Raw genomic sequence first — 45,392 nt, 5'->3', positions numbered from 1 at the left:
TGGGTGGGCTGAATCCGTATGGGTATGTGCATTGCCCGACGGGGTGGGTTGATCCGTTTGGGTTGGAGTGTTGTCCAGGAAAAATAACTGGAGATTCTAAGACTCTAAGAGAAAAAATTAATTTAGCTCGATCAGGAGATGTTTCTGCTCAAGCAGAATTGGCTTATGCTAAATATATGCGTGACAAAGGACATAACATTCATTTTAATACGCCTCCAAATCGTTCTATATCAATGGCTGATTTCACAGTAGATGGGGTTCAAATTGATACTAAGCTATTAAGTGGAATAGGTGGTAATGCAGCTAAAAATATTACGAAAGGTGTAAGACAAGTTGGTGATAATGGAGTGGTTCAAGTAATTAGAAACTCAGATTCACCTATAAGCTTAGAACAATTTCAAGGGTTTATTAATGGATATAAGTCTCCAAACCCTTCAGTTAAAGTTGAGCTAATCGATCAATCGGTCCTGAAGCCTTACTGGGATTTTTAAATATGGTTATAAAAAGTAATATATTAGTAGAATACAAGAATAAAAGTTTGATAACTCTTAAAATGAATGAGTTCTTAAATCTTTTTGATATTGATTTCAGTGTGTCAGATTATGATTATTTTGATATAAATGAATATAAGTTTCTTTCAGAAGAATATAAAAACATTATAAATGATGACCATAGATTAATTGATATTCTTTCTAGGGTTAATTTTACATACGAGATAGATATAGGAACATCGTATACGTCTATAGAAAGTAAATATTTGCCCGTTATAACAGACTATATAGCTCAAAAGTTATCTTACGAATTACACTGCAATGTTTTAACTTCATTTAAATCGTGCAAAGGTGATGATGATTGCTATGTTAGCTTTTTTTATTGTGGGAAAGAGTTAATAGATTTATCTTCGTTTGATTTGTCGATTTGGGATAATGTGAAATGGTCAAAACACAATGTTAAACTAAGTTAGCCAAAAATTCAACTAACTTAGTTTAGGGACGTTTAAATACAGAATTCAACTGTAATTATACCCTGCCATCAGCTCGCACATTGAGTTTTTTATCTCACTCAATTGCGCTTGCTACTGTTGATTTTGCTATTTAATCGCTCGCGTGTTTTCACTGTCGGGTATCAATACCAAAAAGCCGTTTAAGATCTTGACGGTAAAGGTGAAGCCAGTCTCAAATTGTCGGCGCCGTTCGAGCATCGGGCGCTGGGCGGTTACCATAATATCAGTGGGCGGCTTGCCCCACTTAACGGCTTTATGTGTGGGCTTCACCAACCAATAAGGGCAATAACCGTCTGACAAAACGCCAATATAGAGATACTTTGATTAAACGAGGCACTGTAGGTAAATACCAAATATCCGGGTAATATCAAGGACAGGATTATGTTGTTGGTTTCAAAAATGGAAGGGTAGGACAATTCTATCCAGGTAAATTATGATTAGCATAAATACATTTATTAAAATAAATAATGATTTTATTGATGTTTTTGATTTTGATAAAAAAATCAAAAATAATGATTATATAGATGGTGCAATTGAGTTAACTATCAATGGAAAAAAACTAATTGATAAATCAATGTATGATTATATTGATGATCTTTGGAGTTATTTGTCTGAAGGTCTATTCTTAGTAAGCCAAGGAAGTGAATTTAAATGTTATTTTCCAGATCAGCCAATTGAGGTTAACTTCGTACCACAAAAAGGAAATCGTATTTTAGTTAGCATTAATTGTCACGAAGAAATAAAAACATCTGTTGATAAGTCAGAGTTTTTACATGTAATGACGGAACATGCAAAAAAATTCTTTGAAAAATTAGAAGACTTAAATTCGGCATCAATGGGAACACGTAAATCAGCCTTACAATTTCTTGATAAAATCAACGTATAATAGGGTAGCTAAAAAGCTACTCTATTGTACTCTCAAGGGCGATTCAGTTAATTCTCAACTGTTTTATGTTTTCGCTGTCGGGTATCAATGCTAAACACTCGTATAAGGTTTTTACCGTAAAGGTGAAACCTGCCTTAAACCCTGTATCCTTGAACCACAGTTCTTTGAGGTACACCGCGAGCAGTGGTGCACTTTTGTTACCGCCCCTCCGTGTAACAGAGCGTGGCGCTATTTATAGTCGGGAGACCAACTCGCCGATATATGCCGATGGCACTCTTGCGGAGTCTCAGCAAATCCAATGGCTGTATCAACCCGGAGAGATAACGCCCACCGCGCGTTATCAACAGGGAAAACTGCACTATGTGGTCACCGACCACCAAGGAACTCCGCGAGAGATATTCAGTGAAGGCGGGCAAGCCAGTTGGGCAGGACGGCTGAATACGTGGGGCCAAATGCAGTTTTGGCGTTACCGCGACGGTAAAGCGGAGAATGACCCTAATTATACCGAATGTCCTTTTCGCTTTGCGGGGCAATATGAAGATGAAGAAAGTGGCTTGTATTATAATCGCTTTCGCTATTATGATAGGGAAACAGGACAGTATCTTTCCCCAGACCCAATAGGGCTATTGGGCGGGCTGAATCCATATGGGTATGTGCATTGTCCGACGGGTTGGGTTGATCCGTTTGGGTTGGAGTGTTGTCCGCCAACTCTGAATCGAACTCAAGCCTTAAACAAAGCTAAGGATTTGGCTGGAATACCTCGCTCACAACAACCAGTTCGACAATGGACAGTTGGAAATGACCCTAAGAGAAGAGGGCAAACAAATTATCAATATTCAGAAGATTTTGGTTCACATGGGCGTTATTACGAATATAGAGATGCTAATGGTTATAAAAAAGTTGTGTTAGAACATACACATGATCCAAGAGCACCATATCCACATGCACATGCAGGACAAACTAAGACAGGTGCTGACCCAAGAACATATGACTTTAAGCAAGATAGATATTTGAAAATAGATGACCCTAAAACTAAGGATCACCACATTTATTATGAATAATAAGCTTCAAGAAAAACTACTATTACTTAGGGCAAAAAAGTATATTAATAGAATCCGAGGAATTAAGAATATAGCCGTAAACCTAGATGATTATACTCAATTTCAATGGCATAGAGATATTTATAATAAAATATTAAGGAGAAGTGAGTTACCTGAATATAAGATTGCTCTTCCAGCTAGCCAACAGGACATTTATTTATACTTGCAACCAAAAATAAATATAGATAAAAGTAGTTGTTATTATATGTTTTTTGAAGGAAAAGTAATTATATCCTTTTATTTTGCTGATTTTTATGATTTTTATGATTTTTTTCTTAGTCATATGTTATTAAATAATACATTTGATATGAATATTCTATCACTTAATCCAGATCGAGTAATTGATATCAGTGAAGATGAATATGACTTAAATATATATGATATATTTAGATCTTAATATGAAAAGCCAGAAGGTCTTCCAACATTCTGGCGTCTTCGTTGTTAAGAGTTCTTTAGTCGCTGACGTACTCCGCATCAGCTCGCGCATCGTGTGTTTGATGGCACTGAGTTGCGCTTGCTGCGGTTGGTTTTGTTGTTTAATCGCTTGGATGCCTTCACTGTCCGGTATCAACACCAAACACCTGTTTTAAGATTTTCACCGTAAAGGTGAAAACTGTTTCAAAACCGACGCCTTTTAACCACGGTCTCTAAGGTGTATCGCGGGCGGTGATACAGTTTTGTTATCGCTCCTCCACATAATTAAAAAATTGTCCATACACGTGGTCTTCGTCCCAGAAAATGGCGCTATTTATGGGGAGTGGACAGTACTCTTGCGGTGTAAAATAGTCACTGATGCTAACTCAAATAGAGTAGTAACTGCTTTTCCAATTTAGAACAAATAATATAAGGGAGATAATATGAGATTAGTATATTTCGTTTATCAAGATACAAATGCTTATGAACGACAAAGTGATGGTGTTGAGTTCTGCAAAATTCCTGAGTTTCATAATGATAAAATTTATTTTTATTGTGATGAATATTCCATGTTTTGGGATTCTATTGATAAAGTTGGAAATCCTAATGATTGTTGTAATTTCTCATTAAAGAGTAGTATTGTCCCAGCTACATTACTAGAAATATCTAACAACGACCTGATATCTTATATTGATACAGTAAAAGAATACATTATAGAAAATAACAAATTAAGTAAATTAACATATATTCATATAAAATAATTACATCATAAGTGTCTATGATCAAAATTATGTTTTTACCTACTTTTGATGTGACATTTACACCGAAAGTAGGCAATTAATTATCTCTTATTCGATAAGCAACGCCTGCAATTGTAGCTTAATATCGCTTAACTGCGCTTGCTGCTGTTGGTTCTGTTGCTTCATAGTTCGAATGTCTTCACTGTCCGGTATCAATACCAAACACTCATTTAAAATATTCACCGTAAAAGTGAAATCCGTATCAAACCTTGTATCCTGAACCACTGCCCTTTGAGGTGTATCGCCGGCGATGGTACAGTTTTGTTACCGTCCCGCCATGTAATAGAGACATATAATAGAGAATGGCTGTATTTATGGAATACACAAAATCATCTAACTGCGTGTCTTGTAGATAGGGGTTTTCCTGATGAAATTAGAAAATTACTGGGGATAGAATGAATATATATGACGGTATAGTATCAAACTCGTTACTTAAGAAGTTTCCATCGGGTTATCCTGCAAATGTACTATTGACTAATTTTGTGGCGAATTTTGTTGATTTAGAAGGCGTTCTTGCCTGTGCTGGTTTATTTTGCCCAACATTTATTGAAATAGATAATGTACTAATGAATATCTTTTAGATATAGACTGGAGACCTTCGTTCAAAATTGATGGTCAATTTAAGTTGGCGCTAATTAAAGGTTTTAACTTGTAAAATTCTGTTTATTTAGGTTCAACAATTAATTTATTCGAATTAAAGAAGAAACTCAACTAGCAATGCGCAAATTATAGGATCTCTTGATTAATATGGAACAATTACTAACCAAAACCGAAATGCCAGAATGGTTTTCTTACCCACGTGAATTTCTCAGAATAGTTGAGCAAAATTTACTTAATTTTGATCCTTGGATTATTTTGGAAGGAGAGCGGCTCAGGGTTCGTTTTGGTGGTTTAAAAAAAGATACCCAACAAATAGAAATATTATTCCTTTTGCCCATCGGGAAGATAATGATGATGTAGCGTGTTGGGATAAAAATAGCCGTCATCAGGTTATTATTATTCACGATTTTGCAAGTGAAGGTTATGAATATGTCGGTAAGTTTGATTCATTTTGGGATTGGCTCAGAACGGCCTTAGAAGCAACTATCGAATACAATGAGTAAATATTAATGTATCAACAAAGCCGGAAGACTGAAGTGGCAAGTTACCGTTGATGGGAGAACCTAGAACATATTTCAAAGCAACTGGTGGGCATATTATAGTCTTCGATCCAGATGGGTGCCGCATAGCGGATATAAGTAAAGAAAGAATAAAAATAGTTGAATGAAACCGTTCACCCAAAGGACAATATTTTATCCCAACTGGTAGTGATACAAAGTTTGCGAGTAAAGAAATACCCGATGTAATTAAAAAATTATAATAGCCCTTGCTATAAATTAGCAAAGGCTATTTTTTTGTTTATAAGATAAACGCTAAACAACTACTGCTTTGCTGGTACAAGCAAGCTCAATACAAATAAACTACTGGCGGCTAATACTACTGATGGGCCTGCAGGGGTGTCATAGAATGCAGAGAAAGTTAATCCCCCAGTGATAGCAAACATACCTACAGCGACGGCAATCACTGCCATCTGTTCTGGTGAACGTGAAAAACGGCGCGCTGTTGCTGCGGGAATAATCAATAGTGACGTAATGATAAGTGCACCAACAAATTTCATTGCCAAACCAATTGTTAATGCGGTGATCATCATTAATTTTAAACGTTCGCGTTGAATATTCACACCATCGACAAAAGCCATATCTTGATTAATAGTCATTGAAAGAAGTGGACGCCATGAACGGATAATCACTAATAAAACAATAACGACACCAATAAAAATGCTGATCACATCTTGGTAATTAACTGAGAGTAAATCACCAAAGAGATACGCCATTAAATCAACACGAACATTGGCCATTAAACTGACGACAACAAGCCCTAAAGAAAGGGCGCTATGAGCCATGATACCTAACAAGGTATCAACAGAAAGTTGAGGCTTTAGTTCTAACCAAACCAATAAAATAGCTAACAGCAAAGTTACGGCAATAACGGCATAAAAAGGCTCTATATTAAACAGCAGGCCAAAAGCGACCCCCAATAAAGAGGCGTGGGCGAGGGTATCGCCAAAATAGGACATTCTGCGCCAAACAACAAAGGAGCCTAATGGACCTGCGGCCATCGCTAAGAGCATACCGGCGATCCAGCCCGGTAACAGCAACTCAATCATGATGACACTCCTTATTATGTTGGTGATGATGACGATAAATACCTAGTTGTTCAGCACCACGACTACCAAACATAGCTATAAATTCAGGGTGAGAAGAAACCACATCTGGTGTACCTGAGCAGCAGATATGACCATTTAAACAGAGCACTTCATCTGTTTTAGCCATAACCAGATGTAAGTCATGTGACACCATTAAAATTGCGCAGCCTAATTCATTGCGAAGCTGATTAATTAAATCATAGAGGGCTAATTGACCATTTACATCAACCCCTTGAGTGGGTTCATCTAGCACTAACAGTTGTGGTTGATTAAGTAAAGCTCGGGCGAGTAAAACACGTTGCGATTCACCCCCTGATAATTTTTGCATAGGGGCGTTTATTAATTTTGCTGCATTGACTCGTTCTAAAGCAGGTAAAATATCTTTATCTTTAACACCCGGTTTTAAGGTCATAAACCGCTTGACTGTCAATGGCATAGTTGGATCGAGATAGAGTTTTTGAGGTACATAGCCAATACGTAAACTATGTTGACGTTCAATCTTTCCAGAAGAGGGAGCCAACAACCCTAAAACCAAACGAATAATCGTTGACTTACCCGCACCATTAGGGCCAAGTAAGGTAAGAATACGGCCTGCTTTTAGATTAAAAGAGATATCTTTTAGAATAACGCTTTCACCAAAAGAGACACCAACCGATTTTAAACGAATTAAGTCAGACATAAAATTAGCACTTGCAGAATCATTGAAACGTTATAATATAACATTTCCAATGACGTTTCACGAGAATTTTGCCTATGTTACATAAAAACAACAAATTTGCGCATGGTTTTTTAATTAAATCATGTTTAGTGACTGCTATGATAGCCTCATTTAGTTCATCTGTTCAGGCAGATGTTGTTGCTTCAATTAGGCCGATAGGGTTTATTGCGGCAGCAATTGCTGATGGTGTAACGCCAACAGAAGTTTTATTACCTGATGGGGCATCGCCACATGATTATGCATTAAAACCTTCGGATTTACGCAAAATCACCTCAGCAGATTTAATGGTATGGGTTGGGCCGGATATGGAAGTCTTTTTAGATAGACCATTAAATAGACTTAGTGACAAAAATAAGCTGGCTTTAGCGGAAACTGACAAAATAAAGTCGCTTTTATTGAAAGATGATAATGACAATGTGCATAAACATGAGGAAAATCACGAACATCATTCTCATGGTGATTATAATATGCACATCTGGTTATCACCAGAGATTGCGTTGTCGTCTGCAAAACAGATCCACGATAGGTTAGTGACGCTCTATCCAGATAAAAAAGAACTTCTGGACGTAAACCTAAGTAAATTCAGCGAACAACTCAAGCAAACAGATAAAAATCTTGTTAATATTCTGTCGCCTGTTAAAAACAAGGGTTATTTTGTCTTTCATGATGCTTATGGCTACTTCGAAAAACATTATAATTTAAAGCCATTAGGTCATTTTACGATCAACCCTGAAATACAACCAGGTGCACAGAAATTACATCAAATACGAACACAGTTGGTTGAGCAAAAAGCCACATGTATTTTTGCTGAGCCACAATTTAGGCCGACAGTAATTGAGACAGTGGCGAAAGGCACTGGAGTTAAAATGGGGGTATTAGATCCCCTAGGAAGTGGGATTGCATTAACTCAAGATAGTTATGTGAAATTCCTTACCCAATTAGCTAACCAATATGCGAGCTGCCTGAATGAAACACAATAAGGAATTAAGAACGTGCAGCAGAAGACGAGATCCATTGCACAGGTATATTTAAATTTACCCTTACCACATAAAATTATGCTTGGTTCGTTAACTGCAGCAACACTGGCTGTCGCAATATGGCGGCCAGTTGTGCTTCACACCGAACAAAGCAGAGAAGTTCCTATCAGTATTCAGACTCCCCTAACAACCCAAGGGGAAAACACCGACGATATTATTACCGACAGTAGTGATCAGCTAACAGATGAAGGACTTGTAGGTGCTGATGATGGTGTCGATACTAGCACCGCAGTGGCACAGGTTCCTCATACTTATATTGTCTCCAGTGGAGATTCATTAAGTTCGATATTAACGCAATTTGGTATCGACTCAGCTGATATTGCAACGCTCTCCAATCAAAATAAAGATCTCAGAAACCTTAAAATAGGCCAACCAATAAGTTGGAAACTTGATGATGATGGTTTATTGCAAGAGTTAAGTTGGGGCGTTTCTCGCCGAGAAACTCGTGTTTATACGCGTACGGAAACAGGTTTTACTGAAGCAAAAGAGTTCCAAAAAGGCGAATGGAAAAATAGTGTGACCACAGGGGTTATCCGTGGTAGTTTCTCTGCAAGTGCAACAAATGCTGGCTTAACTAACGCAGAAGCTCGCGCAGTGACTAAAGCTTTGCAATGGCAATTAGACTTTAGAAAATTACAAAGTGGTGATAAATTCTCAGCCCTTTTTTCTCGTGAAGTCTTAGATGGTCGTACCGAACAGAGCGAACTTATTGGTGTGCGGTTACGAAGTGGTGGTAAAGATTACTATGCTTTTCTTGCTGAAGATGGCCGCTACTATGATAGCCAAGCAGGTGGTTTAGAACGTGGTTTTATGCGTTTTCCAACGGTAAAACAGTTTAGAGTCTCTTCTCAATTTAATCCTCGCCGTATCAATCCTGTCACAGGCCGTGTTGCACCGCATAAAGGGGTTGATTTTGCTATGCCTGTTGGTACGCCTGTTTTAGCTACAGGAGATGGTGAAGTCATTGTCTCTAAATACAGTGGTGCAGCAGGTAATTTTATTGCTATCCGTCATGGTAGCCAATATACCACTCGTTATATGCACTTACGCCAACTGTTAGTCAAACCGGGACAACGTGTAAAACGAGGTGATCGCATTGCACTATCCGGAAATACAGGGCGCTCCACAGGGCCACACTTACATTATGAATTATGGATCAACCAACAAGCAGTTAATCCATTAACAGCTAAATTACCTCGTGCAGATGGCCTAACAGGCAAAGAGAAGCGTGAATACTTAGCTAAAGTAAAAGAGATCATGCCTCAATTAACGTTAGATAATTGACATTAAACAAGAAGTTAAAGACATAAAAGCGGATGATTGATATCATCCGTTTTTGTTTTAATGATTTTTACGCCTATTTAGAGGTGTCAGTTCAGCGAGTTATCTGATGAATAAAGAAAAAGATACAGATAGTAAAGCGGGTTATGTACCGACTTTTCACCGCGCCTATTTGCATCCTCGTCATTGGGGAACCTGGTTTGGTGCAGGCGTATTGTGTGCATTAGCGTATATGCCGGTAAAATGGCGTGATCCGCTCCTTGCTTCTATAGGTCGTTTTGTTGGGCGTAAAGCGAAAAGTGCCAGACGTCGTGCAGATATCAATTTAAGATATTGTTTTCCTCACTGGGATAAAGCACAACGAGAAGATGTGCTTGATAAAATGTTTGAAACAGCGCCACAGTCTTTCGTGATGCTTGCAGATCTTTGTTTAAGAGGGGCTAAACACACATTACAGCGTACCTCTTGGGAAGGGATAGAGATTATAGAGCGCTTAAAAGCACAAGGGCGTAATGTTATTTTTATGGTACCGCATGGATGGGCTGTTGATGTACCTGCCATGTTATTGGCTGCTAAAGGGCAAAAAATGGCAGCAATGTTTCACCACCAAAAAGATCCGGTGACTGATTATTTATGGAATAAAGCACGTTACCATTTCGGCGGACGTTTACACTCGCGCGAAGCGGGGATAAAACCTTTTATTTCAACGGTGCGCCAAGGGTTTTGGGGGTATTATTTACCTGACCAAGATCATGGTGCCGAGCATAGTCAATTTGTGGATTTTTTTGGTACTTATAAAGCCACATTACCGGCGATTGGCCGATTAATGAAAGTATGCAGAGCGGCCATTGTGCCACTGTTTCCTGTTTACTGTCATAAAACGCATCAACTAAAGATTATTATCCGTGAGCCGATGGATGATATAGAAGGGCAAGATGATCGTTATATTGCGCGTCGGATGAATGAAGAGCTAGAAGCGTTAGTCTCACCGACACCAGAGCAATATACTTGGATCTTAAAACTATTAAAAACGCGTAAAGAGGGGGAAATAGAACCTTATGCGCGTGAGAATATCCTAGACTAGTCTATTGCTGGTGAACGAATAGGAAGATAAAAAAACGGGCACTATTTAAAGTGCCCGTTTGCCATTTTGCTATAAAAGAATAAGAACGATTATTCTACGGTAAGGATACGACAAGTATTGGTACTTCCGATCGTACCCATCTGGTCACCTTGCGTGACTAAGACTAAATCACCTGAAACTAAAAAGCCTTTTTCACATAAACGCATAATAGCTTCATTAGCGGCAGCAATACCGTCAGTATGAGTACTGCAATAAACAGGCGTAACACCTCGATAAAGTGCAGTTTGGTTTAATGTTTTCTCATGGCGTGACATAGAGAAAATAGGTAAACCGGTGCTAATTCGTGACATCATACGGGCAGTACGACCGGACTCAGTCATAGCGATAATCGCATTAACGCCTTTCATATGGTTAGCTGCATACATGGTTGACATGGCTATCGCTTCTTCAGCATTATCAAATACCATATCTAAACGGTGTTTTGATACATTGGCCGCAGGCATTTTTTCCGCGCCTAAACAGACTTGTGCCATTGCTGCTACAGTTTCAGCGGGATATTGTCCTGCTGCTGTTTCAGCCGATAACATAACGGCATCTGTACCATCTAATACCGCATTGGCGACGTCCATGACTTCTGCACGAGTTGGCATTGGGTTAGTTATCATCGATTCCATCATTTGAGTGGCTGTGATAACAACACGATTTAGCTGACGAGCACGACGGATGAGTTTTTTCTGTACCCCGACTAATTCAGGATCACCAATTTCTACGCCTAAATCACCACGGGCAACCATGACAACATCAGAAGCGAGAATGATCTCATCGATAATTTCATCATTGGCAACGGCTTCGGCACGTTCAACTTTCGCGACAATTTGGCACTCGCAGCCTGCATCACGTGCTAAGCGACGTGCATAATTAAGATCTTCGCCTGTTCTTGGGAAGGAGACAGCAAGATAATCAACACCAATTTTGGCTGCAGTAATAATATCTTGTTTATCTTTTTCAGTTAATGCTTCAGCAGAAAGACCACCACCGAGTTTATTGATCCCTTTATTATTAGATAATGGGCCACCGACAGTCACTTCAGTGAAAACTTTCAGGCCTTCGACTTTAAGGACTTTTAATTGAACACGTCCATCATCAAGTAGCAAGATATCGCCAGGAACAACATCGGCAGGTAACCCTTTATAGTCAATACCGACTTTAGTTTGGTCGCCTTCGCCTTTTTCTAAATTGGCATCAAGGAGAAATTTGTCTCCCACATTAAGAAATACTTTGCCTTCTTTAAATGTCGAAACACGGATTTTCGGACCCTGCAAATCGCCTAAAATAGCAACATGGCGACCAAGTCTAGCTGCTATTTCACGGGTGCGATTAGCACGAGCAAGATGATCTTCTGCAGAGCCATGAGAGAAATTTAATCGAACAACATTTGCACCAGCAGTAATGATTTTTTCTAGGTTATTATCACGATCTGTTGCTGGGCCTAAGGTGGTAACAATTTTTGTTCTTCTGAGCCGTCTGGACATGCATTACTCCGTTGACCTTGAACGAAAGGTATTGGCTATTGGATAAAACGGAGGTAAGTAACATTCTATCCAATATGTTAAGTGAAACGCTTCAAGCTAATTGTAACATACTTAGGTGTTTTCATCATATGTGAGAGTTAGCTCGCAGTTATGCTACCATTTTTCAAAAAGTTATCTAGTCAAGGGCACACTGCTAAATGTGACTATACTAACAAATTCATTTAAAACGGTTACTTATCAAAGCGCGAATCGCGTAATGCTTCTTTGACACGCTTCAAGTTATCTCTAAATTTTGGCCCTCGGCGTAAAATAAACCCTGTAGCCAGAACATCAATAACGGTAAGTTGTGCAAGGCGAGAAATCATCGGCATGTAGATATCGGTATCTTCCGGTACATCAAGTAAGATGGGTAACGTTGCTTCGGCGGCTAATAAAGAGCCAGAAGTGGTAATCGCTATTACTGATGCATCATTTTCACGTGCAATTTTAGCAATTTCGACTAAATTTTTAGTACGACCTGTGTGAGACACAATCACCACAACATCACCGTCGATACTATTTATACAGCTCATTCGTTGCATGATAACATCATCAAAATAGGTCACGGGAATGTTGAAACGTGAGAATTTATTCATGGCATCATGTGCGACGGCGGCAGAAGCACCTAGACCAAAAAACGAGATTTTTCTTGCTTGAGTAAGAATATCGACAGCTCGATTAATAACCGCAATATCGAGATTATTTTTGACAGTCTCTAAACCCGCCATCGCAGATTCAAATATTTTATTGGTATAAGCAGAGACAGAATCGGAGTCATCAATGTTACGATTGACATAAGGTGTACCATTGGCAATGCTTTGTGCTAATTGTAACTTAAAATCTGGAAATCCTTTTGTTGCCATGCGTCGACAAAAACGATTTACAGTGGGCTCACTAACATCAGCTGTTTTCGCCATAAGAGCGATACTTGAATGGATCACGGTTTGTGGTGTTGTTAAAACAACCTCAGCCACTTTTTTTTCTGATTTACTCAAGATGTCCAGACTAGACTGAACCCTTTCCAATATATTCATTAAATATACAGATCCTTGGCTTTGCCAATTTCAATAAAAGGAGAAATCTATAACGGTTTTATGAAAATATACTACGCATATAACAGCACTTACATCGCTGACAGCCCCTTAAAAGGGCTTTTTTCATCAAAGTATGACCTGTGTCTAACTTTCAAAGCTGAAAACAATTAACAAAACTGTTGTAAATTTACATAGAAATAGAAAAAGCTAGACATAAAAAACTGTTGGTTAATAAGATGTAAGGGGCGTTAAAGACTAAAACACGCAAGCGTATTTACTGCGTACACCCAAAAGAGTACATTAATACGAAATTATGTAACAAAATTACAAAATCTCATCATGAGGAGACGTACTATGGCAGCGATATCGACTGCTCAGGCCTGTGATCTGGTTATCTTCGGTACTAAAGGGGATCTTGCCCGTCGTAAGTTAATTCCATCACTTTATCAACTGGAAAAGGCAGGATATATTCACCCTGATACACGTATCATCGGTGTTGGTCGTGCTGATTGGGATGTAGCTGCTTATACAAATGTTGCCCATGAAGCATTACAAACTTTTTTAAAAGAAGATATTAACCCTGAAATTTGGCAACGTTTAAGTGCTCGTCTCGATTTTTGTAATCTTGATGTCAATGAAACTGACCACTTTATTGAGTTAGCAAAACACCTAAAACAAGACAAATTACCGGCGATTTACTATTTTGCAATGCCACCAAGTACTTTCAGTGCGATGTGTAAAGGTTTGGGACATGCTAAATTAAATAAAGAGCCAAACCGTGTGGTTATGGAAAAACCACTAGGAACAGATTTAGCGTCTTCAGTTTCTATTAATGATAGTGTGGCGAAATACTTTAAAGAGAGTCAAATTTATCGTATTGACCACTACTTGGGTAAAGAAACCGTTTTAAACTTATTGGCTTTACGTTTTGCTAACTCCTTATTTGTTAATAATTGGGATAACAAAACGATAGATCATGTCCAAATCACGGTGGCAGAAGAAGTTGGTATTGAAGGACGTTGGGGGTATTTCGATCAAGCGGGTCAAATGCGTGATATGGTGCAAAATCACCTATTACAAATTTTGACGATGATCGCCATGTCACCACCTGCTGATTTAACGGCTGATAGTATCCGCCAAGAAAAAGTGAAAGTACTGCGCTCATTACGTCGTATTGATATGACTAATGTCCGTGAAAAAACGGTTCGTGGGCAATATACGGCTGGTTTTGTACAAGGTAAAAAAGTACCGGGCTATCTAGACGAAGAGGGTGCAAATAAAGCCAGTAATACAGAGACCTTTGTTGCAATTCGTGCTGATATTGATAACTGGCGTTGGGCGGGTGTACCCTTCTATTTAAGAACCGGTAAGCGTATGCCAAGTAAATGCTCGGAAGTGGTGGTCTATTTTAAAAAGCCAGCTCTGAATATTTTCAGTGAAACCTATCAAGAGTTACCACAAAATAAACTCACTATTCGTTTACAGCCTGATGAAGGTATTGATATTGAAGTGCTAAATAAAGCACCAGGTCTTGATCATAAACACCGCTTACAAACCACTAAATTAGACTTAAGTTTCTCCGAAACTTTTAACCAAACTCATTTAGCTGATGCTTATGAGCGGTTATTGCTTGAGGCAATGCGGGGTATTCAAGCGCTATTTGTCCGCCGTGATGAAGTAGAAGAAGCATGGAAATGGGTCGATTCAATTATCAATGCATGGGAATGTGATAATGAATTACCTAAGCCATATCAAGCAGGAACATGGGGACCGGTTGCATCTGTTGCAATGATCACCCGTGATGGTCGCTCTTGGAATGAAATTGAGTAGGGAATTTCATCGTCAGATATAGTCCCTAACTAATTTGACATCCTCCACGCCCTATAAATAACACCGTAAAATGAGAGCTCTAGTTTTGCGGTGTTTTTTTGATTAAGCATGATTACTGCGATATAAATGAATAAATTAATAACAAGTTCAGCTAAGAATTGATTAACTATGCAGTGTATTGCAATCTTCAACTTAAAACCTAAATAAAACCAATCAATTACCTAAAAATTTTTTGCAGAAGATCCTTGCTTTAAATAATTCGGCATGATAGAAATATCATGTAACATTTATCCATATTATATGAGGGTTCGGAGTATATCGTGCGGATGGTCTGCGCGATGAAAGAATAAATAATCATGACTAGCGCCAAAAGCGTAAAAGTTAAACGTTCTACTTATAAGTTATTCCTTTCTGCTATTTTATCCAGCGAACACTACTGGTGTGGCGCATTATAGAAATTTCTCATCCTACTTCCTGATATATCAGGAAATAACGTTGCCTTAACGTTCGGTTTTATACCGCCAGAAAGACTATCTGCATATTCTCTATCTTCTGCGCAAGAAACGTTTAGGCGTGCTTTAAACGTGTATGAGAGATGAAAAATGATTTATTGGATATTTTTAGTTTTAGCTATTATCTGTGAAGTGATCGGCACTTTATCAATGAAGTATGCCAGTGTCAGCGGTGGTTACACTGGTATGATCGTTATGTGGTTAATGATTGCCACTTCCTATATCTTTTTAGCCATAGCCGTAAAAAAAGTGGCATTAGGTGTAGCTTATGCACTGTGGGAAGGTATTGGAATTGTCATTATTACAACATTTAGCGTGCTTTGGTTTGGTGAATCACTGTCAGCATTAAAATTAGGTGGTTTAGCAATGTTAATTGCGGGGATCACTCTGATTAAGTCAGGCACTAAAAAATCGGCGGTTGCTAAAAAAACAACCGATTCGGTAAAAAATATTGCCGGAAAAGCCAAACAGGTTGCTACTGTGGTAAAGGGAGTTAATAAGCCAATTTCTTCTAATGTTAAAGAGGCTTAATATGTTAGCTCAATTTGAATGGTGGCATGGCGCTTTTCTTCTTCTTGCTGTTGTGCTTGAAATCGTGGCCAATATATTCTTGAAAATGTCTAACGGTTTTAGTCGTTGGGGGTTGGGAATATTGTCATTGCTTTGTGTATTAGGCGCATTTAGTTCATTGGCAATGGCCGTAAAGGGGATAGAGCTTTCTGTTGCTTACGCACTATGGGGAGCTTTTGGTATTATTGCCACTATCGCCGCTGGGTGGATCTTATTTAATCAACGCCTAAATTATAAAGGATGGAGTGGAATTATATTATTATTAGTCGGTATGATAATGATTAAATTCGCTTAACTCTATTTTACATAGCAAAGTAAAGCATATTAAATAAAAAAGCTAAGTTTCTTGTAAACTTAGCTTTTTTGTTTCTATAAATATCTATTAAAAACGATGTGTTTAAAATAACAAAAGTTTATAGTAAAAATAACCTTACTATTTCAACACTAAAAAGAGTGAAATTTGAAGATGCTATAGAATCTATCACTAACAATGGTGAGTATATTGCATTTATTATGCTAAACGCAGTTGCTATTAATTTATCATTGATGTTACTTTTCATGATAATTAAAAAATAAAGGAGTTGAAATGAAACGGATATTAGTCGCGGGAGCAACAGGATATTTGGGTGGTTTTTTAGTTCAAGAATTAAAAAAACAAGGATATTGGGTACGTGTTTTAGTTAGAAATCATCAACAAGTGACAAAGTTTGCGGATGTTGATGACATATTCATCGGCGAGATCACAAAACCAGAGCAACTTTCTTTGATTGCTCAAAATATTGATTGCGTGATATCAACGGTAGGGATCACTCGGCAAAAAGAAGGGTTAACCTATATGGATGTGGATTATCAGGCAAATGCCAATTTATTAGAGGAAGCGATTAAATCGAAGGTTAATAAATTTATTTATATCTCGGCTATTGATGGCGAAAAACACCGAAATCTAAAGATTTTTCAAGCAAAGGAGCGCTTTGTTGATAAATTAAAACAAGCCAATTTAGCATACTGTATTGTAAGACCTAATGGCTATTTTAGCGATATGGGGGATTTTTTGCAGATGGCGGCATCAGGTAAAGTTTATTTATTTGGTGATGGCGAACAAAAAATAAATCCTATCTCTGGAAAAGATTTAGCGCAATTTATTGTCGAGAAAATGACAACCAATATAAATGAATTCACTGTAGGTGGACCGGATATTCTATCTTTGAATCAAATATGTGAACTCGCAGGAAGCGTATTAGATAAAAAAATTAAAATAATCCATTTACCCGATACGTTAAGAAAAATAACTATTTTTACGTTACGTCATTTTACGAGCCAAAAATTTTATGGGCCATTAGAGTTTTTTTTAACTTTTATGGCAAACAGTCATATTGGTATATGTTATGGGCATGATCATTTATCAAATTATTATATTGAATTAGCTGATCCGACATATAAGAGAAAATAGTACCCGCATGTGCGGGTGCTAATAAAAAATTAGAGAGCAGCGATGATTTTAATTTCTACTTTATATTCAGGATGCATGAGTTGAGCCTGAACGGTACAACGTACTGGCGCGCTCCCTTTAGCAACCCATGCATCCCATGCTTGATTCATACCTGCAAAATCGGCTTTATCTGCTAAAAATAGTGTTGCATCAAGGATCTTACTTTTATCCGATCCCACTCTTTGTAATAACACATCAATAGCAGCTAATGTATCTGCAGTTTGTTCGATTATATCCCCTGATAAGTTTTCAGGAACTGCAGTGTAATAGACAGTATCATTATAAATAACCGCTTCAGACCAACGGTCCTCTGGATCGATACGTTTTATAGTCACGATAAATTCTCCTTTGTATTAACAACGTGGGTGGTACTTTTAGCTATCCACTGGCATAATTTACGTCTTATTTTATAAAAAGAGTATGCCTGTGTCAGACGATTTTGCAGAAAACGGGATTTTAACCCGACGCGTTCCTGGATTTCATCCCCGTGAAGCTCAACGACAAATGGCGATATCAGTAACAGAGGTTATTGATAAACAAGGTGTGCTTATTGCAGAAGCGGGTACTGGGACAGGGAAAACCTATGCCTATCTTGTGCCTGCATTACGTTCCGGGAAAAAAACTATCATTTCTACCGGATCTAAGGCATTACAAGATCAACTGTATAGTCGTGATCTCCCCACCATAATAGAAGCGCTAGACTACGATGGTACAACGGCTTTATTAAAAGGTCGCTCTAATTATTTGTGTTTAGAACGTTTAGATCAGCAAATGCTCAGTGGCGGTGATTTAGAAGCAGAAGTACTTGCTGATGTTATGCATGTACGACAATGGTCAACGCAAACAGAAGATGGTGATATTAGTCGCTGTCATAGTGTGGCGGAAGATAGCAAAGTATGGCCACTGGTGACTAGCACTAATGATAATTGTCTGGGCAGTGATTGTCCTCGCTACAAAGAGTGTTATGTATTAAGTGCCCGTAAAAATGCGTTAGCCGCTGATGTGGTGATTGTTAATCATCACCTTTTTATGGCAGATACGGTAGTAAAAGATACTGGCTTTGGTGAGCTGATCCCCGATGCGGAGATAATGATCTTCGATGAGGCGCATCAAATTCCTGATATAGCGAGCCACTACTTCGGTCAACAGCTCACTAGTCGTCAATTATTCGATCTAGCGCGCGATATGATTGTGGCGTATCGCACTGAGGTGCGTGATCAAGTGCAACTGCAAAAAAGTGCTGACCGTTTAACTCAAATGGTACAAGATTTTCGTCTTAGCTTAGGTGATACGGGTTTTCGGGGTAACTTAAGGGAACTATTACAAAATAAGGAAACCAAACGCTATTTAACCTTATTAGATGATGCGTTAGAGCTAAGTTATGATGTAATGAAGCTCTCTTTAGGGCGTAGCCAATTACTGGATAGTGCGTTTGAACGGGCAACACTTTATCGTAATCGTTTAAAACGCCTAATTGATACGACGATTGCCGGATACAGTTATTGGTTTGAAAGCTATGGTCGTCATTTTTTACTGGCGATCACGCCACTTTCGGTTGCTGATAAATTTCATGAGCTGATTAAGTCCCATAAAAGTAGTTGGATATTTACTTCTGCAACACTCTCTGTAGATGAAAAAATGTCTTATTACACAGATAGATTAGGACTGGAAAATGCCACAACATTAATTTTAAATAGCCCATTTGATTATCAACATCAAACGTTGCTCTGTGTACCTCGTTATTTACCTCCGTTAAATCAACCATACACCGCGAAGCGTTTAGCCGCTATGCTGGCTCCTGTGATCTTAAAAAATCAGGGGCGTTGTTTTTTTCTTTGTACCTCTCACGCTATGATGCGTGGATTAGCCGAAGAGTTTAAAGCCAGCTTACCACTTCCCGTGTTAATGCAAGGCGAAATGGGGAAATCGCAATTATTGAAAAAATTTGTTTCCTCAGGCAATGCGTTACTTGTCGCGACCCAAAGTTTTTGGGAAGGGGTGGATGTCAGGGGAGATACACTTTCTTGTGTGATCATTGATAAATTACCCTTTACCGCACCTGACGATCCATTATTAAGAGCACGTATTGAAGATTGTCAATTACGTGGTGGTGATGCATTTCGGGATGTACAAATCCCTGATGCGGTGATCACTCTAAAGCAAGGCGTCGGGCGTTTGATCCGCGATATACATGACTATGGTGCCATTATTGTTTGTGATGATAGATTAGTTTCAAGGCCTTATGGGGAAGTGTTTTTAAGTAGTTTGCCCCCATCACCACGAACCCGTTCATTAGAAAAAACCAGTTATTTTTTAAGCCAACGGGCACAACGAAATGAAATAGTGTCGGAGTCATAATAGTGATTACATATGATGTGTATTTATTCTGTTGAATACTATTATGATATTATTCTTTCTCTTTTTACTTATTGAATCTGCCGGAGTTATGGCGTGTCACTGCGAATTTTAGCAATTGATACCGCAACTGAGTCTTGTACTGTTGCGGTTTGGAATGAAGGTGTCGTTGCTTCACGTTTTGAAATTTCACCGCGTGAACATACACAAAAAATTTTACCAATGGTGAAAAGTGCTTTAGAAGAAGCCAATTTATCACTGCAATCCTTAGATGCCCTCGCTTTTGGTCGTGGTCCGGGCAGTTTTACCGGTGTTCGCATTGGTGTCGGTGTTGCGCAAGGTATCGCACTAGGGGCTAATTTGCCACTGATTGGTATTTCTTCTCTTGCCACCATGGCAGAAGGCGTCTTTAGAACAACAGGCATTAAGCAAGTTTTAGTCGCCATTGATGCCCGTATGGGGGAAATCTACTGTGCCCAATATCAGCGTAATGACGCTGGCATTTGGTCTGGTGAAGAAACAGAAGCGGTAATGAAACCAGAACAATTTGCCGAAACGCTACAAGCTATCACAGGTCGCTGGGCAATTGCGGGTACGGGGTGGCAAGCTTATCCTGATTTAGCTTTATCATTGCCTTTTACCGTGGTTGAAACGCAAATTACTTTGCCTGCGGCACAAGATATGTTGCCACTTGCCGTTACAGCATGGCATGAAGGGAAAGCAACTAAAGTAGAAGAAGCCGAGCCTGTTTATTTACGTAATGAAGTCACTTGGAAAAAATTACCAGGACGGGAATAGATTGTTAGCGATTTTCTGTTAGAAGTGACAGAGTGACGCTATACTTATCTTAGCGTGTAACGTACTTAATGACGTACAAAGAGGTGGTTTATGAACAGACAATTAAACTACCGTTTGGTAAGTAAAGCGCTATTTTTATCTGGCGCTCTATTACTAACGGGCTGCGTCTCTATACCTGAATCTATTAAAGGGACAACAGCAACTCCTGTTACTGACTTAAATGTAGTTCTAGCGGCACCGGAGCTTTATGTCGGTCAAGAAGGTCGTTTTGGTGGGCGAGTGATTGAGGTTAAGAATCTACCTTCATCAACCCAGTTAGAAATTGCTGTGATGCCACTTTCTCACTATGATGCGGCTCCTGAGTTACAGCAACCTTCTGTTGGTCGTCTTTATGCGAATGTTACCCATTTTTTAGATCCAACAGATTATAAAAATCAGTATGTCACGGTAGTGGGTACGATCAAAGGTGTAAAAACAGGCAAAGTGGGTGAAGCCGTTTATCCATTTTTACGTATCGATGTTACAGGAATGAAACGCTGGACATTAACGCAACAAGTTATTATGCCTGCGCCTGTTATGACATGGGGATACTATGGTAATGCCCCTTACTGGTATAATTATGGCTATGGCGGCTATGGGGCATATCCATATGGCACTGGCCAAGTTGTCCCCGTTTTGGAGTAATAAACTAGAATAATTGTTAATGACGATATAATATTTTACCTTTATGAGTTTGAAACGGTGTATAATCAATGCCTGTAATATATTAGATGGCAATTATCTAATATAATTATTAAAGATGAAGACAACAAAAGAGAGGGCGGTTTTGACCGCCTTCTTTTTTGTTAAACATAAAAAGAAAAAATTTAGTGATACACTTCGCATCTTCACAACAGAAAATTGTTTGTGCTGGTAGGATGAGTTAATACTTTGTTAAAAAGAAACATAATATTAACCAAGAAGTGCGATTAATCAGGAGTACTACTTTGGAAAAAGTCTGGCTTAAACGTTATCCGGCAGATGTTCCGGCTGAAATTGACCCGGACCGTTTTGCATCTCTTGCAGAGATGCTTGAAAACGCTGTCGCAAATTACGCAGATCAACCCGCCTTTATCAATATGGGCGAGGTCATGACTTACCGCAAACTAGAAGAGCGTAGCCGTGCTTTTGCCGCTTATTTGCAAAATGGCTTAGGATTGAAAAAAGGTGATCGTGTCGCCTTAATGATGCCTAACTTACTGCAATATCCTATAGCGCTTTTCGGCATTCTTCGTGCCGGTATGGTAGTGGTCAATGTAAACCCACTCTACACACCAAGAGAGCTTGAACATCAGCTTAATGATAGTGGCGCCACAGCTATTGTCATTGTTTCTAATTTTGCCCATACGCTGGAAAAAATCGTCTTTAACACCAGCATTAAACACGTTATTTTAACACGTATGGGAGATCAGCTATCTCGTCCTAAAGCGACACTGGTTGATTTTGTGGTTAAATATATCAAGCGATTAGTCCCAAAATATAATTTGCCTGACGCGATATCATTTCGTCGAGCGATGCATTTAGGCTACCGAATGCAATATATTAAGCCAGAAATTACTGGAGATGATTTAGCCTTCTTACAATATACTGGTGGTACCACAGGAATTGCGAAAGGCGCGATGTTAACTCATCGTAATATGTTGGCTAATCTAGAACAAGCTAAAGCCGCTTATGTTCCTGCACTTAATGTAGGGAAAGAGCTGGTGGTAACCGCTTTACCCTTGTATCACGTCTTTGCTTTAACCGTGAACTGCTTGTTATTTATTGAAGTTGGCGGGAAAAACCTACTGATAACGAACCCACGAGATGTTAAAGGCACTATTAAAGAGTTATCGCGTTATCCTGTCACGGCGATTACCGGGGTAAATACACTATTTAATGCTTGGCTACATAATCCTGAGTTTCGTCAACTTGATTTTTCTAAGCTCAACCTTTCTGTTGGTGGCGGAATGCCCGTACAAAGTAGTGTTGCGAAAGAGTGGGAAGAATTAACCGGTAAGCATCTATTAGAAGGTTATGGTTTAACTGAGTGTTCGCCTTTAGTAACAGGTAACCCTTATAACCTGAAAAAATACAGTGGTAGTATTGGGCTTCCTGTACCTTCAACGGAAGTAAAATTTATGGATGATGAAGGTAATGAAGTGTCTCGCACAGAAGGCGGTGAAATGTGGGTTCGTGGCCCTCAGGTCATGAAAGGCTACTGGAATCGTCCTGATGCGACAGCAGAAGTACTACATGATGGATGGGTTGCCACAGGTGATATTGCCACAATGGATGATGAAGGCTTTATCCGCATCATTGACCGTAAAAAAGATATGATCTTGGTTTCAGGATTTAATGTCTATCCTAATGAAGTTGAAGAAGTGGTTACTGCGCACCCGAAAGTTTTAGAATCAGCAGCTATTGGTGTACCGAGTAAAAGCTCGGGTGAGACTGTGAAAATCTTTGTTGTCAAAAAAGATCCCTCATTGACAGAAGATGAACTTAAAACTCATTGTCGCCGTTACTTAACGGGTTATAAAGTACCTAAGATTATTGAGTTTCGAGAAGAGCTGCCTAAGTCAAATGTTGGTAAAATTTTACGCAGAGAATTAAGAAATGAAGAAAAACAGTTGAAAACATCAACTGGATCTTGATACAACAAAGTATAACCTTTGATAAATTCGCCGGTTTATACCGGCGTTTTTGTCTTTACGAAAAAGTCATTAGACATAAAAACACAAGAGAAACCTGTTTTGAATTATCAATTTATCACGACAAACACAGCACTAGAAGATGTCTGTAAAGCAGCGTCTGAGGTATCACAAATTGCATTAGATACAGAGTTTGTCCGTATACGCACCTATTACCCACATTTGGGGCTTATCCAAATGTACGATGGGAAACAGATCTCTCTTATTGATCCCCTGACCATTACTGAGTGGACTCCTTTTGTTGAATTATTAACTAATCCCGCAGTCCTTAAATATTTGCATGCTGGAAGTGAAGATCTTGAAGTGTTTTCTCATCAATTTGGTTGTGTTCCGACACCCATGATAGACACCCAAGTCGTGGCCGCTTTTCTGGGCTATCCCATTTCTTGTGGTTTTGCCACCTTAGTCGAGAAATATGAACATATTGCTCTCGATAAAAGTGAATCACGGACAGATTGGCTGGCGCGCCCATTAACCGAAAAACAGTGCCAATATGCGAGTGGTGATGTGTTTTATTTGTTACCTCTAGCTAAGAAATTAATCGCACAGGCACAAGAAGCCGGTTATATGGACGCGATTGTTGATGAGTGTGAAATGATAGCCGAGCGTCGCCAAGAGACCGTATCACCAGAGCTTGCCTATCGCGATATTGGTAATGCATGGCAATTACGAGGTCAACAATTAGCATGCTTAAAAATGTTGGCTGAATGGCGTTTAAATCAAGCTAGAGCCCGTGATATGGCATTAAATTTTGTTGTAAGGGAAGAGCATTTATGGTCAGTAGCACGCTATTTACCGACCTCTCTTGCTGAATTAGATGCGCTTTCTCTATCGGGGCAAGAAATTCGTTGTCATGGCCGTCGCTTGTTGGATTTTGTTGCTAAAGCCAAACAGATCAAAGATGAAGATTGTCCTGAGCCTATTGGCAATTTAATTGAACAACCTAACTATAAAAAAGCCTTTAAAGCAATAAAAACGGTGATCCAAGAGGTAAGTGAAGGGCAGCGCTATAACCCTGAGTTATTAGCCTCAAGAAGACAAATAAACCAATTGCTTAATATTCACTGGAAAATTAAAACAGGGGAGCCTGAATTGCTTTCACGCTGGCGTAAAGCATTATTAGCAGAAAAAATTACTGCAATTTTGGCGCAATATCCTTAATATCACGTTATATTAATTCAGGCTAAAGAGTAATTATTTAGCCTGAAATTTTCTCAAACCCAATATGAGTTTCTATCATCCTTCTATCATCCAATAAATAGCAACTCCAACTTATTATTAATGAATGTTTAAAATAGCAACAATATATAGCGCTATTTGCACATTTGTATTCAGCCAGTTTATATATAATTAAAAACACAGAGCCAAGCAAATATGTGATAGTTTATAGCTGGCTCTGTGGATCATTAGCTTATATCAGCGAATTAAATATGATCACTTAGGTGATTCTTCATTTTCAGGTAATGTCACATTTAATTCTAGTACGGAGATATCATCGCCTTTCTGCTCAAACTGAACAGATAGCATATCGGGATCTATCTGCACATACTTACAGATAACACCTAATAAATCTCTTTTCATATCAGGTAAATAAGCTGGCTCAGTATCGCCACGTCGACGCTCTGCTACGATAATTTGTAGGCGCTCCTTGGCAATATTTGCTGTCGACTTTTTACGCGACAGAAAAAAATCTAATAAAGCCATCTTTTACCCCCCAAAAAGGCGTTTTAGGAAGCCTTTTTTCTCTTCTTCAATAAAACGGAATGGATGTTCTTCACCTAATAAACGATTTACTGTATCTAAATAAGCTTTACCTGCATCAGATTCACTATCAAGAATAACAGGCTCACCTTGGTTTGATGAACGTAAAACGGATTGATCTTCTGGAATAACACCCAGCAGTGGAATACATAAAATTTCTAGCACATCTTCCATACTTAACATATCACCACGGCTTACTCGGCCTGGATTATAGCGTGTTAATAGAAGATGTTCTTTAATAGGATCTTCGCCTCGTTCAGCGCGACGTGATTTAGAGGCTAAAATACCTAAAATACGGTCTGAGTCACGTACAGAGGAGACTTCTGGGTTGGTGGTGATAATGGCTTCATCTGCAAAATAGAGTGCCATAAGTGCGCCACTTTCAATCCCTGCAGGTGAATCACAAATAATAAAATCAAAACCCATTTCATCCAGTTCATCTAACACTTGCTCTACACCATCACGGGTTAAAGCGTCTTTATCTCTTGTTTGTGAAGCAGGGAGGATATAAAGGTTTTCTGTACGTTTATCTTTAATCAGGGCTTGATTTAAAGTAGCATCACCTTGAATAACATTAACAAAGTCATAAACGACTCTACGCTCACAACCCATAATTAGGTCAAGATTACGTAATCCGATATCAAAGTCGATAACAACCGTTTTATGCCCTTTTTGAGCGAGGCCGGTAGAAATGGCCGCGCTGGAAGTTGTTTTACCAACCCCACCTTTACCTGACGTAACAACAATAATGCGTGCCATGGAGTGATTCCTTGTCGATGCTCTAAATTAAGTTCTCGATTGTTAATTCATTCTCTTGCAAACTAAGTTGGACTGATTTGCCAACAAAATCTGTAGGAATTTGGTCGCTTAGCCAATATTGACCAGCAATGGAAACTAGTTCTGCAGATAAATGTGTACAAAAAATATGGCTCTCTTGGTCGCCTGATGCACCGGCAAGAACCCGTCCACGCAATACACCATAAATATGTACATTACCGTCTGCGATTAATTCAGCGCCAGCACTGACATTGCTTAACACGACTAAATCGCTATTTGGTGCGTAAATACGTTGCCCTGAACGCACTGGTGTATGAATGATTTTGGTTTTTTGTCGTACATTTATCGGTACTTCATTCGTTTTATCGTTATTTGCCTGAGCTGCTGGCTTAGTTATTTTACCTTCATTTAGAATAGGTAACTGTGCGGCAATTATCGCTTCTTTTTGTTGAGCGTCATGACTACCACTAATTCCCACAACACGTAAGCCAGCATCTTCTACTATTCGCCTCAGTTTTTTAAAATCAATCGTTTGATCTGCGATAGCAGAGACATTGATAACAACAGGCGCATTTTTCAGAAATTGAGGCGCTTGGGCAATTTTATCTGAAATAGCCTGACGAATAACCTTCGGTGATCCATCATTTAAATGAAGTACCGAGAGGGTAAAATTACTGCCTTTTAACTCAATGGGCGTGTTTGACATCTATCTGACTCAGTAAATTTTCTATAATCTGGCACAAAAAACCAGAGACGATATTACGAAATTATATAAGCATGTTATATTTACTAAAATATTCAGGCAAGTCGCTTATTTTAATAATTAGAGTTTAATGAAAATGATTTGTGCAATTTACCGTAGTACCAAGCGTGATCAAACTTATTTATACATCGAAAAAAAAGATGATTTCTCTCGAATTCCTGAGGAATTATTACAAAGTTTTGGTGAACCACAGTTTGCAATGTTGCTAGATCTCGCGCAAAGACAGCGTTTAGCGAATGCAGACATAGAAAAAGTCAAACAAGCGTTGACTGACCAAGGTTTTTATCTACAAGTGCCACCTCCCGTCGAAAGTATGTTAAATGCTTATTTAGATGAATTAAAAAATTCAGAAAAAACTGAATAAATCATCGAGATAAAAGGAGCATAAATGTTCAAATATTCGTTCATCGCGGTGATTGTTTCTACTGTTTTGCTATCTGCTTGTGCAGATAGCCATCAGAAGAGTGCAGAAAAAAAACCTGTAACAAGTGAAATTGCCAATATTGCGACATCGGCACCGGCTCGCTGGAAACAGATTGATGTTGCCTCACTTGAACAGGCGTTTCCAAAACAGTCACGGACACCTGCACAATTTCCTGCTTATGTAGATGCTTTAAAACAAAAAGCGGCTGAATTGGGTTATAAACCTGAAACTATCAATTTTGCCTTTTCGGAAATTCACTTTATTGACAGAGTGGTGAAGTCAGACCGTAATCAGCCAGAAAAGAAAATTACTTTAGATGTGTATTTACCTCGAGTGGTGACGAAAGGACGTATCGCAGAAGGGGCGAAACTTTATCAAGCTAACCAACAAACCCTAGCGCAGATCAGCAATCAATATGGTGTGCCTGCAAATTATATTGTTGCCTTATGGGGATTAGAAAGTGGTTTTGGTCGAGTACAAGGAAAAGAAGATGTTATCTCAGCACTGGCCACATTAGCTTTTGAAGGTCGCCGTGAGGCCTTGTTTAGTCGCCAATTAATGGCCGCACTTGAGATAATCGAAAATGGACATTTACCTGTAGGCCAGCGTTTAAAAGGCTCTTGGGCAGGCGCAATGGGGCAGACACAGTTTATGCCATCTTCATTTTTGACTTACGCTGCTGATGGCAATGGTGATGGCAATATTGATATATGGAATAGCCGTGAAGATGCGTTTGCTTCAGCCGCTAATTATTTAGCAACCGAGGGATGGCAACGCGATCTCCCTTGGGGGGAACAAGTCAGTTTACCTGCTAATTTTAATCAACAGTTGGAAGGTATAAAAACAGAGCAACAAAAAACGGTCGCACAATGGAAGGCGCTAGGGGTGCAATTACCCGCTAATAGCCAATTAAGTGATGATATGAAGGTATGGCTGATAATTCCTGATGATGATTTGCATAGAAGTTATTTAGTCACCCAAAATTTCCGTACTATCATGCATTGGAATAGCTCTTACTTTTTTGCTTTGAGCATTGTGACGATGGCTGATGGCGTGGCCAATAAAATAAATACACTGCCAACTCAACACTAAATCACGTTAGCAGTGACATAAAACACAGCGATTTACCTAATAAGGAAAATATTATGTATCAACATAGAGATTGGGAAGGTTCGTTGCTTGATTTTCCTGTCAATAAAGTGATTTGTGTGGGCAGTAATTATGCAAACCACATAAAAGAGATGGGCTCGGTGCGCTCTGAAGAGCCTGTTATCTTTATTAAACCAGAAACGGCAATGTGTGATATTCGCCAACCTATTGCGATCCCCAAAGAGATGGGGGCAGTGCATCATGAAATAGAGTTAGCGGTATTAATTGGTCAGCCACTGAAACAAGCCAATGAAGATAGGGTTGATCGCGCTATTGCTGGTTTTGGTGTTGGTTTAGATCTCACTTTACGTGATTTACAAAGTCAATTAAAAAAAGCGGGACAACCTTGGGAGAAAAGTAAAGCGTTTGATGGTTCAGCGCCTTTGTCGGGATTTATTCCGGTGAACTCTTTTGGTGATCCCCAAAATGTTGACTTAATGTTGAAAGTTAATGGTGAAATTCGTCAGCAAGGCAACAGTCGTGATATGCTAACGCCTGTTTTACCCCTTATCAGTTATATGTCGCGCTTTTTTACCCTTCGCCCAGGTGATGTCATTTTAACGGGAACACCAGAAGGTGTCGGTCCCTTAGCATCGGGTGATATGTTGGTATTAAGTGTCAATGAACATCAGCTGACCACACGGGTTATTTAATAATATGATGAGCAATAAGGTAATAACGTAGAGATGACACAGGCTTTTTGGCAGACAAAAACTTTGGATGAAATGAGTGATGATGAGTGGGAATCGTTATGTGACGGGTGTGGGCAGTGCTGTTTACACAAGTTAATGGATGATGATACTGATGAGATCTATTTTACTAACGTCGCTTGTAATCAGTTAAATATTAAAACCTGCCAATGCAGTAACTATGAAGATCGTTTTCGTTATGAACCTGATTGTATCAAACTCACGCGATATAATTTGCCGACGTTTGAATGGTTACCGATGACTTGTGCTTATCGCTTATTAGCAGAAGGGAAGCCTTTAGCGGATTGGCATCCCCTTATTGCAGGTAATAAAGCAAAAATGCATCAAGGTAATATCTCAGTAAGATATATTGCTGTTCCTGAAGTGGAAGTTGAAGACTGGGAAGATCATATTCTTAATCGCCCCAAAGGACGCGGTTAATATTGCGCTCTCCCTTTGTGTTACACAGAGGGAGAGCCATTATTTTATTGATTAAACGTCATTAATTGATGGCGTTGATTAAAGAATTTCTTATAGGTTAAATAGCAAGCAATAATTGTTGAAATACTGGCGGTTGCCATCAACATAAAGGTGACCATAATTTGGTATTTAACCGCTTGTAGTGGATCAACACCGGCAAAAATTAATCCAGACATCATTCCAGGTAAGCTTACAATCCCCACTGTCTTGGCTGCGTCAACGGTCGGAATTAACGACGATTTAATACTATCTCGAATAATAGCCATTGAAGCAATTTTAGGGGTTGCCCCCAAACTTAACATTTCTTGGATCTGTTGTTGATGATTTTCAAAACGTTGCCCAAGCTGATTATAACAAAGTCCGGTCGCAATCATTGCATTCCCCGCGATCATACCGGTAATAGGAATAATTTGGATAGGGGTAAAGGCAATAGCATGAGTAAAAAGTAAAATACTTAAGGTGAGCAATGCCCCTGTGGTAATAGCGACAAACGAGATAATAAAAATATCTTTAACGTATTTACTGCGTTTTTTAGCATTATAGGCAGCGTTATAACAGATAAATAAGACCATTAGAAATGTAAGGATAATATGGTCGACGTCGAAAATATAAGTTAATACGTAGCCAACAATAAAGAGTTGAATTATCGCTCGGGCGGTACTCCAAATAATATCTTTCTCTAATGAAAGTTTCTCTTTTCGGCTAATAAATATAGCCACTAAGACCAGTAACAGAGAAAAAATAAGAGATTCATTACTGATTGTATGTTCGTTCATAATAATTTATTTGCTCACTGCTCAATAAAGTTAAAACTAAGGGGGTAATGGAAGTCAACCTAACCTTAATTGTTCATATGACTCGGTAAGTGGATCACATCATCGGCATGTTTGATTTCATTTTTATCGTGAGTTACCCATAATGCAGCGATTTTTTGCTCTTTGACATAATGATGGATAAGCTCATTGACTTTTATTTTATTGTCTTCATCAAGAGCACTAGTAATTTCATCAAGCAATAACACTTTAGGTAAAAACTGTAGGTTACGGATAAGTGAGATACGCTGTTTTTCACCACCAGAAAGTTCATTAATACCTTTATTTAAAATCTCATTGGGCAAATTAAAGTAATCTAAATCTTTCGCTAATTTCTTCTCATCAACGGCGATTTTGCGTAGTAAATAAGGAAATTTAAGATTGTCATAAACCGTTTCACCAAATAACATCGGGGTTTGAGTACAATAAGAAACTTGTTGTCGGTATTGTTCAGGAGAAAGGGTTAAGTAGTCTTTTCCGTCAAAGAAAAGTGTGCCACTTGTCGGTGATAATAAAGAGGCAATGATTTTTAATAACGTACTTTTTCCACAACCAGAAGGGCCTGTAATCAATTTAAATTCAGAAGGTTGTAGTGAGAAAGTCACATTATCTAGAATAATTTTGCTATCGAGTTGAAAGCCAATTTTTTCCAGACATAGTAGTGCGCGATTATTGTTCATTCTGATCCTATACATCTAGAAGAGAGAAGTTATCATTATTATACAAGGTTAATTGTATAATGATCCTGTTCCATATCAGTGATCTGATAACAAGATTTAACTTAAGTATAAGAGCATAAGTGTGTGATGATAAATTGTTTTTCTCTATCACTACTATCAGTCAATCAATACTAAATAGCCAATAGGGGAAACAGAAAGATAACGCAGCATAAAAGATTAAGCATGATAAAATAGGCCTAATCATCAGCTCGTAAAAATTATCTTAATATAATAAGTCAAGATAGGATGAATAAGTTATTTATTATATTGCGCATACCATTGCTGTATATCTTGAACGACTTTTCCGGTTAATCGCTCACCTTGTTGATTATAAAAACCATGATTTAATTTATCATATTTAATAAATGTCACATTAGGTTGCGTTATCTCTTGAGATAATTGATGGAATGCAGCCACATCTACATTGATATCATCTAATGTTTGAACAATTAATACCGGAGTTTGCGTGTTGCGCTTAATCACCTCAAGTAGATCAATAGCAAGATATTGTTGCCACCATAATTTGCTATGTTCACTAACAAATTGCTCATCACCAATTTGATTCGTTATTATTGCATTAGCGAGTTGTTGAAAGCTATTTATTGCTTCTTCCACATGCTCTTTAGGTGTTGTATTGCGTATATTGTACAGTACATCATCAAGGAAAAAACGACCACCGCCATTTAATGCGATTGCAGCGCTAATATCATGACGTTCAGCAACAACTAAATGAACCATTGTTGCGCCTTCACTTCCTCCAAGTAATACAATATTGGTGTAATTAGGGGATAATTTATCTAGCACTGCTAAATAATCAGCAAGTCTTTGGTTAGGATTATCATGTAGTTTATAGTTTTTAGGGCAATCTTCTCTTTCACCATTATCGTCGGAATAAGTCAATTGTGCTGTAATACCATACTTTTCAACCATTAAAACATCACTACTCGGTAGCCATCTACCAAAGGTTTCTTGAATAAAAGTATTATTTTTTATGCTATTACAGTCAGAACCTTGCATTAAAACTAACAGTGTTTTGTTATGTTCAGCTTGTTTATCTAGATAATAAATCAGTTCGCTATTATCTTGGCGAATCAGTTTATGTGTGCTTATTTCTGCGTAGCTTGATGTTATTGATGATACTAAGAAAGTGGTGCATAGCAACAAAGAACAAATACGCATAGAACAACCTTATTAACCAAGGGAGGGTGAGAGAGAAGAATGGCTAAATAACCCATTAAGACGGTTAATTAGCCATATCAATAAACTGAAAGTCAAGTCGTTAAGTACTTATTACTGATTAATGAATTGGAACGTAATAATCAATTTCCAGTGTTTTTGGTAGTTCCATAATGTCGCTATCTGTTTCTATACAAATGTAGTTTTCAATATCTGGCCCTAAACGACGACATAACCCCAAAGCCGGTAAAGTATAAAAGTAGATCTTGATGGCAAATTGTTTATATTCTTCTAACGTGCCTTTAAATTGGAAACGAACATAACGCCCGCCTGCAATCGCTTTTTTTCTAAAACCACGGGGTCTGGTAAAGTGATCTAAATTGTTTAGGCCAATTTCATAATCAATCTGGATCTTATCTTTACGTAATGTATTTGGCTGATAAGAAATTAACACACTACTTTCCGTAAAGTTTTTATCTGTGTACAACAAAAAATCATTCCAAAACTGATGACGAATATCTTCATGTAGTTTGCCAATATCCTCGATAGAGCAAAAGTATTGGTATTGAATAACATAAAGAAAACTTTCAGGTAGCTCGATAATATTTGGAATAGGGAGGTCGGTAACTTCAAAATTGATGGGGGGCTGAAAATTGTCGCTACACAACACATCAACTTTACGGTATTCCGAAGGAGTAACGCCAAAAACAGCTTTAAAGCGGCGTGTAAAAGATTGCTGCGAATCAAATTGATAGCGTAGTGCGATAGTTAATACCGGAAGTTTAGTTAAGCGCAATTCAGTGGCGGCTTTGGTCAGTCGTCTACCACGAATATAAGAGGCTAATGTTAAGCCCGTTGCTTGCTTAAACACCCGTTGCAAATGCCATTTTGTATAACCTGATTTTATCGCTACATCATCAAGTAATAACGGCTTTTCTAGATTTACCTCGATCCAGAGCAGAAGTTCTTTAATCACTTCTATATTAAACGAAGATAAAGAATTGGAAGGGATAAGTCCATTGAACTGAGATGACATGATGATTTCCTGAAAAGATATTTTGTTCAGTTTACACAAAACTGATACCCATATATTATTACATACTTATGGTATGTTTTATGGGTTTTTTATCATGAAATTAAAATCACGGCAACAAGAGAATTCAGAACAAACACGCTTAGCTTTACTTGAAGCCGGGCAATATCTCTTTATGATGTTTCCATTGATGAAATATCACGTTATGCAAGGGTTACTAAAGGGGCGTTTTATCATCACTTCAGTAATAAAAAAGCCCTTTTGAGAGAGTGTTATTTACTGCAAGTTAAGCATGCTGTTCAAAAATTAGATGAAGTGCCTACTTATGATGATAAATGGCAAGAGCTAACGGCGCTCTTCTCTCTTTGTGTTGACCATATTTATCAGTGTAAAAACGAGTTAATTCCCTTACAAGAAGTTATCTCGGTATTAGGTTGGAAAGAGTGGGAAGAGATTGACGCCAACATTCTTATTCCTCGTATCCAACACTGTGTTGATATTCTCTTTGCTGAAAAACAGATCTGTGCTTATTCACCAGCTATTGTGGTGAATTTAATTTATGGTTTTATTACTCATATTGCTATCAATCTAAAAAATGAAGCGTCATTGCCGAAAGAGGCATGTAGTGACTTTAAAGCTATTTTTGCTGATTTTTTAATCGGGGTAAAACAAGCATCACCACAGCGTCATCAACATAGGGTATAAAGAGGTATTAAAATACCTCTAAGCATTGTGCAAAAGATTAACAATCAACAAATAATTCTGTTCAATTATCACTGTATTATTGAATAGCAAAACATAGCGATTCAATAAAGAGATAAGTTTAATTGAACTAACTAAAAAATAATTAAAAATAGAATAAGTAATCTTTCTTAATATCGTTAATCTATTTGAGTTAAATAACCTAATGTCCACAGTATTAAGCAATAGCATTATTTTTTAAGAAAGTAACAACAATTCTTTCTGTTTAAATAAAAAAGTATGATTAGTTTAATTTATAAAATAAATACTGATATTGTATGATGAATTGGTCATGCTTTAAAATTTATCCTGTTCATTCTAAAAGATAATTAATCATTTAATTTTTTATCAATCAAATCATAATGCTAATGGAATATTATGTAACGAATTGCTTAGTGGACAGTGAAATGAAATGTTTATTTCAAAAATAAAAAATAGATTTCACTATGCTCTAAAGTTTTTGATAAAAATGACCGACATTATCAATGTGAGCAGTCTCTTACCTGTCTCTATAATTTAAAAAATAATCTTTAATTTATTTTGTTAACACTAGGGAATGCACTCTTTTTTACTAAAGAGTGCATTCTGATATCTTACAAATATACAGAAAAATCAAAGCTGTATATTTTGCTGGAATATGATTATGTTTAAAAACATCAGTATAGAAAAAACCGTTAAAGTTATGCTGGCTATTTTATTTGTACTTATTATGAGCATTATTTACTTTAGTTATGATGCTTCAACACGCTCTTATCATAACTTTGTTTCATCAAATAACTTAAGTCAGCAAATGTTGCTGATGGGAAAAGCGCGTTATCAAATGGCGGTGATCAGAGCGAATATTAATGGCTTGGATGGGCAGTTAAGAGTGAATGAAAAACCTTCTGCTAAATACCTTCATCAAACTCAAGAATATATAAAAATCACCCGTGAAGAGATCCACCGTTGGGCGGATGCTGAAAAGTTAACCATGGAAGGGCGTCAGGTTGCTGATGATATGACGAAACGCTTTGATGAGCTTTTAGATATATTTACCGATGCCTTAGCTAAATTACGTAAAGGACAATTGACTACGCACTCTGCTAGTCAAAAAATGGATGAACTCAACGAGATCACCATGACATATTATGCCGTCGCCAATGGTATTGAGAATAATTATATTGATATTGCGAAAACCTCACAACAGCGCATTATGCTAATGGCGTTAGTCACAGCGATTATTGTCATTATGCTCTTTATCATTATCTTACGTTGGTTCTCTCATAGCTTTATCGGCAATATTAAAGTGCTTATTAATATTTTTAGTAAAATGAGCCAAGGCGATTTAAGTATGCGAGTAGAAAATCACGGTAACAATGAATTTGGTAAGCTATTTAATGAAATGAATAAAATGAAAGTTTCATTAAGTCAAATGATTGCTTCGGTAAAAAATGCAGTAAACACCATTAGCGTCAGTGCAAGTGAAATAGCAACAGGTAATACTGACCTCTCCTCACGTACTGAAGAGCAGGCTAGTGCGCTACAACAAACCGTTGCAAGCATGGAGCAAATCAAAACCACGGTTGAAAAAAATGCTGATAACTCACGCCAAGCTAGCCAGTTGGCATTAAGAGCGACAACATCAGCACAAAACGGCGAAAAGGTGATGGATAATGTTATCGAAACCATGTCGTCGATTTCTGAAAGTGCAAAGAAGATCTCAGATATTAATGACATCATTAACAGTATTGCCAATCAAACCAATATTCTCTCATTGAATGCCGCGGTTGAAGCGGCTAGAGCGGGTGAACAAGGTCGCGGATTTACCGTTGTTGCAGCCGAAGTGCGTAACTTAGCCAGTCGTAGTGCAGAGGCAGCCAAAGAGATCAATGAACTTATTACCCATTCGGTAAATAAAGTACAGGTTGGATCACAACAAGTGAGCGAAGCAGGACGCTCCATGTCGGAAATTGTGACCACCATTAGCCAAGTTAATGATTTTATGCAACAGATTGCCTTAGCCTCTAATGAACAAAGTATGGGGATTAATCAAATTGCTATGGCCGTAAGTGAGATGGATACCGTGACTCAACAAAATGCAGCACTTGTGGAAGAGTCTGCCACTATTACTGCCAATATGGATGATGAAGCTCATCAGCTTGCCAACTTAGTCTCTCAATTTAAAGTGGATGAGAAAGAAAATACTAGGCAGGCATAAAAGGGTTGGTTTGCGCTTGATAAAAATGTACCTAAGAAGATAAATATGTTGTTAATTCATTAGCTAAGACGAATAAGATAAAACCCCTTTAGCCACTCAAAGGTGACTAACAGGGGTTTTTAGAGACTTAGGCTTTCACTTCGTTAGGTGATGTTATACCTGCAGCAACCTCTTTAATATTGTGCAATGTCGTTTCACTAATACTAATTAACGCTTCTTCAGTTAAGAATGCTTGGTGCCCGGTAAACAATACGTTATGGCAAGAGGAAAGGCGACGGAACACGTCATCTTGAATAACATCATTTGATTTATCTTCAAAAAATAAATCGCGCTCATTTTCGTAGACATCCATGCCTAATGCGCCAATTTTACCTTGTTTTAAGGCATTAATGGCAGCTGCAGAATCAATTAAGGCCCCACGGCTAGTGTTGATGATCATTACGCCATCTTTCATTTGCGAAAAAGCACTTTCATTTAATAAATGATGATTTTCTGCGGTTAATGGGCAATGCAACGAAATAACATGTGAATTTGCGTAAAGAGTCGCTAAGTCAACATATTCCGCACCCAAATCTAATACAGCTTGGTTTGGATAAGGATCATAGGCCAATAGCTTCATACCAAAGCCTTTTAGTATGCGTAAAGTCGCTAGGCCAATTTTCCCCGTGCCGATAATCCCAGCAGTGCGATTATGCATATTAAAGCCAGTTAAGCCTTCTAAGGAAAAGTTTGCATCACGGGTACGCTGGTAGGCTCTGTGAATACGACGATTTAACGAGAGCATCATCCCAACAGTATGCTCAGCAATCGCTTCTGGGGAATAAGCCGGCACACGCACTACGGTGATCCCTAATTCGGCCGCCGCCTTAAGGTCAACATTATTAAATCCCGCACAACGCAGTGCAAGGATACGGATGTTGAGACTGGCAAGCTCTTGTAATACCGCACGATTAGCATCATCATTAACAAAGATACAGACTGCATCTGCGCCGACGGCATTTTTTGCTGTTTGTTCAGTCAAATTAAAGTCAAAATATTCGATATCATAATGATATCCATTATGCTGATTGACCCATTCCATATGTTTGCGGTCATAATGTTTAGTACTATAGGAAACAATTTTCATCCTGTACTCGCTTATTATCGATTAAAATTTATTTTGAGAGTGAGAAAACAAGAATTATCTAACCCCAATAGAGAAGCATTTAATACTATTATTATAAACAATTTAATGGGTAAAGTGGATGTTCGGAATGTGGTTAATGTGATCAAAAGGAAAATGAGGTGTTGTTAAAGAAAACAATCAAATGGACAGGGATGATACTACTGGGTGTCGGTGCAGTTAGCACGACCTTGTGGCTCACCATTCCACGTTGGTTACCTGTTGTGGCTAAAACCTATTTACCTGAAGGTGTTTCACTCTCTTTAACACAACCTAGGTTACAACAATGGGGTGTTTTTATTGATGATATCGCATTAAAAAGTGATAGCTGTACCTTGGCTAATGTGCAGCAATTTACGTTTAACTATCAAAAACAGCAAATTGATAGCCTATCATTTAATAGTCAACAACTTACTATTAACGAAGGGTGTTTTTCACAATTATCTTTTGCAGATAAAAAAGAGACCGCAACAGTTCCTCTCGATATTCATGCGTTATTAGCTACTATTCCTCACTTATCGGTTGATATCAATCATGTTTCTTTAATGGATAATCAGCGCTATAACGGCCATTTTCAGCTTAAAAGTGATACAAATGGGCGATTAATCAGCTATCAGGGAGATAATACGCAGATACAAGCGCTGATCCGTGATAATCAATGGTTAGATATTAAACAATTAAAGATTAATTTACCTGACGATAATCAGATAGAGCTGGCGGCTGAAATAGCGTTACCCCTTAATGTTGATTCATTACCAGAAAATGGTTCTATCAGCACAACATTGTTAACATCCCATTATGCTTACCCATTAGTCTTTATTGCTCAATGGCAAGGGAATAGCGGTACTATTTCTATTGCTGAACAAGGTGGAGGGCAAGCGTTAGCTGTGTTGCCTTGGAATGTAACTGCAGAAAATATCACGATAGAAAAAGGGCGTTGGGAATGGTTTGGGTTTGATCAACCCTTACGTGGTGGTGTGAATATCAACATTGCCCAGTGGCAGCAAGGATTAACGGGGTTACGCTTAACTGCGCGCTTAAATGTTATGACGCAAGGGCATGCAGGGAAAGGGAATTTAGTGATGACGATACCTGAAACGGCGATTAACTGGTTAGATGCTGATATACCTATTCAATTGACAGGCATTGTAAATAAAGATCTCATGCAAGCCAGTGCACAACTTCCCGTTAAAGTGACTGGTATGTTGACAGATCCTACTATCGAATTTCAGCCCGGTTCACTATTACGCTTTAAAGGGCAACTAACAGAAACGCTGACGGTAAAAGATGCTCGTTTACCACTGGCTGGCTCAACATTATCTTCCAAAGGATTTAATGGTCACCTAAATGCGATTGTGTTAGCTGAAGATACTATTTGGGGAGATTATCGGGTCCATTTTGCTGGACGTTCGACCGATTTCTTACCTGATCAGGGCAATTGGCAATGGCGTTATTGGGGAGAGGGCAATTTATTGCCATTAAAAGCGCGTTGGGATATCGCTGGAACTGGCTCTTGGGTAGATAACATGGTGAGTTTTGAGACATTAAATACCGGATTTGATGTTTTAACTTATCAGCATACCAGTATGTTAGCACCCAGATTGACGCTCTTAACGCCATTTCGTTGGTTAAGAGACGATAAAAACCCATTATTTGAAGGAAAATTGAAGTTAACCAGTCAACGAATCGATTTTCCTGCGGGGGGATTCTTAGATAGAGCTGACTTTATTGCTAGTGTAAAAGGTCAATCTCCTTTTCGTTTTAATATGAAAGGCGAGCTCAATGCCAAGCCAAATATTGGACCGATAACGATTAATACACGTTGGGATGGTGAAAGGCTAAGAGGGCAGATGCGTTGGCCTGCACAACCAATCAATGCCTTTCAATCTTTATTGCCAGAAAAATTAGGCATCACATTAGATAATGGCGAATTTTATACTCAAGCTGACTTTTCTATTGCCCCTCAACAAGGTTTAGTTGCTGGTGGACATTTAGTAGTTAAACAAGGCAGCATGTGGCTAAAAGATGGCGTATTAGAAGGACTCGATTTTATTTTACCTTGGCGTTTAAACGGTGATGAATGGCAACTAGGTGTAAAGCAGCCAGTGCAATTACGCATTAAGCGCGTCAACAACTTATTTGAAATGACAGATATTACCGCCGATCTGCAAGGATTTTACCCTATTACAGAAGCAAAACCTTTAGTTTTATCTAATGTCAAGGTTGCCATGCTTGATGGCACTATTTCTATGGCAAAATTAGCATTACCACAGCATGAAGCGGCGATTATCTCATTAGATAATCTAGAGTTAAGTCGGCTTTTCACTTTATTGAAGGTGACCCAATTTGCCGCATCAGGTAAAGTAAGTGGCGAATTACCTTTCTTTATCAATAACAATCAGTGGATAGTGAAAGATGGGTGGCTGGCTAATTCATCGTACTTAACCCTCAGGCTTGATAAAGATTTTGTTGACTCTATTGATGATAGCAATATGACAGCCGGTGTCGCTATGGCATGGTTACGATATTTAGAGATTAGCCGCTCTTGGACGCGGGTTAATTTAAGCAACCTAGGTGAATTAGTGCTTGAAGCGGAAATCCAAGGGAAAAATCCATTGGAAGACAAACGGCGACAAGTAAATCTTAATTATCGCCATCAAGAAAATATTTTTCAGTTATGGCGCAGCTTGCGATTTGGTTCGCAATTGGAAGAGTGGTTAGAAAAGAGCCTATCCGATTTAGGGAGTGAGTCAGAATGATGTTATTATTTTTAAAAAGACTATTTTTATTTGTTATTTTCACTATCGGCATATCAGCACTCACTGGATGTATTCGATTAGAGGTTGCTACCCCGGAAAAACCGATAAACATTAATATGAACGTTAAGATTGAACATGAAATTAATGTCAAAATAGATCGCCAAGTTGAAGACTTGCTGAAAAACAATAGTGCTATATTCTAACGCTGGGGTGAATAATGAATTATAAAAAATATCTCTTTAGTTTTGCATTAATCACAGCATTGATTAGTTCAAATGCCGTTGCTTTAACACTTGATGAGGCGCGCGCGCAAGGCTTAGTAGGGGAAACTTTTAGTGGTTATGTTGAGTTAGTACAACCAAACCATAAGCAAGCTCAAATATTGGTGAATGAAATCAATCAAGCCAGAAAAGCCAAATATGCTGAAATTGCTAAAACCAATCAAGTGACTCCTGAATCTGTTGCCCGTTTAGCGGGTGAAAAATTAGTGGCAAGAGCCAATTCAGGTGAGTTTGTTAAAGGAATTAATGGGCAGTGGGTTAAGAAATAATATCCACTACCCAAGTAGCGATAAAAGAGAGACTAAATTATTCTCATAGCGTTGATATAGTGATAATACTTATTATCACTACAGTACTCTGTTTTCTACACCCGCAAATTCATTATCATTTTCAACAATCTGATCTTTTGCTTCCACAATGAACGTAATACGAGAAGATATATACCCTGGCTTTGCGCGAAGATTATCTTTTTTGACATAATTTATAAAGAAATTAAAATAAGCAGTACCACTTTCATCAATAGTTTTAGTGAATGTATTTTTCTGATTTAAATCAATAGGATTATTTTCATCATCAATTAATTGGAATGTCACATTATCACTTGCTTCAGAGCCTGTTACATCGTTGATAAGGTAACCATTATTAAAATCAATATTTGTATTATCAATACGTAAAGTTATTTTAGTATTCTTTTCTGAACAAAGACTAAAAACTATAGCAATTCTTTTAGAATATCTGTCATTAGCTAAGGTTCCTGCATAATTGCTAGGGAAAGAATCAGGACGTATACTTCTAACTTTAGTGCTATTAGGTATGTCAAAGCTACAACTTATTGGCGCTGGTAAACTACCTCTTCTATTATCAGATAAAGCAATAAAAGGGAAGTATAGTAATAATAGAGGAATTAAAAATGTTATATTTATTGATTTCATAGAAACACCTTACATAAATATTCAAGAATAAAAATTATTCATTATTGGCAATAAATTTGTTTCTTAATAATTGAATTATTTTTACTTTCATTTTTTACGTTATAATGGAAGAAACATTGTTGCTCCTCTGTATCTCCCCATTTTACTTGTACCGTTCCGCTTTCTTTTATTCCGGAGAGGAATATTCTATTGTGGTCATAGACAGAATCACTAGAAATGAGATTATTATTATCATCAAATGCCATTACATTGGCAGCAAAAGGAATTGGTGTATTTGAGGTAAATAAAACATTATAGCCGATATTTATAGGGAAATTGATTTTTGCTACCGCACCTAAAGTGGGTACGATGATTTTACTTTGAGTTTTAGTATTACTAAATTCAGGTAACGAATTTATGTTTAGTCCAATAGTATTTTTACGATATGGCATGATGTGCGGTAATATTAAATTACCGTTATTGTCTGTAGTGGCTTGTGAAGAACGATTAGTTTTAATTCCGGCAATGCCATTAGTATTTACAATAGCAAAAGTATTACCTAAATCAGGTGCCAAAGTTATTCCACTTTGATGTAACACTATCGCACCATCAATCCCCAATCTTAAATTGGTTTTATTATTAGATGATTTATTTGCATTAATAGAATAAGATTGATATCTCCCCTTATACTGAGTATTTACTGAAGTATGATAGCCAGCATTTGGGTGGCTAAAATCCCGTCGGTAATTAATAGAATAGCCTAAGCGATAGTGTTCTAATAAACTTCCACCTATAGTCGTACTATTTATATAACCTTTATTGTTTGGATGATAATCAAATTGATTGCTTACCCAATGATAGGATTGAGAGCTATTTGTTAGTGGAATATTAAAATTTAAAGAAAAATGATTGTCATTATAATATCTTTCATTTTTATATTGATATTTTATACTATAATTCATTTTTTTTATAGAAGATGATAGAGAAGTATTGATTGTAAAGTCATTTTTTCTTTTGGCATAAGAATTTTGATGATAACCAATAGAAAATGTCCCGAAAGATTTAATCGGTTGAAAGAGAGAAATTGTATAGCTATTTTTTATGTTGTCTGTTTGACTTTTTCTAATGCTAACACTATCAGATTTTATTGATTGATAATGGCTAGAAGATATATTTAAAGAAGTACCAATATTGCTCCATCGTTTATTATAGCGCAATTGGTATTTTAATAGATTATTGTGTTCAAAATAACTAATATCACTGGCTACTCCCCCCCAGCGTCCTAAATCTAATGATAATCCTGAAAAGAAAGTATTGCTATTCAGCTTCTTTCTAATTGCACCATAAGCGGTTATTTTTTGATTAATACCATAGGAGAACTCACCCAGTAAAAAAATAGGGTTATTATTTTGATTATTAAACTGGTTATATCTATCATAAGAATATCCAGAAATAAAATTATATTGATAACGACCTTTTTTTAATTGGTTTGGCATTGTAGTAAAGTAATGCGTACTTTTTCTTATACGTCCATCTGCTTCTTTTATTTCTAATACCAATTCATTGCTACCTATAACAGGTAGATCGTTTAAAATAAAAGGCCCAGGAGGAACAATAGTTTCATAAATGGTTCTTCCTTGTTGTTTCACTTTAATTTCAGCATGAGATTCTGCAATCTCTTCTATAATAGGACTATTCATATAGAGATCATTACCAGAGAGCAAATCACTAGATATAAGTTGAAATCCAATTAATTTATCTGTTGATAACATTCTACTGGTTGGTCGAAATTCCCCCACATTAAGCGTTGCCAACAGCGTATTTAATTGATGATAAGCATATAATGAGTATAGCTTAAATTGCTGTTGCTTATCCGTATGATGATAATAACTTTTACTACGTACTCGCCAAGCACCTAAGTTAGCACCTGAATTAAAACTGATTTTGTGTTCTATCTTATTTTGATTGTTATATTTGCCAAAATAAGAATATGAGCTAAACAAAGCAGTGACACCATCATCCCATAAAACTTGGCTAGCAAGCATATTTTTTTTATTATCTAAGGCTTTTTGTGGAATAGTTAAATATAATGATTGCGAGGAAAAATTATATTTAAAATCAATATTGTAATCGCTTAATAACAAATCCGAATTTAAATCAACAGGAATATTATAAAAAGATGGGTCAATATTTAAACGAATTAAATCATTAATATTAATCCTTGGTGTTAATATACCGTCTTTATTTTCATAATATAAAATAATGGTTTCTTTTTTATTTTCGTTGATATAAATATTTGTTGAGTAATAACCATCAGGATGTTCATTATTTAATAACTTGCCGATGGTTTTATTATCAATGTTTGACAATACACTTTTATATAGAGAATGAATATTATTGTTAGCAATAGAAAAGAGAGGGTATGCATTTAATATCAATAGCAAAGATGTTTTTAGTCTAAAACTTATCTTACTCATAAATAAGTTCCTTTGGGGTTGCAATGATAGTCTGCTCATACTCATCGACTCTCTTCCAATGTACTTTTCTATCTTTGATATTTTTAGTTATATTTTTATTTTTTATACTGTAATTTTTAAATGGCGATAGGGTTATTCGTTCATTTAATATATCAATGTTATCTACCTTTGCTTCTGCTATGGTAATAAAATAAGGAGTGGGGTTATTTATTTTAATAAAATCTTCATCATTAATAAAAAAATTAATATCTTTATTATCACTTTTGTTAATAATATTGCTAGGTGTATAGAAAAGATTATATATTGAGTTTAAAGAGATAAGAAGCAAGTTTTTATCAGCCATCTCATCATCTATAACTGGAACTACTTTTATGTTTACTCTATATACAGATTCTTGGTTGATTTCTTTTATATCATCCGTTTTGATAATTTTTAATGTAAATTTATCATTTGGTGCTAATCTTATCAAACTAGGAGAAATGATAAATGGTGCCTCACTATTATCTTCTTTGTTATAGTGTGATACCCAACTTTGAATAATATAGGTTTTTTGTTCGCTTTTATTTTTTATATTAAATAGAATTTCCTTATCTTGTTCTTTATAAAAAAATCTATCCTTATTAATTTGAATAGAAGCATAACATGAGAATGTAAAGACAAATGATATTATATAAACAATATATTTTTTAATCATATGTTTTTTTAATTAACCATTAGTTAAGTTATTTATTGTATTAACCTATAAATAAAAAGCCGGTATTTCCCCGACTTTTTATTGGGTTGAAAATTAAAGCAGAATTATATTTAGTTTTGACCGTTTTTTATTGGATATCATCAGTGACGTAAGCATCAAGAGATAAGGCAGCACTGAAAGCACCTGCGGTAACAGCATCATCAATCGATGCTGGTCTATCATATTTTAATAAAAATTCTAAGCTACCACGTTCACCGGCAACCTCCGAAGAAAATGTACGTTCTGAATTCTCACCATTAAGTGGAATAAGTTCACCTGTAGAACGCAATAATGCTACTCGAGCATTGGTATCATTTTCTGTCGAACCAGTATTCATTAAATGAGTAGTGTTTTTTTGTCCAAAAACTACTTTGACTTTTCTATCTCTTGCTTGATTAGTACAGCCAGAAAAATCCACACTAAATCGTTTTTCAGGAGTAAGTAGTAAAGAATCAATGTAAGCATCATCCAATTGAATTGGAGCAACATCTTGAACGACACAAGTTAGTTTCTCGTCAATTACTCTGCCTTGGATATCTATATTATAACCACCAAGGTGAATCTGTTGTGCAATAGCTTGTGTTGATAAAGAAAGTGTAGATAGAATTAATAGTGAAAATAATGATTTTTTCATTTTAAAGTCCATTTAAGTATTAATTGTAGTTACAAATTTGCTCATAATTAAGAGCGAGATAATAATATTTTTTTACGTGAAATTTGACAAGTTATATATAATTATGATTAGTATTATTTTGTTAAATGATTAGCGAAATATGTTTTTTTGGTTGGTTTGTTAGATTTAAATTTTAAATTATAGGTAAAAGGTGAAAGGTTTATCTATTGAAGGTTTTTTTAAAAAAAAACAGAGGTTTTTTTTGTGTAATTATAT

The 45,392-nt window shown here is 37.3% G+C and carries 46 protein-coding genes and 1 pseudogene; 30 read left to right on the top strand and 17 right to left on the bottom strand.

The annotated features are described in order from the left end of the window. From HMPREF3129_RS14075 to HMPREF3129_RS19030, 8 genes and pseudogenes are all read left to right on the top strand, one after another. Nucleotides 1–491: pseudogene (locus HMPREF3129_RS14075) on the top strand (RHS repeat-associated core domain-containing protein); the annotation flags it as partial. A 2-nt stretch (nt 492–493) separates the two neighbouring features. Continuing rightward, on the top strand, nt 494–964 hold the full coding sequence (locus HMPREF3129_RS14070) for a hypothetical protein (RefSeq protein WP_036918261.1): 471 nt from the start codon (nt 494–496) through the stop codon (nt 962–964). Between the two features lie 472 nt (nt 965–1,436). After that, complete coding sequence (locus HMPREF3129_RS14065) at nt 1,437–1,889, top strand: hypothetical protein (protein WP_036918263.1); 453 nt, start codon at nt 1,437–1,439, stop codon at nt 1,887–1,889. A gap of 194 nt (nt 1,890–2,083) precedes the next feature. After that, complete coding sequence (locus tag HMPREF3129_RS14060) at nt 2,084–2,950, top strand: RHS repeat-associated core domain-containing protein (protein ID WP_302622748.1); 867 nt, start codon at nt 2,084–2,086, stop codon at nt 2,948–2,950. Beyond that, nucleotides 2,943–3,386, top strand: a complete 444-nt coding sequence (locus HMPREF3129_RS14055) for a hypothetical protein (protein ID WP_036918265.1) — start codon at nt 2,943–2,945, stop codon at nt 3,384–3,386. The genes HMPREF3129_RS14060 and HMPREF3129_RS14055 overlap by 8 nt, the downstream gene beginning before the upstream one ends. 460 nt (nt 3,387–3,846) lie before the next feature. Beyond that, nucleotides 3,847–4,164, top strand: a complete 318-nt coding sequence (locus HMPREF3129_RS14050; protein ID WP_036918267.1) for a hypothetical protein — start codon at nt 3,847–3,849, stop codon at nt 4,162–4,164. Between the two features lie 434 nt (nt 4,165–4,598). Continuing rightward, nucleotides 4,599–4,784, top strand: coding sequence for a hypothetical protein (locus HMPREF3129_RS14045; protein WP_004242751.1), 186 nt, complete (start codon nt 4,599–4,601; stop codon nt 4,782–4,784). A gap of 166 nt (nt 4,785–4,950) precedes the next feature. Further along, the gene (locus HMPREF3129_RS19030; RefSeq protein ID WP_223293443.1) at nt 4,951–5,163 is read left to right on the top strand and encodes a hypothetical protein; all 213 of its coding nucleotides are present in this window, start codon (nt 4,951–4,953) and stop codon (nt 5,161–5,163) included. 460 nt (nt 5,164–5,623) lie between these two features. Here the strand turns inward: HMPREF3129_RS19030 and znuB are convergent, their stop codons facing one another. Together znuB and znuC are read right to left on the bottom strand one after the other, a co-directional pair. Then, nucleotides 5,624–6,409, bottom strand: coding sequence for a zinc ABC transporter permease subunit ZnuB (znuB, locus tag HMPREF3129_RS14035; RefSeq protein ID WP_004247983.1), 786 nt, complete (start codon nt 6,407–6,409; stop codon nt 5,624–5,626). Continuing rightward, nucleotides 6,402–7,127: a zinc ABC transporter ATP-binding protein ZnuC gene (gene znuC / locus HMPREF3129_RS14030; protein WP_004242756.1), complete on the bottom strand. Its 726-nt coding sequence runs from the start codon at nt 7,125–7,127 to the stop codon at nt 6,402–6,404. Before znuC ends, znuB begins: the two co-directional genes overlap by 8 nt. 74 nt (nt 7,128–7,201) lie before the next feature. On the opposite strand from znuC, the gene znuA reads away from it, so the two are divergent. The 3 genes from znuA to lpxM all read left to right on the top strand — a co-directional run bounded on the left by znuA (nt 7,202) and on the right by lpxM (nt 10,568). Then, nucleotides 7,202–8,146: a zinc ABC transporter substrate-binding protein ZnuA gene (gene znuA / locus HMPREF3129_RS14025; RefSeq protein ID WP_004242757.1), complete on the top strand. Its 945-nt coding sequence runs from the start codon at nt 7,202–7,204 to the stop codon at nt 8,144–8,146. Between the two features lie 12 nt (nt 8,147–8,158). Next, a complete protein-coding gene (gene mepM, locus HMPREF3129_RS14020) occupies nt 8,159–9,487 on the top strand; it encodes a murein DD-endopeptidase MepM (protein ID WP_004242759.1) in 1,329 nt (442 codons plus the stop codon). A 106-nt stretch (nt 9,488–9,593) separates the two neighbouring features. Then, nucleotides 9,594–10,568 carry a lauroyl-Kdo(2)-lipid IV(A) myristoyltransferase gene (gene lpxM, locus HMPREF3129_RS14015; protein ID WP_004242762.1) on the top strand — a complete coding sequence of 325 codons (975 nt, stop codon included), beginning with the start codon at nt 9,594–9,596 and terminating at the stop codon, nt 10,566–10,568. 89 nt (nt 10,569–10,657) lie between these two features. On the opposite strand, the gene pyk is transcribed toward lpxM, so the two are convergent. Next, nucleotides 10,658–12,100 (bottom strand): pyruvate kinase, encoded by a 1,443-nt coding sequence (pyk, locus tag HMPREF3129_RS14010; protein WP_004242765.1) that lies wholly within the window; start codon nt 12,098–12,100, stop codon nt 10,658–10,660. 230 nt (nt 12,101–12,330) lie between these two features. Further along, the gene (locus HMPREF3129_RS14005) at nt 12,331–13,173 is read right to left on the bottom strand and encodes a MurR/RpiR family transcriptional regulator (protein ID WP_004242767.1); all 843 of its coding nucleotides are present in this window, start codon (nt 13,171–13,173) and stop codon (nt 12,331–12,333) included. 354 nt (nt 13,174–13,527) lie between these two features. Here HMPREF3129_RS14005 and zwf point away from each other — a divergent pair, with 354 nt between their 5' ends. From zwf to HMPREF3129_RS13985, 4 genes are all read left to right on the top strand, one after another. Beyond that, complete coding sequence (gene zwf, locus HMPREF3129_RS14000; RefSeq protein WP_036918269.1) at nt 13,528–15,003, top strand: glucose-6-phosphate dehydrogenase; 1,476 nt, start codon at nt 13,528–13,530, stop codon at nt 15,001–15,003. A 602-nt stretch (nt 15,004–15,605) separates the two neighbouring features. Next, the gene (gene mdtJ, locus HMPREF3129_RS13995; RefSeq protein ID WP_004242769.1) at nt 15,606–16,046 is read left to right on the top strand and encodes a multidrug/spermidine efflux SMR transporter subunit MdtJ; all 441 of its coding nucleotides are present in this window, start codon (nt 15,606–15,608) and stop codon (nt 16,044–16,046) included. Nucleotide 16,047: 1 nt separating this feature from the next. Beyond that, nucleotides 16,048–16,380, top strand: coding sequence for a multidrug/spermidine efflux SMR transporter subunit MdtI (mdtI, locus tag HMPREF3129_RS13990; RefSeq protein WP_004247986.1), 333 nt, complete (start codon nt 16,048–16,050; stop codon nt 16,378–16,380). Between the two features lie 291 nt (nt 16,381–16,671). Further along, nucleotides 16,672–17,535 (top strand): SDR family oxidoreductase, encoded by an 864-nt coding sequence (locus HMPREF3129_RS13985; protein ID WP_070487098.1) that lies wholly within the window; start codon nt 16,672–16,674, stop codon nt 17,533–17,535. A gap of 29 nt (nt 17,536–17,564) precedes the next feature. On the opposite strand, the gene HMPREF3129_RS13980 is transcribed toward HMPREF3129_RS13985, so the two are convergent. After that, nucleotides 17,565–17,909, bottom strand: coding sequence for a RidA family protein (locus HMPREF3129_RS13980; RefSeq protein WP_004242773.1), 345 nt, complete (start codon nt 17,907–17,909; stop codon nt 17,565–17,567). Between the two features lie 85 nt (nt 17,910–17,994). Between HMPREF3129_RS13980 and HMPREF3129_RS13975 the strand changes: the two genes are divergently transcribed. From HMPREF3129_RS13975 to rnd, 5 genes are all read left to right on the top strand, one after another. Continuing rightward, nucleotides 17,995–19,932, top strand: coding sequence for a DNA repair helicase YoaA (locus tag HMPREF3129_RS13975; RefSeq protein ID WP_080749529.1), 1,938 nt, complete (start codon nt 17,995–17,997; stop codon nt 19,930–19,932). Nucleotides 19,933–20,025: 93 nt separating this feature from the next. Continuing rightward, on the top strand, nt 20,026–20,727 hold the full coding sequence (gene tsaB / locus HMPREF3129_RS13970) for a tRNA (adenosine(37)-N6)-threonylcarbamoyltransferase complex dimerization subunit type 1 TsaB (protein WP_004251334.1): 702 nt from the start codon (nt 20,026–20,028) through the stop codon (nt 20,725–20,727). 90 nt (nt 20,728–20,817) lie between these two features. Continuing rightward, a complete protein-coding gene (locus HMPREF3129_RS13965) occupies nt 20,818–21,411 on the top strand; it encodes a Slp family lipoprotein (protein WP_004242776.1) in 594 nt (197 codons plus the stop codon). Between the two features lie 302 nt (nt 21,412–21,713). Continuing rightward, entirely contained in the window at nt 21,714–23,402 is a 1,689-nt protein-coding gene (gene fadD, locus HMPREF3129_RS13960) for a long-chain-fatty-acid--CoA ligase FadD (RefSeq protein WP_004242778.1), read from the top strand. Nucleotides 23,403–23,501: 99 nt separating this feature from the next. After that, nucleotides 23,502–24,620 carry a ribonuclease D gene (gene rnd / locus HMPREF3129_RS13955; protein WP_004247992.1) on the top strand — a complete coding sequence of 373 codons (1,119 nt, stop codon included), beginning with the start codon at nt 23,502–23,504 and terminating at the stop codon, nt 24,618–24,620. A gap of 273 nt (nt 24,621–24,893) precedes the next feature. On the opposite strand, the gene minE is transcribed toward rnd, so the two are convergent. Genes minE through minC form a run of 3 tightly spaced genes read right to left on the bottom strand, consistent with a single transcriptional unit; the run spans nt 24,894 to nt 26,703 of the window. Further along, complete coding sequence (gene minE / locus HMPREF3129_RS13950) at nt 24,894–25,163, bottom strand: cell division topological specificity factor MinE (RefSeq protein WP_004242781.1); 270 nt, start codon at nt 25,161–25,163, stop codon at nt 24,894–24,896. A gap of 3 nt (nt 25,164–25,166) precedes the next feature. Next, nucleotides 25,167–25,979, bottom strand: a complete 813-nt coding sequence (gene minD, locus HMPREF3129_RS13945; protein WP_004242782.1) for a septum site-determining protein MinD — start codon at nt 25,977–25,979, stop codon at nt 25,167–25,169. A 22-nt stretch (nt 25,980–26,001) separates the two neighbouring features. After that, the gene (gene minC, locus HMPREF3129_RS13940) at nt 26,002–26,703 is read right to left on the bottom strand and encodes a septum site-determining protein MinC (RefSeq protein WP_004242783.1); all 702 of its coding nucleotides are present in this window, start codon (nt 26,701–26,703) and stop codon (nt 26,002–26,004) included. 133 nt (nt 26,704–26,836) lie between these two features. Here minC and HMPREF3129_RS13935 point away from each other — a divergent pair, with 133 nt between their 5' ends. Genes HMPREF3129_RS13935 through HMPREF3129_RS13920 form a run of 4 tightly spaced genes read left to right on the top strand, consistent with a single transcriptional unit; the run spans nt 26,837 to nt 29,463 of the window. Next, nucleotides 26,837–27,124 (top strand): YcgL domain-containing protein, encoded by a 288-nt coding sequence (locus tag HMPREF3129_RS13935; protein ID WP_004247993.1) that lies wholly within the window; start codon nt 26,837–26,839, stop codon nt 27,122–27,124. A gap of 24 nt (nt 27,125–27,148) precedes the next feature. Then, nucleotides 27,149–28,276: a lytic murein transglycosylase gene (locus tag HMPREF3129_RS13930; protein WP_036918274.1), complete on the top strand. Its 1,128-nt coding sequence runs from the start codon at nt 27,149–27,151 to the stop codon at nt 28,274–28,276. A 53-nt stretch (nt 28,277–28,329) separates the two neighbouring features. Continuing rightward, nucleotides 28,330–28,986 carry a fumarylacetoacetate hydrolase family protein gene (locus HMPREF3129_RS13925; RefSeq protein ID WP_004242786.1) on the top strand — a complete coding sequence of 219 codons (657 nt, stop codon included), beginning with the start codon at nt 28,330–28,332 and terminating at the stop codon, nt 28,984–28,986. 33 nt (nt 28,987–29,019) lie between these two features. Then, complete coding sequence (locus HMPREF3129_RS13920; RefSeq protein WP_004242788.1) at nt 29,020–29,463, top strand: YcgN family cysteine cluster protein; 444 nt, start codon at nt 29,020–29,022, stop codon at nt 29,461–29,463. A gap of 44 nt (nt 29,464–29,507) precedes the next feature. On the opposite strand, the gene fetB is transcribed toward HMPREF3129_RS13920, so the two are convergent. The 4 genes from fetB to HMPREF3129_RS19095 form a co-directional block, all read right to left on the bottom strand. Beyond that, nucleotides 29,508–30,278: an iron efflux ABC transporter permease subunit FetB gene (gene fetB, locus HMPREF3129_RS13915; RefSeq protein ID WP_004242789.1), complete on the bottom strand. Its 771-nt coding sequence runs from the start codon at nt 30,276–30,278 to the stop codon at nt 29,508–29,510. Nucleotides 30,279–30,343: 65 nt separating this feature from the next. After that, the gene (gene fetA / locus HMPREF3129_RS13910) at nt 30,344–30,994 is read right to left on the bottom strand and encodes an iron efflux ABC transporter ATP-binding subunit FetA (RefSeq protein WP_070487096.1); all 651 of its coding nucleotides are present in this window, start codon (nt 30,992–30,994) and stop codon (nt 30,344–30,346) included. 294 nt (nt 30,995–31,288) lie between these two features. After that, nucleotides 31,289–32,212 (bottom strand): alpha/beta hydrolase family protein, encoded by a 924-nt coding sequence (locus tag HMPREF3129_RS13905; protein WP_004247995.1) that lies wholly within the window; start codon nt 32,210–32,212, stop codon nt 31,289–31,291. 118 nt (nt 32,213–32,330) lie between these two features. Continuing rightward, nucleotides 32,331–33,245: a helix-turn-helix domain-containing protein gene (locus tag HMPREF3129_RS19095; RefSeq protein WP_004242792.1), complete on the bottom strand. Its 915-nt coding sequence runs from the start codon at nt 33,243–33,245 to the stop codon at nt 32,331–32,333. A gap of 94 nt (nt 33,246–33,339) precedes the next feature. Between HMPREF3129_RS19095 and HMPREF3129_RS19015 the strand changes: the two genes are divergently transcribed. From HMPREF3129_RS19015 to HMPREF3129_RS13890, 3 genes are all read left to right on the top strand, one after another. Then, nucleotides 33,340–33,507 (top strand): hypothetical protein, encoded by a 168-nt coding sequence (locus HMPREF3129_RS19015; RefSeq protein WP_254668257.1) that lies wholly within the window; start codon nt 33,340–33,342, stop codon nt 33,505–33,507. Next, nucleotides 33,429–33,947, top strand: a complete 519-nt coding sequence (locus HMPREF3129_RS13895) for a TetR family transcriptional regulator (protein ID WP_368072763.1) — start codon at nt 33,429–33,431, stop codon at nt 33,945–33,947. The genes HMPREF3129_RS19015 and HMPREF3129_RS13895 overlap by 79 nt, the downstream gene beginning before the upstream one ends. A 679-nt stretch (nt 33,948–34,626) precedes the next feature. Continuing rightward, nucleotides 34,627–36,180 carry a methyl-accepting chemotaxis protein gene (locus tag HMPREF3129_RS13890; RefSeq protein WP_004247997.1) on the top strand — a complete coding sequence of 518 codons (1,554 nt, stop codon included), beginning with the start codon at nt 34,627–34,629 and terminating at the stop codon, nt 36,178–36,180. 127 nt (nt 36,181–36,307) lie between these two features. On the opposite strand, the gene HMPREF3129_RS13885 is transcribed toward HMPREF3129_RS13890, so the two are convergent. After that, nucleotides 36,308–37,306 carry a 2-hydroxyacid dehydrogenase gene (locus HMPREF3129_RS13885; RefSeq protein ID WP_012367888.1) on the bottom strand — a complete coding sequence of 333 codons (999 nt, stop codon included), beginning with the start codon at nt 37,304–37,306 and terminating at the stop codon, nt 36,308–36,310. 158 nt (nt 37,307–37,464) lie between these two features. Here HMPREF3129_RS13885 and HMPREF3129_RS13880 point away from each other — a divergent pair, with 158 nt between their 5' ends. From HMPREF3129_RS13880 to HMPREF3129_RS13870, 3 genes are read left to right on the top strand one after another with little or no spacing between them, the layout of a single operon-like run. After that, nucleotides 37,465–40,101: a YdbH family protein gene (locus tag HMPREF3129_RS13880; RefSeq protein ID WP_049256063.1), complete on the top strand. Its 2,637-nt coding sequence runs from the start codon at nt 37,465–37,467 to the stop codon at nt 40,099–40,101. Next, nucleotides 40,098–40,304 carry a YnbE family lipoprotein gene (locus tag HMPREF3129_RS13875; protein WP_004242803.1) on the top strand — a complete coding sequence of 69 codons (207 nt, stop codon included), beginning with the start codon at nt 40,098–40,100 and terminating at the stop codon, nt 40,302–40,304. Before HMPREF3129_RS13880 ends, HMPREF3129_RS13875 begins: the two co-directional genes overlap by 4 nt. 14 nt (nt 40,305–40,318) lie before the next feature. Then, a complete protein-coding gene (locus HMPREF3129_RS13870; RefSeq protein WP_004248000.1) occupies nt 40,319–40,651 on the top strand; it encodes a YdbL family probable chaperone protein in 333 nt (110 codons plus the stop codon). 78 nt (nt 40,652–40,729) lie between these two features. Here HMPREF3129_RS13870 and HMPREF3129_RS13865 read toward each other — a convergent pair whose 3' ends face one another. The 4 genes from HMPREF3129_RS13865 to HMPREF3129_RS13850 all read right to left on the bottom strand — a co-directional run bounded on the left by HMPREF3129_RS13865 (nt 40,730) and on the right by HMPREF3129_RS13850 (nt 45,137). Then, nucleotides 40,730–41,314: a fimbrial protein gene (locus HMPREF3129_RS13865; RefSeq protein WP_004242805.1), complete on the bottom strand. Its 585-nt coding sequence runs from the start codon at nt 41,312–41,314 to the stop codon at nt 40,730–40,732. A 41-nt stretch (nt 41,315–41,355) separates the two neighbouring features. Next, on the bottom strand, nt 41,356–43,770 hold the full coding sequence (locus HMPREF3129_RS13860) for a fimbria/pilus outer membrane usher protein (protein WP_049199559.1): 2,415 nt from the start codon (nt 43,768–43,770) through the stop codon (nt 41,356–41,358). Continuing rightward, complete coding sequence (locus HMPREF3129_RS13855) at nt 43,763–44,464, bottom strand: fimbrial biogenesis chaperone (RefSeq protein WP_036918277.1); 702 nt, start codon at nt 44,462–44,464, stop codon at nt 43,763–43,765. The genes HMPREF3129_RS13860 and HMPREF3129_RS13855 overlap by 8 nt, the downstream gene beginning before the upstream one ends. 127 nt (nt 44,465–44,591) lie before the next feature. Further along, complete coding sequence (locus HMPREF3129_RS13850; protein ID WP_254668256.1) at nt 44,592–45,137, bottom strand: fimbrial protein; 546 nt, start codon at nt 45,135–45,137, stop codon at nt 44,592–44,594. Between the last annotated feature and the right edge of the window lie 255 nt (nt 45,138–45,392).

This window comes from Proteus sp. HMSC14B05 (assembly GCF_001808035.1).
Classification (GTDB): domain Bacteria; phylum Pseudomonadota; class Gammaproteobacteria; order Enterobacterales; family Enterobacteriaceae; genus Proteus; species Proteus mirabilis.
The sequence above is the reverse complement of the archived record's forward strand: the minus strand, read 5'-3'. Positions and strand labels throughout refer to the sequence as shown.

Excerpts from the sequence above, each read along its gene's own strand:
- HMPREF3129_RS13870 (WP_004248000.1), top strand. The coding sequence starts at position 40,319 with ATGAATTATAAAAAATATCTCTTTAGTTTTGCATTAATCACAGCATTG.
- HMPREF3129_RS13890 (WP_004247997.1), top strand. The coding sequence starts at position 34,627 with ATGTTTAAAAACATCAGTATAGAAAAAACCGTTAAAGTTATGCTGGCT.
- minE (WP_004242781.1), bottom strand. The coding sequence starts at position 25,163 with ATGGCTTTATTAGATTTTTTTCTGTCGCGTAAAAAGTCGACAGCAAAT.
- HMPREF3129_RS14050 (WP_036918267.1), top strand. The coding sequence starts at position 3,847 with ATGAGATTAGTATATTTCGTTTATCAAGATACAAATGCTTATGAACGA.
- mdtJ (WP_004242769.1), top strand. The coding sequence starts at position 15,606 with ATGATTTATTGGATATTTTTAGTTTTAGCTATTATCTGTGAAGTGATC.
- HMPREF3129_RS14070 (WP_036918261.1), top strand. The coding sequence starts at position 494 with ATGGTTATAAAAAGTAATATATTAGTAGAATACAAGAATAAAAGTTTG.
- HMPREF3129_RS13905 (WP_004247995.1), bottom strand. The coding sequence starts at position 32,212 with ATGCGTATTTGTTCTTTGTTGCTATGCACCACTTTCTTAGTATCATCA.
- HMPREF3129_RS14065 (WP_036918263.1), top strand. The coding sequence starts at position 1,437 with ATGATTAGCATAAATACATTTATTAAAATAAATAATGATTTTATTGAT.
- HMPREF3129_RS19015 (WP_254668257.1), top strand. The coding sequence starts at position 33,340 with ATGAAATTAAAATCACGGCAACAAGAGAATTCAGAACAAACACGCTTA.
- znuA (WP_004242757.1), top strand. The coding sequence starts at position 7,202 with ATGTTACATAAAAACAACAAATTTGCGCATGGTTTTTTAATTAAATCA.
- HMPREF3129_RS13975 (WP_080749529.1), top strand. The coding sequence starts at position 17,995 with ATGCCTGTGTCAGACGATTTTGCAGAAAACGGGATTTTAACCCGACGC.
- HMPREF3129_RS13985 (WP_070487098.1), top strand. The coding sequence starts at position 16,672 with ATGAAACGGATATTAGTCGCGGGAGCAACAGGATATTTGGGTGGTTTT.
- HMPREF3129_RS19095 (WP_004242792.1), bottom strand. The coding sequence starts at position 33,245 with ATGTCATCTCAGTTCAATGGACTTATCCCTTCCAATTCTTTATCTTCG.
- HMPREF3129_RS14045 (WP_004242751.1), top strand. The coding sequence starts at position 4,599 with ATGAATATATATGACGGTATAGTATCAAACTCGTTACTTAAGAAGTTT.
- minD (WP_004242782.1), bottom strand. The coding sequence starts at position 25,979 with ATGGCACGCATTATTGTTGTTACGTCAGGTAAAGGTGGGGTTGGTAAA.
- pyk (WP_004242765.1), bottom strand. The coding sequence starts at position 12,100 with ATGTCCAGACGGCTCAGAAGAACAAAAATTGTTACCACCTTAGGCCCA.
- HMPREF3129_RS13935 (WP_004247993.1), top strand. The coding sequence starts at position 26,837 with ATGATTTGTGCAATTTACCGTAGTACCAAGCGTGATCAAACTTATTTA.
- HMPREF3129_RS13860 (WP_049199559.1), bottom strand. The coding sequence starts at position 43,770 with ATGAGTAAGATAAGTTTTAGACTAAAAACATCTTTGCTATTGATATTA.
- HMPREF3129_RS13855 (WP_036918277.1), bottom strand. The coding sequence starts at position 44,464 with ATGATTAAAAAATATATTGTTTATATAATATCATTTGTCTTTACATTC.
- HMPREF3129_RS19030 (WP_223293443.1), top strand. The coding sequence starts at position 4,951 with ATGGAACAATTACTAACCAAAACCGAAATGCCAGAATGGTTTTCTTAC.
- HMPREF3129_RS13850 (WP_254668256.1), bottom strand. The coding sequence starts at position 45,137 with ATGAAAAAATCATTATTTTCACTATTAATTCTATCTACACTTTCTTTA.
- HMPREF3129_RS13925 (WP_004242786.1), top strand. The coding sequence starts at position 28,330 with ATGTATCAACATAGAGATTGGGAAGGTTCGTTGCTTGATTTTCCTGTC.
- HMPREF3129_RS13920 (WP_004242788.1), top strand. The coding sequence starts at position 29,020 with ATGACACAGGCTTTTTGGCAGACAAAAACTTTGGATGAAATGAGTGAT.
- HMPREF3129_RS13965 (WP_004242776.1), top strand. The coding sequence starts at position 20,818 with ATGAACAGACAATTAAACTACCGTTTGGTAAGTAAAGCGCTATTTTTA.
- minC (WP_004242783.1), bottom strand. The coding sequence starts at position 26,703 with ATGTCAAACACGCCCATTGAGTTAAAAGGCAGTAATTTTACCCTCTCG.
- zwf (WP_036918269.1), top strand. The coding sequence starts at position 13,528 with ATGGCAGCGATATCGACTGCTCAGGCCTGTGATCTGGTTATCTTCGGT.
- HMPREF3129_RS13885 (WP_012367888.1), bottom strand. The coding sequence starts at position 37,306 with ATGAAAATTGTTTCCTATAGTACTAAACATTATGACCGCAAACATATG.
- HMPREF3129_RS13875 (WP_004242803.1), top strand. The coding sequence starts at position 40,098 with ATGATGTTATTATTTTTAAAAAGACTATTTTTATTTGTTATTTTCACT.
- HMPREF3129_RS13930 (WP_036918274.1), top strand. The coding sequence starts at position 27,149 with ATGTTCAAATATTCGTTCATCGCGGTGATTGTTTCTACTGTTTTGCTA.
- mdtI (WP_004247986.1), top strand. The coding sequence starts at position 16,048 with ATGTTAGCTCAATTTGAATGGTGGCATGGCGCTTTTCTTCTTCTTGCT.
- HMPREF3129_RS14055 (WP_036918265.1), top strand. The coding sequence starts at position 2,943 with ATGAATAATAAGCTTCAAGAAAAACTACTATTACTTAGGGCAAAAAAG.
- HMPREF3129_RS13865 (WP_004242805.1), bottom strand. The coding sequence starts at position 41,314 with ATGAAATCAATAAATATAACATTTTTAATTCCTCTATTATTACTATAC.
- fetA (WP_070487096.1), bottom strand. The coding sequence starts at position 30,994 with ATGAACAATAATCGCGCACTACTATGTCTGGAAAAAATTGGCTTTCAA.
- znuB (WP_004247983.1), bottom strand. The coding sequence starts at position 6,409 with ATGATTGAGTTGCTGTTACCGGGCTGGATCGCCGGTATGCTCTTAGCG.
- lpxM (WP_004242762.1), top strand. The coding sequence starts at position 9,594 with ATGAATAAAGAAAAAGATACAGATAGTAAAGCGGGTTATGTACCGACT.
- HMPREF3129_RS14005 (WP_004242767.1), bottom strand. The coding sequence starts at position 13,173 with ATGAATATATTGGAAAGGGTTCAGTCTAGTCTGGACATCTTGAGTAAA.
- znuC (WP_004242756.1), bottom strand. The coding sequence starts at position 7,127 with ATGTCTGACTTAATTCGTTTAAAATCGGTTGGTGTCTCTTTTGGTGAA.
- fetB (WP_004242789.1), bottom strand. The coding sequence starts at position 30,278 with ATGAACGAACATACAATCAGTAATGAATCTCTTATTTTTTCTCTGTTA.